The following is a 57,671-nucleotide window of genomic DNA, read 5'->3' as shown; positions in this document are numbered from 1 at the left end:
CACCAAATTTCAGCGCGGATGTGCTCTGTCGATCGCCGAGGTCCGCCGAGAGCATGAACATGGCCAGCAGGCGATAGCTCACCCCCATGGCGGTCAGGGTCAGCCAGCCTCCCAGCCCGGCAATCGCATGGATCGGAATCGCCGCGGCCAGGAGCGCGTCGCCGAAGGCGCCCGCCGATCCGGCGAGAGCAAACGCGAACGCGGCGCCGAGCGCGACAGTTGCGCATAACGCGCCAAGTCCGGCGATGACAAATAGAGCAGATCCCTTCGGCTGGCTGAAGAGAGTCAGGCCCAGATCGAGCGCGACCATCGCCAGACCCGCGCCGAGCACCACGCTGCCGGCCGGCAGAAGCCAAACGGCTGGAGCAATTCGTCCGGCCAGTGAGAGGAAACCCAATATCAAGCAGACCAGACCGACGTTGATGAGGAACAAGGCCGGCAAGGCCCATTTGTCGAAGGGGAGCGGCCTTGCGACGAGAACGGGAGCGAACTGGAACAAGGCGCCGCATACCGAGAGACTGAGCCAACCGATACAGACCGCATGCACAACGACAAGCGTATCGGGAGCGCCGAGCTCTGCGGCGGGGTAACCGAGTCCGCCGACCAGCATTGCCAAGGCAACGAGCAGCCACCCCAGCGCTGCCGCGAAATAGCTCATCGTCCAGCGCGAGATTTTCGCCCCAATCATGAGCGGCTCCAGTTCTTGATCGCGGACGCAGCACTCGCGACGACGATGCGCCATTCGGCAGTTGCCGTCGCCCGGAGGAACGCAGCCAAGGGGACGCGAACGTTGAGCTTCGCGCCATACAATCCCCGGCGATCGGAAAGATGCTAAACTGGCCCGACCGGCCATTCTTTGTCGGAGCGCAACATTCCGCGTCATCAGCGTCGTGATGACCACTCCAGCTCGACCGACGGACTCCCTGTCGCGTCGAGGAACATCCATGTCAGCCGGCAGACATCTTCGGGGGTCTGGCTTGGCAATTCTATGTCCCCCGCCCCCTCGATTGCTCGCAATCGCAATCAGCGCAGCTGGCTGGCTGAGTCTATAGTTCGATCCTGCCGAACACTTTCCAGCCACCGCTCCACGTCTCCGCGGGCTTCGAGCTCAACCCCCATATCTCCGGAGAAACCTCTCCAGGCATCGATATTGCTGCGCGGCACGCCGACAATCGTCGGTATCGCAAGGTCCAACGCGCGGGCAATCAGATCAAGCGTTCCGCCTCCCCCGCACTCTGCCTTACCAAATTTGTTCAACACCAGGATGTTTGGACGCGCATCCAGGCTGGCGAGGACTCGAACTGTCACCTCTGCCAGCGCCGATTCATCCAGCCGGCAACCTCTCGCTCCCGATCCACGATCCTCGAAGATCGGGGTTTGATTTGCCGTGTCGATCTCCTCGAGCAGGACGTCGCACCTGCGATTTTCGTCGAGGAACAGCCTTCGCTGCAGTGCGCCGGCGACCTTCAATCGCGCTCGACGCGAGTGATCCACGAGGTGATCGAACGTCTCGTAGGGATATTTCCCGTCGTCGTATACGAGCGCCACGAGCGGCGCGGCCGCAACGCCGACCTTCTCTACCATCTCATCGTGCATGCGAATCCCAATATCAGCTTGACGCTTCGACATTTTTAGCCCGCCCCTCCAGCACAGATAGCCTGCGGTGGCTCCGTTCTAGGAGTGATCGATTTCATCCCTCTGCAGCGACCAATTGATCATGGACGTCAGACAGACGATCGCGGGGTCGGCTGCGCCGTCGATAGCGCTCATCAACCCGAGCCAATCCTCGTTCTCTGCGAGATTTGCAAAACGCCGGACAGCAGCCGACGCATACTCACCGACATCCTCGCCGAGGCGATCCGCGACAGAGCTGATGCGCACCAGGAGCGTGAGGTCGCCACACCCCTGCAACACCGCACTCGACTTCGCGTCGTCACTGAGATCGTGAATGAGATCCCCGAGCAGCATGATCGCCCCCTCTACTGCGGCAGTACCGATTGCGGCGCCGGCAACGTCACGCCAACGATCTCCGCACCGCCTGCCAGATTGGCTACATATTGCGCGAGCGCCTGATGCCGCACACGCTCCGTGAGATATTGCGAAATGCGCGCCCTTGCCATGTCGAACGGCAGGACTTGTCCAAGGGCCCGTCGGTCGAGGCGCACGACATGGATACCAAAGCGTGTCTCAATCAGACCGACCTCTCCAACCGACATCCGGGCCAGCGCGGCGTCGAACTCTGCGGTCGTCTGCCCACGCGACAGCTGCCCGAGCCTGCCACCATTCTCCGCCGAGACCCTGCAATCGGAGCGATCGCGCGCGATGGTCTCGAACAGTTCCGGGCTTCTCCGCACGGCCTCCACGATCGTCCGCCCCTCGTCTCGCGCAGCCGATCGAGCCATCGAATCGCTGCTCGGCGCGATCAGCAGGATGTGAGACGCTTCGTAGAGTTCACCGACCAGAAACCGCTGCCTGTTCTGATCGTAGAAGCGACGGCACGTCGATTCGTCCGGCTCGTGTATCAGAACCTCGCGTGCGATCAGCGCCCGCATCGCCGCTTCTTCCTCGGTTTCGCTGCGACCTTCGGCATCGCGCAGAGGAGCGGCCGTTATGCCGAGCCGCCTGACCTCCTGTCTCAGCAATTCGCGCACCGCAAGCGCGCGCGCCGCCGCTTGCCAGGCGAGGATCGGCTTGTCCGACGGATGGTTCTGAACTTCCCGGGCAATGACGTCGCGTTCGATCACGACCCCGTTCACACTGACCAGCTTCGGCTTTGGAAGCGCCGCGCCCAATGAACAGTCCATCGGCTACTCCGCGGGCTGAATTGGTTGCACAAGATGACGGCGCCCGTCGCGGCTGCGCACCACCTGATAGCCGCGGCGGCCGAGATACCACACCGGCGCACTCCAGATGTGGACCAGGCGGGTGAAGGGGAAGAGCAGGAAGATGGTCATTCCCAGGACCAGATGCGCCTTGAAGATCGGATGGACGTCGACAATGTTGGCGGCGATTCCGGGCTGCAACGTGAGAATGCCCTGCGCCCAGGCCATGAACTTGACCATCTCATGACCATCGAGATGACCGAGCGACACGGGGATGGTCGCCAAGCCAAGCAGCAGCTGGACGAACAGCACCAGAAGGATACCCGTGTCAGCAAAAGACGACGTCGCACGAATCCTGGGATCGAAAAGCCTGCGATGCGCGAGGAGTGAAATGCCGACCAGACACATCAGTCCGGCGCCGCCACCGGCGACGATCGCGAGCATCTGCTTGAAGCCGTGGGACACGCCGAGCATGTCAAACAGCCAGATCGGCGTCAGCAGCCCGACGAAATGACCCGCAAAAATGAAGAGGATCCCAACATGGAAAAGGTTCGAGCCCCAGATCAATTGGCGCCGCCGAAGCAGCTGACTCGAGCCCGAGCGCCACGTGTATTGCTCGCGGTCGAATCGAATCAGACTGCCGACCAGAAAGACTGTCAGGCAGAGATAGGGATACCAGCCGAAGACGATGGCATTGAGTGTTTGCATGGCCAATCCCTCATTGCAACTGTGACGGCGGCGCGTTGACCGCACGTTTGGCGTGGCGCAGTTTTGCGATCAGATTGTCGTGCCCACAGGCTGCCTGGTCGCCCCCTCCCGGGCCGAACCTGACCTCTTCATCCTCCCAGGCCGCGTCGAGCGCGTGCAGGTCCATCGGATCCACGTCCGCCGCCTTCAGCAGCTCATCGACGATCTCCGCGCGGGGCTGCTCCGCGGCGATCTGGAGCAGCGCATCGAACACCGCCCTATAGCTCGACTGCCGACGCCCCAGTCGTTCCGCGAGCGCGGCGATGATGTGGCTGGTCTGGCCAAGCAACTCGCGCGCGTCCGCAATCTCCCGGGTGGCGAGAAATTCGAGGAACAGCGGCAGATAATCCGGCAGCTCGTTGCCGGCGATGACGAGGTTCGCACGATCATACATGGCCCGCAGGTCGACCATGGCCTGGCCGCGGTCGCGGCCTTCGCCATGGACGTGCTCGAACAGATGCAGCGCCAGGGTCTTGCTGCGGTCGAACAGCAGGCCGTAGCGCTCCTGCAGGTCGTAGACGTCGCCCGTGGCGATCTCCTGCAGCAGCACATCGAGCTCCCGGCGAATGCCAGGCTGGACGAGGCCTTCCTGGTCGAGCACCCGCGCGAGCTCCGGGATGGCCGTGATCAATTCCCCGCTCGGATAGTTCAGCAATGCCGACAGCACCTTGAACGTCTTCATCAGGCGACCTCCATCGGGTTCTTGGCCTTACGCGGCGATCCGAACAGGTTGACTTCGCTTTCGCCCCCGGAGCAGCCGTTGCCGAACGAGAAGCCGCAGGAGCCGCGGATATCAAACGCGTCGGCACCGAGCTCGCGGTGCGCGGTCGGGATCACGAAGCGGTCCTCGTAGTTGGCGATCGCCATGATGTGGTACATGTCGTCGATCTGCGGGCCGCTCAGGCCGACGCGCCTCGCGATCGCCTCGTCGACCACGCCATCGATGGTCTTGGCCCGCATATAGGCACGCATGGCCAGCATTCGCTCGAGCGCCAGCGTCACCGGCTTCTCGTCGCCCGCAGTCAGCAGATTGGCGAGGTACCGCATCGGAATGCGCAAGGATTTGACGTCGGGCATCTCGCCATCGTGCCCGATCTTGCCGAACGAGGCCGCCGACGTGATCGGCGACAGCGGCGGCACATACCAGACCATCGGCAGGGTCCGATATTCCGGGTGCAAGGGGAAGGCGACCTTCCATTCCATCGCCATCTTCCAGATCGGCGACCGTATCGCCGCCTCCAGCCATGCATGAGGGATGCCCTGGCGCTCGGCTTCCGCAAGCACGCTCGGATCGTTCGGATCGAGAAAGATGTCGAGCTGGGCCTGGTAGAGATCGCCCTCGTCGGGCTTGGTCGCGGCCTCTGCGATGCGGTCCGCGTCATACAGCACGACACCGAGATAGCGAATGCGCCCGACACAGGTCTCGGAGCACACGGTCGGCTGCCCCGCCTCGATCCGAGGATAGCAGAAGATGCACTTCTCCGATTTTCCCGAGGACCAGTTATAATAGATCTTCTTGTATGGACAGCCGGAGACGCACATTCTCCAGCCGCGGCACTTGTCCTGATCGATGAGGACGATGCCGTCCTCCTCACGCTTGTAGATCGCACCGGACGGGCAGGATGCGACGCATGCCGGATTGAGGCAATGCTCGCACAGCCGCGGCAGATACATCATGAAGGTGTTCTCGAACTGGCCGTAGATCTCCTTCTGCACGCCGTCGAAATTGATGTCATGAGAGCGCTTGGCGAATTCGCCGCCCAGGATCTCTTCCCAGTTCGGCCCCCACTCGATCTTTTCCATCCGCTCCCCGGACACCAGCGAGCGCGGCCGTGCCGTCGGCATCGCAGATGCCTCGGGCGCACTTTGCAGGTGCTGATAGTCGAACGTGAATGGCTCGTAGTAGTCATCGATCTCGGGGAGGTCGGGATTGGCGAAGATATTCGCCAGAACCCGCCACTTGCCGCCGATCCGCGGCTGGATCGACCCGTCGCGATTGCGCGACCAGCCTCCCTTCCAGCGGGACTGGTTCTCCCAATCCTTGGGATAGCCAACGCCCGGTTTGGTCTCGACGTTGTTGAACCACGCGTATTCCATCCCCTCGCGGCTGGTCCAGACGTTCTTGCAGGTCACGCTGCACGTGTGGCAGCCGATGCACTTGTCGAGATTGAGCACCATTGCGATCTGAGCACGGATCTTCATTCTGCAGCCTCCGAAGGGGTCGTGGCCGACCGGTCAGCAGTCGGCTGGTCCAGCCAATCAATCTTCGACATCTTCCGGACGATGACGAACTCGTCGCGGTTGGCGCCGACCGTGCCGTAGTAGTTGAAGCCATAGGCCTGCTGAGCGTAGCCCCCGATCATGTGCGTCGGCTTCGGAACGACACGCGTCACCGAATTGTGGATGCCGCCGCGCAGCCCCGTCTGCTCGGAGCCCGGCACGTTCACGATCTTTTCCTGAGCATGATACATCATGCACATGCCCTGCTTGACCCGCTGCGAGACCACAGCGCGCGCAACCAGCGCGCCATTGGTGTTGTAGGCCTCGATCCAGTCATTGTCGGCGATACCGGCAGCCTCTGCGTCGATCTCGCTGATCCACACGATGGGACCGCCGCGCGACAGGGTCAGCATCAGGAGATTGTCGGTATAGGTGGAGTGGATGCCCCACTTCTGATGGGGCGTAATGAAGTTCAGGATGACGGACGCATTGCCATTCGGCTTGCGATCGATCACCGGCTTGACGGTCTTGGTATCGATCGGCGGCCGGTAGACGCAGAAGCCCTCGCCGAAGGCCCTCATCCATAGGTGATCCTGATAGAGCTGCTGCCTGCCGGTCAGCGTCCGCCACGGGATCAGCTCGTGGACATTGGTGTAGCCGGCGTTGTAGCAGACCTTCTCCGACTCGAGCCCCGACCAGATCGGCGACGAGATGATCTTGCGCGGCTGCGCGACGACGTCGCGGAATCGGATCTTCTCGTCTTCCTTCGGAATGGCGAGATGAGCATGGTCGCGGCCGGTGAATTGCTCCAGGGACGACCACGCCTTGACTGCGACCTCGCCATTGGTTTCCGGCGCCAGGCTGAGGATCACCTCGCAAGCGTCGACCGCACTGTCGATGCGAGCCAGCCCCTGGGTCGGCCCGTCGTCAGCGACGACGCCGTTGAGGCGCTTCAGGAGTTCGACCTCATGGTCGGTGTTCCAGGCCATCCCCTTGCCGCCATTGCCGAGCTTGTTCATCAACGGTCCAAGCGAGGTGAAGCGCTTGTAGAGATTCGGATAGTCACGTTCGACCACCGTGACCGCCGGCATGGTCTTGCCGGGGATCGGATCGATCTCGCCCTGCTTCCAGTCCTTGACGTCGAACGCCTGCGCGATTTCGCCCGGACTGTCATGCATGATCGGGGTCAGCACGACGTCCTTCTCGACCCCGAGCACTTCGGGCGCGACCCTGGAGAAGGCCTCCGCGATCCCCTTGTAGATGTCCCAATCGCTGCGCGATTCCCACACCGGATCGATCGCCGCCGAGAGCGGATGGATGAAGGGATGCATGTCGGACGTATTGAGGTCGTTCTTCTCGTACCAAGTAGCCGTCGGCAGCACGACGTCCGAATACATGCACGTGGTCGACATCCGGAAGTCGAGCGTGACCAGCAGATCGAGCTTTCCTTCCGGGGCCTCTTCGTGCCAAGTGACCTCGACCGGTCTATTGTGGCCCTGGTCGCCGAGATCCTTGCCGATCACGCCATGCTTGGTGCCGAGCAGATGCTTGAGGAAGTATTCGTGGCCCTTGCCTGAGGCGCCGAGCAGGTTGGAGCGCCAGACGAACAGGTTGCGGGGCCAGTTCTTCGGATGATCGGGATCCTCGCAGGAGAGCTTCAGCTCGCCCGACTTCAAGGCCTTCGCGACGTAGTCCTTCGGCTCCAGGCCGGCGGCGGCGGAGCGCTTCGATACCTCGATCGGATTGGCCTGCAGTTGCGGCGCGGACGGCAGCCATCCCATGCGCTCCGCGCGGACATTGTAGTCGATCAGCGCTCCGTCCCAAGAACCGGCCGGTGCGGTCGGTGAGAGAATCTCGCTGACATTGACCGTCTCGTAGCGCCATTGGTCGGTGTGAGCGTAAAACGCCGAGGTCGAATTCATTTGCCTCGGCGGGCGCCCCCAATCGAGCGCAAAGGCGAGCGGCGTCCAGCCCGACTGCGGCCGCAGCTTCTCCTGACCCACATAATGCGACCAGCCACCGCCGGACTGGCCGACACAGCCGCACATCACCAGCATGTTGATGATGCCGCGATAGTTCATGTCCATGTGGTACCAGTGGTTCAGACCTGCCCCGACGATGACCATCGAGCGCCCCCGGGTCTTGGACGCATTCGAGGCAAACTCGCGGGCAACCGCGATGATCTGGCCGCGCGGCACGCCGCAGATCGCCTCGGCCCATGCCGGAGTGTACGGTTCCAGGTCGTCGTAGCTCCTGCCGAGGTGGTCGCCGCCGAAGCCGCGATCGACGCCATAATTGGCGGCGAACAAATCGAACACAGTGGCCACGACCGCCTCGCCATCGGCAAGACGAAGTCGCTTCACCGGCACGTTGCGGGTCAGCACATCCGGATGATTGGTGCCGCTGAAGTGATCGTGCTGACGGTTGCCGAAATAGGGGAATCCCACCGGCGCGATGTCGTCCTCGATGCCGGCCAGAGACAGCCGCAGCCGGGTGTCGTTGTTCGCCGAGCTCTTCTCTTCCAGGCTCCACTTGCCTTTTTCGCCCCAGCGGAAGCCGACCGATCCCTTGGGCACGACAATGGCCCCGCTGATCTCATCATAGGCGACGGTCTTCCATTCGGGATTGTTGGCCTCATCAAGCGATGTGGCGAAATCCGAGGCGCGCACGAACCGCTCAGGAACGAGCCGTCCCTCGGATTTCACCAGCCGCACCAGAAATGGCATATCCGTATACTGGCGCACATAGTCGTTGAAGTATGGCGTCTGCCGGTCGATGTGAAACTCCTTGAGGATCACGTGACCCATCGCCATCGCGAGCGCCGCGTCGGTGCCCTGCTTCGGCGACAGCCAGAGATCGGCGAATTTCGCAGCCTCGGAATAATCCGGACAGACAACGACGCTTTTGGCCCCCTTGTAACGAACCTCAGTATAGAAATGCGCATCCGGCGTACGCGTCTGTGGCACGTTGGAGCCCCACAGCATCAGGAAGCCTGAATTGTACCAGTCCGCGCTTTCAGGTACGTCGGTCTGCTCGCCCCAGGTCTGTGGCGAGGCCGGCGGCAGGTCGCAATACCAATCGTAGAACGACATGCAGACGCCGCCGAGCAGCGACAGATAGCGCGCGCCGGCCGCGTAGCTCACCATGGACATCGCCGGGATCGGCGAGAATCCGAACACGCGGTCCGGACCATGGGCTCTGACCGTATAGGCATTGGCTGCCGCGATCAGCTCATTGACCTCGGCCCAACTCGCCCGCACGAAGCCGCCCAGTCCGCGCTTCTGCACATAGTCCGAGCGCTTGCCCGGATTCTCGACGATCGACTTCCAGGCTGCGACCGGCGTCATCCGCGCTCGCGCCTCGCGCCACAGCCTGAGCAGCCGCGAGCGCACCAGCGGATATTTCACCCGGTTTCCGGAATAGAGGTACCAGCTATAGCTCGCGCCGCGGGCGCAGCCGCGCGGCTCATGATTGGGAAGATCAGGGCGCGTCCGGGGGTAGTCGGTCTGCTGGGTCTCCCAGGTGACGATGCCGCCCTTGACGTAGACCTTCCACGAGCAGGAGCCGGTGCAGTTCACGCCATGCGTCGAGCGCACGATCTTGTCGTGCTGCCAGCGCTTGCGATAACCCTCCTCCCAGGAACGGTCCTCGGTCGTCGTCACGCCGTGTCCGCCTGCGAACTCCTCCTTGGCCCGGGTGAAGAAGGTCAGCCTATCGAGAAAATGGCTCATCGTTTACGTCCTCATTCAGCGGGTTGGGCAGCGGCCGCGATCGCCCCGCGCCGTTCGACGTCGTGCAGGACGCCGCCCTTGCGGGTGTAGACGGCCCAGGTGATCAGCACGCAGGTGACGTAGAAGCCGAAGAAGCCCCATAGGGCGGCCTGCACGCCGCCGGTGAGGTCGATCGAGGTGCCGTAGGATTTGGGAATGAAGAATGCGCCGAAGGCGGCAATCGCGGAGGTGAAGCCGGTGATGGCGGCGGATTCCTTCTCGGCCTGGCGCAGCCGAGTCTCCGCGTCCGCGGTCGGCATGAGCCGGGTCATTTCCTGGCGCATGATGTTGGGGATCATCTGGAAGGTCGATGCATTGCCGACGCCGGTCGCGAAGAACAGCAGCAGGAACATCGCGAAGAAGCCCCAGAATGCACCCGGCTGATCCTTCATGCCGAGGAAGTAGAGCACCCCGAGCACGCCGGCCATCATCAGCAGGAACACCCCGACGGTCACGCGCCCGCCGCCCCATTTGTCGGCCATCCAGCGCGTCGCGGACCGCGACAAGGCACCCACCAGCGGCCCGAGGAATGCGAACTGCAACGCGTCGACGGCCGGGAACTGGGTCTTCGCCAGCAGCGGGAAGCCCGCGGAATAGCCGATGAACGAGCCGAACGTGCCGGTGTAGAGCCAGCACATGATCCAGTTGTGCCGCCGCTGGAAGATGACGGCCTGATCAGCGAAGGACGCTTTCGCGGAGGCGATGTCGTTCATCCCGAACCAGGCCGCGAAAGCACTGGCGACGATGAACGGCACCCAGACGAAGCCGGCGTTCTGAAGCCAGATCGGCATCGGCTGCGACCCGCTCGTCGCCATCGCCGGATCTCCGCCGAACCAGCCGAACACGCCGACCGTGATGACGATCGGCACCACGAACTGGACCACGCTGACGCCGAGATTGCCGAGGCCGGCATTGAGCGCGAGCGCGTTGCCCTTCTCGGCGCGGGGGAAGAAGAAGGAGATGTTGGCCATCGACGAGGCGAAATTGCCGCCGCCAAAGCCGCACAGCAGAGCCAATATCAGGAACACCGGATAGGGCGTTGCGGGATTCTGCACCGCATAGCCGATTCCGATCGCGGGTATCAGCAGCGACCACGTGGCCAGCGTGGTCCACAGCCGGCCGCCGAAGATCGGCACCATGAAGGAGTAGAAGATGCGCAGAACTGCACCGGAGATCCCAGGCAGCGAAGCCAGCCAGAACAGCTCATCGGTCGTGAACTTGAAGCCGACCGAAGGCAGCTTCGCAACCACGACAGACCAGACCTGCCAGACCGCGAAGGATAACAGCAGCGCCGGAATGGAGATCCAGAGATTGCGTCGCGCGATGGCTCGGCCCTGCTCCCTCCAGAACGTGTCGTCCTCAGGCCGCCAGTCGGTGAGAACCGCGCCGGACAGGGCTCCGATGTGCTCGGGCCGGTGGATCTCCTCCATTTCCGGCAGCTCCGGCAGCCTCTTCAGCGCCTCGCCGGCAACGCCGCGCTCCATCTGCCGGATCGAGAGATGCATCCAGACCAGCGCGACCCCGACGAGCAGGAAGAGCAGCATGAAGCAGCTGGTTCGCAGACCGGTGAGATCGACCAGCGCGCCGAACGCGATCGGGAGCACGAATCCGCCGAGCCCGCCGATCATGCCGACCAGGCCGCCGACGGCTCCGACATTGTTCGGATAGTAGACGGGGATGTGCTTGTAGACGGCGGCCTTGCCGAGCGCCATGAAGAAGCCGAGCACGAAGACGATGACGACGAACGGGACGAGCCCCATCTCCAGATGAAAGCCGACCTTTCCGTTGACGGTCGTCACGACGTAGTCCGTCGGCGGGTAGGACAACAGGAAGGTCGCGGCGACACCGACCAGAAATGTCCAGTACATCACGCGACGGGCACCGAAGCGATCGGACAAGTGTCCGCCGTAGGCGCGAAACACGCTGGCCGGAAACGAGAACATGGCGGCCATCATGCCGGCCGACTGGATTCCGACACCGTAGACCTTGATCAGGTATTGCGGCAGCCACAGCGACAGCGCGACGAAGGCGCCGAAAACGAAGAAGTAATACAGCGCAAAGCGCCAGACCTGGATGTTCTTAAGCGGCGCGAGCTCGAGCCAGGCGCTGCCGGCCTTCTGCTTGCGCTGCCTTCGCGAGCGGACCACCGGGTCCTCCTCGGAGAACAGCCAGAAGACGATCGCCATGACGCCGATCGCGAGCGCCCATATCTGGGCCACGGTCTGCCAGCCATAGGCGACCAGCACGAACGGCGCGACGAACTTGGTGACGGCGGCGCCCACATTGCCGGCGCCGAAGATTCCAAGCGCAGTGCCCTGCTTGGCCGTCGGATAGAACCGCGACACATAGGCGACGCCGACCGCGAACGAACCACCGGCGATTCCGACGAAGAGCGCGGCGACGAGAAATTGCGGATAGGTATGCGCCCAGGTCAGGAGATAGGTCGCGACCGCCGCGGCGAGCATCACGACGGTGTAGACGCGGCGCCCGCCATACTGATCGGTCCAGATGCCCAGTATCAGCCGGATCAGCGAGCCGCTCAGGATCGGGGTGCCGATCAGGAGACCGAACTCGGTTTCGTTCAGATCCAGCTCTTGCTTGATCCGGATGCCGATGATCGAGAAGATCGTCCACACCGCAAAGCAGATCGTGAACGAGATTGTTGAGAGCCAGAGTGCTCGCGTTCGGTGCTCAGGGCTGAAATCTGCGGCGTCCATGGTGGCCTCGACGTATGGCTTCGACGCCACAGCAGTTATTCGGGGCACCAGGGAAAGGTTTTGCGATGCATCAACCGGACGGTCCGGTCGGCCACAATCTGCCAAATGTCTCAGATCGGATTGTCAGACTGCACGTATGCAATTGACTTTTGTCACGGTTCGGCGCGATAGCGGGTAAGTGACTCCTGGAGCTTCGCTTGCGCCCCGACGAACTCGCCCAGTTGAAGACGCTGCCGCTGTTTGCGGACCTCAGCGAGGAGAACCTGAAGCGGTTGCTCGGCGCGGCTCTGCTGCAGCAATTTCCGGCCGGGGTGCGGTTGGCTCGCGAGGGAGATCAGGCCGACTTCCTGCATGTGCTGATTGGCGGGTTGGTGGAAATCTACACCGAGCAGGACGAGGCCGAGTGGGGCATCTCACTGCTTCGTCCCGTGTCGACCTTCATACTTGCTGCGGTCGTGGTCGATCAGGCATATCTCAATTCAGCCCGCACGCTGACGGAGTCGCGGGTGCTGCTGATCCCCGCCCGCGATGTAAGGGCACTCTTCGACGAAGACATCGCATTCGCACGGATTGTTGCTCAGGAGCTGGCGTATGCCTATCGCGCTTCTGTCAAGAAACTGAAGGGCACCCTGGCCCGGTCGAGCATCGAGCGCCTCGCCAACTGGATCCTCGCCGAAGCCCAGCGCGAACCGGGGCATGCGAATATCGTCATCCCATTCGACCGCGGCACGCTGGCCTCCCACATCGGCACGACGCGCGAAAACCTGTCACGCAGTCTTGCCCAACTTACGAGCCATGGGATTCGCGTCCGCGGACGAGAGATCGTCATCGACCACAAGGAGCAGTTGGAGCTGTTTGCCCGGCCAAAGCCCCTGATCGACGATCCCGGCTCGTAGGCTTCTTTTGCGATCGGTCCTGCCCCTCTGTTGGGAACGGCAAATCAGCAGAGTACGGAAACGGAGCGTCGATATAGTTCTTCTCCGCCGCACACCCGCTCCGCGTGACAGACGCTGAGACGCCCCGAAACCGATCGGCCCTGGAAAGTGCGGCCGGCAAAGCCGTGATCGCGGGCGACGCTGAGCCTTGTCCACGAACTCGTCGATCTCGATCGTACGCGTGGACTCCAGGGCGATCTCCTCGAGCTCCTCCTTCGAGACCTCGATGTACTGGCCCTTCTCGAGCTCATAGCCCTTGACGATGTCTTCGTTGGGGACCTCTTCGCCCGTATCGGCGTCGACCTTGACGTACTTGATCCGGTGGCCAGTTGTCCGGTTCAGCTGATTGAAGCTGATCTTCTCGGACTCGGAGGTGGCCGGGTAGAGGGCCACCGGGCACGTAACGAGCGACAGGCGCAGGAAGCCTTTCCAATTGGCGCGGGGGGCCATGTACGCGGAACTCCGGTTGAAACGGTCCGGACTCAAGACGAATGGCGGCGCCGGGTTCCGACGGGCGGCTTTGGTACGCTTCTAAATGGCTAATGTCTCAAATAAAATAATGAAATCAACGCTTTGGCGCTTCTCCGTGGCGCCGATGATGGGTCTGGTCATCGTTCCCTGACGGGCCTCATGCGATACAACCGTCTGCGCCGAACGGCTGCTCCCGCAGCTTCTGTCAAACCACCGTCACGTAACGCGAACACAAGGAAACGATCCCGACCTTGGCGGCCGGGCAGCCGAGCTTGATCCAGTGCTCGGAGCTGCGCCCGCACGGCGCGCTGCATCCGAAGACCGATCGCGGGAATTGCGGGTACCGAATCTTGACCGAAGCAGGCCATGCAGGCCCGTGCGACAATGATCTGATCGCGGAGAAGCAAGGCGTCGGGTCTCTCGGCACCGGTCCCGTCGCCTGCCGGAGCACGGCTCGGCTGAGGGCGCTGAGGCTGCTGATTGCTGCATCCGGCCTCGCCGGGCTGGGCTATGAGATCGTCTGGACGCGTCAGCTCGCCCTCGCCCTGGGCACGGAAATGATGGCCGTGCTCGGCGCCATCGCAGGATTATTCGCCGGACTGGCGGTGGGCGCCTTCGTCCTCGATGGCCGGATCCGCCGCGCCGCCAATCCGCACCGGGTCTATGCCGTCCTCGAAGCGGTCATCGGACTGTGGGGGCTGTGTGCGATCTGGCTGCTTCCCGCGTGCGCGCGCGCCCTCGCGCCGCTGCTCGGCACGGCGCCCTCCCCCGTCTTGTTATGGAGCGCGAGCTTCCTGCTGCCGACGCTGGTGCTGTTGCCGGCGACGGTTGCGATGGGCGGGACGCTGACCGCGCTGGAACGGATGATGTCCGCGGCGCGTGGCACGCGGCCCGTCAGCGCCGGCGTCTACGGCGCGAACACGGCCGGCGCCGTCGCTGGCACGCTGCTGTCCACCTTCGTGCTGATCCCCGCGCTTGGATTGTCGACGACGCTGCTTTGCCTGGCAGCCGTCAATGCGGCCTGCGCGCTGGCGTCGCTTCGCCTCGGCCGAGCCGTGCAGGTCGACCCTCGGGCGGGCGATGATCGCGAGCCTGCTGTCGCCGACCTCCGCCTGACAGGAACGCTGTTCGTCACCGGCCTGCTCGGCATCGCGTTCGAAGTGCTGGTCGTGCGCCTGGCCGCGCAGATGATGCAGGACACGGTCTATAGCTTCGCCTGTCTGCTGGCGGCCTACCTGCTGGGCACCGCGATGGGCGGCATGATCTGGCAGCGCGTCGGGCCCGCGGTTGCGCTCGGCAGAACCGCGTTGATCAGCAGCACCGCGCTCGTCTGCCTCGGCACGGCGCTCGTGACGCCCTTGCTTGGCGACGTCGCTGACAGCGCGGCGAGCCTCGGTGTCGCCGGCGAGCTCGGAATCGCGCTGGCGCTGTTCCTGTTGCCCGCGATGGCGATGGGCGCCTTGTTCGGCCAGCTCATGCAGGATGTCCGCAACGTCAGGGGATCAGTCGGCTGGGCCGTCGGCATCAACAGCCTCGGCGCAGCCATTGCGCCGCTGACCGCGGCACAGCTGCTGATTCCCGCTTTCGGCACTTGGAGAACATTGGTCCTCGTTGCCGTCGGATATCTTCTGCTGCTGCAGCCCCAACGCGCTGCGCTGCGCTGGGCGGCGGCGCCCGCTCTGCTTGCACTCGCGCTGCTGTGGCTTCCCGCCCCCCTGCTCATCAAGGTCCCGCCGGGCGGCAAGCTTCTGGCCGTGCGCGAGGGACCGATGGCGACCGCGAGCGTCGTCGACGACGCCTCAGGAGCACGCTATCTTGAGGTGAACGGCCACTTCCGCATGGGCGGCACCAGTTCGGTGCGATCCGATTTCCGCCAGGCCATGCTGCCGCTGCTCTTGCATCCGGCACCGCGCAGCGCCCTCTTCCTCGGTGTCGGCACCGGCGCGACCGTGCTCGGCGCGGCGCAGATGCCGGGCCTCGACGTGCGCGCAGTCGAGCTGTCCTCCGAGGTCGTCGCGCTGCTGCCCTGGTTCGACAACCCCGCGGCCGAGAAGGAAAGGCCGCCGATCTCCGTTGCCGATGCCCGGCGCTTCATCATCGCCGATGACGGACGCTACGACGTGATCGTGGCCGACCTGTTCCACCCGGCGCTCGATGGCAGCGGCGCGCTGTACACGGTCGAACATTTCGCGGCCGTCAAGCGGCGACTGGCGACCGAGGGCGTGTTCTGCCAGTGGCTGCCGCTCTATCAGCTCGATACGCCGTCGCTGCGCGCGATCGTCAGAAGCTTTCTCGCAGTCTTCCCACAAGGGTCCGCCTGGCTGAACCATTACAGCGTGCGCACGCCGATGCTGGCTCTGATCGGATCAGGCGCCCCGAGCCCGATCGACCCCGAGTTCGTCGCCGCACGGTTCTCCGACCGGAAGCTTCACCCGGTCATTCAACCTCTCGGCTTCGATCAGCCGATCGATCTTCTGGGCCAGTATGTCGCCGGCGCGAAAGCGCTCGCGAGCTTCGCCGGTCCGGGACCGCGCAACACCGACGATTTCCCGTTCGTCACGTTCGACGCGCGCAGCAATGTCCACGCTCTCTCCGCGGCCCCATGGCAATTGCTGCTGACGGTCCTCAGCCAGACAAAGACCGACGCGGTCGATTTGCTGGAAGACTCGAAACGCGGAATGTGGGAGGAACGGCTCGGCGCCTATTGGCGGGCCCGCAACCGATTCATCCAGGCCGGCGCCGCGCTGACCGGCGAACCGCGCGGGCCGGCGCTCATCGCAGCCGCCGCACCCGGTCTCCTCGATTCCGTTCGCGCCAGCGCCGAGTTCGAGCCGGCCTATGCGCCGCTGATGAGCATGGCAAAAGCGCTGCTTGCATCGGATCGCGCGGCTGCTGAACGCCTGCTTCGGGCGATCGACGCCGCCGCGCCGTCGCGACGCGACGCACGCGATCTGCTGTCGCGCGAGTTCGAACGGTAGCGCGTCAGGACGAGAAGCTGACGCGGTAGCCCCAGCAGTCCAGATGATCAGGAATCGCGTTGAAGGCGATCGTGATGCGCTGATCGCCCTGATTGCACGGCACCTCGTGATAGAGATAGCTCGGGAACAGCACGAGATCGCCCGGCTCCGCCTCGGGCAGCACGTATTTGCCGGCATTGAACGGGCCGACTGCGGCGCTGCGCGTGTGATGGCGGAACGAGAAATCGCTGCCACCGGGCGGCCGCACGAATACGGTGCGGCTGCCGGGATGCGACGGCGTCAGATAGAAGATGCCCGAGATGAAGCTGTTGGCGTGGGCGTGCAGGGTCTGGTTGCCGCCGGTCTCCAGCATGTTCGTCCACATCTCCTTGACCGTCCAGCGCAGCTTCTCGCCGAACAGCAGCTCGCCGAAATCGACCAGCTTGGGCACGGCGAGTTCGGCGATGGTCTGAAACAGATTGTTGGCGCGGGGATCGGCGACCTCGGTGTGGAACAGCTGTCCGGACCGCAGATTGTTCTCGATCTTCGAATTGCGGATGGCTGCCACCGCCGCGTCCTTGAGCTCGGCGCTCAAGAGCCCGGGCGAACGCAACAATGGTATCGGGAAAAGAGCTTCGATCTGGTCCATGTCTCAAGGCCTTGCACGCGCCGCAACAGGACCGACAAATTGCCGACTTGCATGACAGCCGGATGACGAGAGTGGAGACGCGGCGCGCGCCCGTCAGCGCGTCGGCATTTCGTCGGCACGAAGAATGTTGAGCCGCTCGCCGGGCTTCAGGCTGTGGGGCCGGTCGCGCACTTCCAGCACGGCCCGCTCGGCCTTCTCGACACAATCATCGAACTCGCCATTGCCGGCCTCGACCAGCGCCTGCTGAATGTCCCGCTCGGCGAAATAGCGCGAGACGTCGTCCGCCGGCAAGGTCGCCGCCTGCGCACGTGCCTCGGCCACCGCGGCGTCGCAGGCCTCCTGCGTCGGCTCCTCGTCATGCGCCGATGCGACGACGGTCGTGAGGGCAAGAACGGCGAGAATCACGGCGGACAAGCGAGGCATCACGTCGGCGAACCCCAGGGCACAGGCTTCAAAGACGAAGCACCGGTTCGCAAACCGGCGCTCGGAGCGAGCAGGATCCGACGGGGCGGTATCGTCCCGCCGGATCGATGCCGATCAATCAGTCGCGGTTGAAGGCCCAGCGACCCCAGTGACCCCAATGGCCCCAATGATCCCAGTCGTGCCAGTGGTGATGGTCGTGGGCCAGCTTTCGCGCCAGCTCCTTGTTCTTCTCCACCAGCAACTTGGGCGCATCGTACGGACGAACGAAGATCGGGTTCGCATAGAACCAGACGTTCGACCAGGCCTGCACGTCGTTGGTCACCTTCTTCACGCCGCCGACCGTGCCGAGGTGCGACGGACATGCCGGATCCGTGCAACTGACGGTGGCGTTGTTGGCGTCGAGCAGCGGATTGCCGGCGCTGTCGGACACGTTCGGCGTGGCCGGCGGAATGTTGGTGCCGCGGGCGCGGATGTAGAAGGGAGTCTTGCCGGCGATGAAGGTGGTCGTGAAGCTGAGCCGGACCGAACCGTTGCGCAGCTTGCGGCTCCGCATCTTGGTCGCCTGGATCTGCTTCGCGATCTTGGCCGAGGGGTTGTAGACGATGGCCGCACCATCGACACCCTTGGCATTGGCCACCGCATAGCCCGGGGCGCCCGGCGCGATCGGACCGGTGATGTCGCCGGTAATCAGATCGACGTGGTCGAGATAGGGCTCGTTCAACGGCTGCTTGATGCCGACCGGCAGCAGCAGCGGATTGTTGAAGCTGTACGGGCTGTTGTTGGAGGCCGGAACGGTCATCTCCATCTCGAGCGTGACCTTCTCGCCGGGACGCACGACCAGCGTCTCGCCCATCGTCTTCCAGTCGTCGTCCCACTCGCCCTTCGCACGGAACTCCATGTCGGAGTCGATGATGTGGGCGTTGACCGAATAAGAATTGCCCGAACGCATGCCGTCGATGATGGACTGCTGGGAGAAACGCCGCTCGTTCGGCACGTAGAGCCTGGTGTACTCGCCGGGGATGAAGTCCGCCGTCGTGCCGGGATCGCGCGCGCCATAGACGCCGCGGCTGTGCCAGTCCGAGCTCTGAAACAGGAAGAAGTTGCGGCCTTCGCCGAGCAGACCATCCCACAGCCCGCCGACCTTGGCGGTGTAGACGCCCTGCATGCCGTAGGTGCCGCCGCCGACGGCGCCTGAGCCATAGGAGCCCGAGCCGCCGTTCACGCCGCCCTCGGCCATGTGACCCGGTGCTTCGATGCCGAACGCAACCGTCGGGCCGGCATTGTTGAAGTCACGGAAGTGCTCGATGTTGTAGCCGGCCGAGCCGTTCGGGTTGAACGGTCCCTGCCGCTCGGTATGGGTCGGCACCACATAGGATTGCAGCGGGTGGTTCGCCTGCAGCCAGGCAATGCCGGCGACTGCCTTCTGGTGGCCGGCCGTGCCGGAATTGTTGACATTGTCCTTCCCGGCCCAGACCGGGTTGTTGCTGGCATCGACCGGACCGATCGCGTCAGTGTCCCCGCGGTCGAAGCGATATTCGAACTCGGCCATCTTGTCCGCATTGCCGTAGCCCCGCGGGTTCTGGCCGGCGATCACCGCGACGTCGCCATGCTCGTGGCCGGGCAGGATCCACTCCAGGCCCTCGACCAGCACCTTGTTGTAGGTCGCGGTGCGATTGACGATGGTCGGGTACTCGATCTCCTTGATCGACTGCCAGCGCCACATCTTGGCGCTGGTGCCGGTGCCGTTGGGCGTGCCCTTCAGACTGGTGATCGTAATGCCGTCGATGGTCTTGCCGAGCGTCTGGCTCCAATACGTCGTCGTGTTGTCGCCGGGGATGTTGGCGCTCGCATCGCTGAAGCGGCAATCACGATTGCCCGAACCGCCGTGGTTGCCGAGCGTGAACCAGTCGAGATCGAAATTGGTGCCGCCAGCAGCCGCGGTGCCCTTGCCGACCGAGCGGTCGATCGCATAGCCGGCTGCAACCGAACCGTCGGTGCAGGTGTTGTGGTTATGCATGTCGCCGGCGACATACGGATTGTTCTTGCTCGTTTCCCCCCAACGCTCCCCAGCGTCGGCGCTCTGTGACAGGGCCAGCGAGACCGAGGCCGCTGTCAGCAGGATTGTCTTGGTAGATGGAACCATTATCGTCGCCCCTAAAGAATTCGATCGATCTCCAAACCGAGATGACAACGCGACCGATGCGCCGTTGTCATTCGCGGCGCGAACAAACCAAAACTCGGAGACAGTTTGTTGAAGGATTTATTTTTGCCGGTGCCTTCCCCACGAACATCGCGGTCCGCAGTCGTTGCGAAATTTTTGTGACACTGACGTTTGCCCGGTGACAACGGCAAGTGTGCCGTTGCATATACGCGCCGCGCAACGAGCGCGGTCCGAGTTGTAAAGAACGTATGTCAGCCCCTGCCATGTCGAATGCGGCGCAGACCTTCGAGAGCGCCTCTGCACGCTCCAATCAGCAAGATGGCAACAGCTCTTCCCCTGCGCGATCATCATCCGTGACCGCCCTGCGCGGGCTCAGCAGGGAGCCACTCCTGCACTTCCTTGTTCTCGGTGGCCTGATCTTTGCGGCCGATGCCATCATTCACCCGCCGGCGAAGGACGAGAAGGTCATCACCGTGACCAAGGCACTGCGCCAGTCCTTCATCGACACGTTCGACGAGGACAAGCAGCGGACCCCGAGCGAGGCCGAGCTGCAGAAGATGGTCGAGGCCTGGGTCGCCAGCGAAATCCTCTATCGCGAAGGCAAGACGCTCGGCGTCGACCGCGGCGACGAGATGATCCGCGACCGTGTCGCGTTCAAGCTGCAATATCTGATCTTCGATCAGGTGCGCGTGCCACAGCCGAGCGAGGAGCAGTTGCGCGCCTGGTTCGCCGACAATCATGCCCGGTTCGACGAGCCCGAGCGTGTCAGCTTCCTCATGACGCCACCCAGCGACGACGCGACGGCGCGGCGCTACCTGGACGACATTCGCGAGCAGCGCGAATCCGAGGAGCTGCGCGATCAGACGCGCGCGGTTCTCGACCGACCGGTGCCGAGCCTGGCCGCCGGCTTCGGCGAGGGCTTCAGCGACGGCCTGCTCAAGGCGCCCCTCCAGGAATGGACCTTGCTGCAGTCGAAGGACGGGTGGCACGTGGTTCGTCTCGACGCCCGGACGCCGGGCGCTCCGGCGAAACTCGAGGATATTCGCGCCGAGGCGGCCAAGATCTGGCACACCGAAGAGACGCGGAAGCGGGCCTGGGAGGCGGTGAGCCGGCTCAAGGCCAACTACACGATCAGGTACGAGCCGTGACCGGCGCGCGCGCCCTGCTCGCCATCGTGCTCGCGCTCGCGGCGCTGCTGCCTGGGCGGCCGGCGGCTGCGCATCAGGCGACGATCGCCGTGCTCGAGTTTCGCGAGATGCGCTCCGGCGTCTATATCGGGCGATGGACGACCTTGCCGAAGGATGGCGTCAACCGCATCGATCTCAAGATGCCCCCGCATTGCTACCTGCGCCTGCCGGAGCTGAATTGCGGCGACAAGGGCCTCGTCGGACAGATGACGATCGCCAATCTCGGCGAGGACATGTCGGCAGCCATCATCCGCGTGACGTCCCTGGCTGGAGAGACGCGCAGCTACACGATCTCGGCGGCCAATCCGGTCGTGACGGTGCTCGGCACCGACGCGCCGACGCTCGAGACCTGGCTCGAGCTTGCGAAGACCTATGTCAATCTCGGCATCGACCATATCCTGCTCGGCGCCGATCACCTGCTGTTCGTGCTCGGGCTGATCTGGATCGTCCAGGGCGGCTGGCGTCTGCTCAAGACGATCACGGCCTTCACGATCGGCCACAGCGCCTCGCTCGCGGCAACGGCGTTCGGATGGATCGGCGTTGCCGAGGGGCCGCTCAATGCGTGCATCGCGCTCAGCATCGTGTTCGTCGGCGTCGAGATCGTCAAACAGCAGCGCGGCGAGACCGGGCTGACCGCCCGCTATCCATGGGCCGTCGCCTTCAGCTTCGGTCTCGTGCACGGCATCGGCTTCGCCAGCGCGCTGGCCGGGCTCGGGCTCGAGCGGCGGATCCTGCCTGCGGCGCTGCTCTTCTTCAATGTCGGCGTCGAGATCGGACAGATCCTGTTCGTGCTGCTGGTGCTGGCGCTGATCTGGGCGCATCGCCGCCTCGGCGCGGCGCTGCCGCGATGGGGCGCCGAGCTGCCGGCCTATGCGATCGGCTCAGTGTCGATGTTCTGGTTCCTGGGCCGTCTGGTGCGGGTTCTGGCGGCCGCATGATGACGAATGGGACGAACATGATCGCGCGCAAACTCCTGCACGCCGTGTTGGGTGCGGCGCTGCTCTCGCTGCTGTCGGCGGATCCGAGCCTTGCCCACGAGCAGACGGGCGTCGGCGGCGGGCTGGCCAGCGGCCTGCTGCATCCCTTGACGGGGCTGGATCACCTGGTCGCGATGGTTGCAGTCGGCATCTGGGGCGCGCAGCTCGGCGGCGCGGCGATCTGGATCCTGCCGGTCGTCTTCCCGCTGGTGATGGCGTTCGGTGCCGTCCTGGGAATCCTCAAGATCGGGTTGCCCGTCCCGGAGCTCATCATCGCGCTCTCGGCGCTGGTCCTCGGGCTTGCGGTCGCGCTGCGCATCCGTGTCCCGTTCGCGATTGCGGCCGTCATCGTTGCGATCTTCGCCATCTTTCATGGCCACGCGCATGGCGTCGAGCTTCCGACGGCGGCGAATCCGCTGGCCTATGGCTGCGGCTTCGTGGTCGCGACCGGTCTGCTCCACGCCTGCGGCATCACCATCGGCGCACTCGCCCGATGGCCGGGCGGAGAGCGGATCATCCAGGGCGTCGGGGCAGCCATCGCCGCGCTCGGCGGCTACTTCCTGGTCTCCAGCCTGGGAGTCGCGGCATGAGCGCGTTCCGCCGGACTGCGCTGCTCGCATCGGTGCTGCTGCTGACGCAAGCGCAGATCGCCGATGCCCACATCGTATCGGCCCGGCTCGGCGACTTCTACGCCGGTGCCCTGCATCCGCTGCTCACCCTGCAGGACGTCGTGGTCTGGGTCGCGCTCGGATTGCTGGCCGGCTCGATCGGCGCGGCGAGCGGACGCTGGCTGGTCGTGGTGTTTCCGGTCGGCCTATGTACCGGGCTCGCGCTTGCTGTCGGTTCGGGCGTCACCCTCGTTTCCCCGTTGATCGATGCCGCGACGATCCTCGTGCTCGGGCTGCTGCTGGCGGCGGCCTTGCGCATTCCCGTGACATTGCTGAGCGCGATCGCATTCGTGCTCGGCGTGATGCGCGGCGCCGCGAACGCCGGCGAGCTCGTGCCGCAGACCGACCGTCTCCTCTATGCAGCCGGCCTCGCCATTGCAGGATACGTCACGATCACCCTCGTGATGGCGCTCGCGCTCAGCTTCAGGCGTCCCGACACCGAGCCGCTGTCGAGCTGGCGCGGGATCGCCGTGCGCGCGGTCGGCGGCTGGGTCGCCGCGATTGGCCTGATGATGGCGGGACTATCGCTCGCATCCTGAGCCGCCTATGCTCAGGCGATCTGACACCGCTAGTCCCCACATCGCGTGACGAACGCCATCAACATCCTCTCCATCCTCGTGCTGCTCCTGACCTGCGCCGGCCTGATCTGGACGGATCTGCGCAGCGGCCTGCTGCCGGACTGGATGAATGCGCTGGTCGCCGCCAGCGGCTTTCTGAGAACCGCGACGCTCGTCGATCTGCCCGAGGCCCTATGGACCGTCGCTGCGGCCCTTGCCGTCGGCTTGGCCCTGTTGCTGCTGCGCCGACTCTACGTGATGGCCCGCGGCCGCCACGGGCTGGGCCTCGGCGACGTCAAGTTTCTGATGGCTGCAACGCTCTGGGCCGGCCTGCCGAGTCTGCCGATCCTGCTGCTCATTGCCACGACGACGGCACTCGCCGCGGCGCTCGCGCTCCCCTTCACGGGCCGCCGGCTGACAGCCCAGACGGCACTGCCGTTCGGCCCGTTCCTCATCCTCGGCCTGCTTGCCGTGCTCGTCCTGCAAGCCAGCAGCAGTGAGTTGATCGTGACCTTCTGAATACCGTGGGACGATGTCCTCATCGCGCGCGCCGCGCCATCCGCTCGCGTCCGCCCGGTGGCATGGGCGGGGTCATCGGCGCCGCCTGCACGTCGCTGTTTGCCGTCGTGCCGAGCTGCGGCATCTGCAAGGTGACTGTCTCCGGTGCCTTCAGCAGCGAGGCCTCGCGCGGTCGCAGCGACTGCAGCACCCATCCCTCATGCGAGGCGCCGACCCGCAAGCGCAGCGATGCCTGCGACGAGGCATCGACGAAGATGCCGAAGCTCTCCTCATCCCCGATGACCGTGCCCACGAGTTGCAGGTTTGGTCGTTCCGGCTCTCTCGGCGGCGGAGGCGGCGGCGCGCGCATCACCATGACGGGTGCGGCAACCGGCGGCGGCCGGCGCGAGGCCGAGAAGATCGGACGGTCGCGCGTCACCGAGAGAGCGCTGATGGGAACGTCCCACAGCGGATTGGCGCTCGTGCCAGCCGGGACTTGCACGCTGGCAGCAGCGGCCGGCCGGTTGGAATCGAACGGCGCGGCCTGGACAGGCGAAGCAGGCTCGGGACCATCCGCCGTCTCGCCGCACGCCCGGCCGAGCGAAGCTGTAAGAATGCACACGGTAGCAACGGTGACGAGACCTGAGCCGACGAACGATCGCATCACATCTTTCCTTGCCATTGGCCCGACACGGTGACCAGCACCGTCAGCCGCCCCACGCCGCCGGCGGCAGCCGCCAGCGGCTGCTGCACGTGCAGTTGATCGACGAAGAGAAACGGCAATCCGGCTTCGAGGTCATAGAGCAGCTGCTGCAGCGCCGGCTGTTCGAGCTCGCAGCTGGCGACGACGCTGATCAGGTTGGCGTTGGTGGTGGCGCGTGCCGCCGGCAGCTCGACCTGGGTCGACAGCACGCTGCCGCCGACCTTGCTGATCGCCTCCGTGAGGCGCTGCACCAGCGCCGCGCCCGCGATGGTGACCGTTCGTCCTTCGACGAACATCGATCCGCCCGGAGCCGTCGCGCTGCCCGCGGCCGAACTGCCGCCCGGCCGTTTGCGTCCGGAAAACTGCGCCAGCTGCGCGTTGGTGTCGTTGAGCTGACCGCGCTTGGCGACGAGATCGACGACCGCTGCAGCACCAAGCCAGAGCAGCGCGACGATGGTCACCGCATAGGGGATCGCAGAAGCGGCCGGCGAGTTCACGAAGATTCGGCGCAGCGATGTCGACCAGTTCATGCCCGGTCTCCGAAAAAGGCGTTGATGCGCGCCTCGATATGGAAGCGCTCGCCCGCTTCCCCGGCGGTGCGCGTCGTCGGCGCGTAGAAGGTGGCGCGGCTGAACTGCGGCGATTGCTCGATCAGCCCAATCAGCGCGGGCGCATCCTGGGTCAGGCCGGAGATCTGCAGCCGATCGTTCTCGATATGCATCTCGACGACATACGTCCCGTCGGGCAGAATTTTCGACAGCGTGTCGAGGACGATGACGCTGGCGGGGCTGGTCTGCTTGCGCTTGGCGAGCAGCCCGTCGGCGGCGGTGGCGCCCATCGCGGGCCGCAAGGCGGCGCGAAGCCGCGCGACCTGCGCCTGGGCGTCATCGAGCTCACCATCCACATATCCGCCGATCAATGTCGTCGTGATCAGCAGCATCGCCGTGGTCGCAGCCACCGACAGCCAGCCGAGCTTGAGCACGCGCCCGAGATCGCAGCCGCCGACGAACGACGAGCGCAGCGACGTCTTGAAGATCTGGATGGGGGCGGCATCGGGTGAGCCTGAGCCGACGTCGGTCGTGATGACGAGCTTGGCGGCGCCAACCTGATCGGCCAAGGCGAGCAAGGGCTGGACCAGAGCCCGCGGCGTCGCCGCGAGCGTTAGTGCGATCCGGTCGTTGGCAGTGCGTGGGGCGCTGTAACCGTAGAGGACCTGTTCGAGATTCCACGGCGTCAGCCTGCCGATCTGGGTCCGGATCATGCCGTCGAGAAACGGCTCGGCCTGCTTCGGATAGTCGAGGGGGCGGATCAGGACGCTCTCGGCGGCAAGATGAATCTCCAGCGCGGCGCCGCGCAGCGTTCGCAGCCACTCCGGCGAGAGCCCGACCTGCGCTGCGCCCGCGGCCGGATTCACCCTTGCCGGCGCCAGCGTCGGTTTCGCCTTCGGCGGCGCCTGCACCGTCATGACGACGGTTTCTGGCTGATCGTAGCGGATCAGGACCCGCGGACGTCTGAGCTGCCGATCGGCTACGGCCTCGATCGCTGCGGCGACGCTCGCCGTCCACACCGTCAGTCCGCGCTCGATCGCTTCGGTCAGCTTCATGGCATCCTCTGCGCCTGGAGCGCTCCCCTCGGTTGCGGCCCGTCGTCCTGCCGCGCCAGCAGCCGATAAGGCTCCTCCCCTTCGCCGGGAACGATCACCGCCGTCGCCGCATGACGAAGCCCGCCCGCCGGACCGACGACGATGCGTAGCCGGTAAGCCTTGCTCTTGCCCTTGGCGGCATCCTTCGCAGCGGGGCCCAGTGCCTTGGCGAGCGTATCGGCATCCTGTGACAGCGACGCCCGCGCGTTGAGGAAATCCTTCAAGATCAGCGGTGTCATTCCCGGCAATGCTGCAACGACTTCCGGCGCCGCGATCGTCGGATCGATGCCGGGAGAGCCGTTGAAAACGGTCACCAACGGAAGCACCCGATCGATCAGCGATGCGGGAATGCCGAGGACGAGCGACAGCTCGCCGACATGCGCGAACGGCGCCAGGCGCGGCACCCGTTTGAGACCGGCCGCCGCGTAGCGCGCCTCCTCCGCCTGGGCCTTGGCTGCATCGGACGGCTTGGAGCGCCACGCAACCACCCGCTCGGCATGATCCTTGGCAGCGTCCCGGTCGACGCCCAACGTGACGAAGAGATTTTCGAGCATGTCCTCCGACGCGGTGTTGAGATCGATCCGCGCCGCTTCGTTGACGAACGAGACCGCAATGTCGTTGCCTGCAAGCGCCAGCCGGAAACCGCCCTGTCTCGGTCGCTCCTCGTCCTTGGACAGCAGCAGACGATAGGCCGAGAGTTCGATGGCCGCCGAGATCAGCGCATCGGCCTCGACCGCCTCGTCCTCGAGCCGCAGCAATCGCGCCGAGCTTCCCAGTTGCTGCGAGACGACCACGACGAGGGCGGCCAGCGCCGCAAGCATCCAAAGCGCCGCAATGAGGATGAAGCCATCCTGCGCGCCGCGCCCGTCGGCAGAACCTCTGGTGACGGAAGGGGCCGGCATCAATCGATCGGCTCGCTCTTGTTTGGTTGCGGCGGCTCGGCCGCGGCCGGCTGGTTCGCGGTGCCGCCCGTTCCCGTATCGGCAAAGCCGCCGCCCGGCGCATCGACCTGAATACGGACAGCGCTGACGAGAACCGCGGCGCCGCCGCGGCTGTCGTCGTACACCGTCATGCGAACGGCGGACGGCAGCCTGGTCGCATCGCGCCACTCCGTCGTCCACGCCATCGTCCTGTCAGCATAGGCGAACGACATGCGGAACGGCGCAGACAACAGCACCACGGGATCGCCGAAACGGAAATGCTCGGTCACTGGCTGACCGACCGACACAGGCTCGAACGCGGCACGCGATCGCCGCAGAGCGCGCTCGCCCCTGCTCCCTTCCTCGCCGATGCGCACGATATCGAGGCCATGTCCCGCATTCGGACCAAACTCGGCGCGCACGAACACCGCCGAGACCTCGTTGCCCACGAACAGCGGTCCCTTCTGCTCGCGATTGGCCGAAACAAACTGCGCGGCGGCGAAATCATCGCCGACCCGCCGCAGCGCAGCGGCCACCATCTCCGCGCGCTGCACGCGATCTAGGCCACGCTTCCACGCCGGCAGCCATTGCGACGTCACTGCGGCCAGCGCCGACAAGACGATGCCGGCAATCGCGAGCGCGCCGAGCGCCTCGATCAGCGCGAAGCCCTGCTGTTGCGGCCGATCGGATCGGAGGATCATCAGCGCGCTCCTCGCGCGAGGCGGACCGTCTGCACATCGGCCATGGCGCCCGAGCCGGTCTTGACGCGCAAGGTCACCGCCTCCGGAATCCACCCGGTCTGTCCGGCCGGTTCATTCCAATCACCGCCGAGCGGCCTGACCTGCAGCACCACCGCGCCGGACCCGGAGCGCTGATCGGTGCTGCCCGGCTGCAGCCGGCCGCGATCGGCCAGCAATGTGGCCAGCGCCAGCCTCATGTCGGTGACGAGGGTGACATGCTGCTCGAGCTTGCGAACACTGGCCGCGTTGCGTGACACCACGGCGCCGATGGCGATGATCGACACGCTGACGATGGCGAGGGCGACGAGCACCTCGATCAGCGTGAAGCCGGCTTCGCTGCGATCAGCGGTCTCAACCATTGGCGAGCGCGCGCGAGACAATGTCGATTCTCCCCGTCAGCCAGTTGACCCTGATCTCCAGGCTCAATTCGGCGCGCGACAATGTGATCGCTCCTCCGCAGGACAGTCCGTCAGGAAAGAAGCTGATCGTCGCCAGCACCGGCCGATGCTGGCAGCTGCGCGGCAACGTTGCCAGAAACGCGACATCGTCGGGCAGCTTCAGCGCAGCCGCGCCGCTGCCGGAGCGGATCAGGCGGCGCGACGTGTCGATCTCGGTGTCGACGCGCGTGCCGGTCCGCATCGACGAGGCACGATCCGACTTCAGGAGTGTCGCGGCCTGCAGCGCATAGGCCTGCAGCCGCGGCCGCGATGTCTGCCGCGGCAGGTAAGGCAGCGCGACGGACGCCAGCAGCGCGACGATCGCGAGCACACAGACCATCTCGAGCAGCGTAAAGCCGCGCTGGCCGTTGTCACTCACTGCGCGCGCTCGTCTGCGTTCCCAGGACGATGTCCGCCGCCGTCCCGCTGCCGCCCTCCTGGCCATCGGCACCGTAGGACAGGATGTCATACGGGCCGTGATCGCCCGGTGCGCGGTAGACGTAAGCCGTGTTCCACGGATCTTTCGGCACGGCCCCGCCCCTGAGATAAGGACCGTTCCAGGTACTCAGTCCGGCCGGCCGTTGCGCCAACGCACCGAGGCCTTCCGAGGTCGAGGGGTAGCGGCCGGCATCGAGATAGAACAGGTCGAGCGCCGCCGAAAAGCTCTGCAACTGGATCCGCGCTGCCTTGGTCTTGGATTCGCTGAGATAGCTCAGAACGCGCGGACCGATCAGCCCCATGATCAGCCCGATGATCGTGATCACGACCAGCATCTCGACCAGCGTGAAGCCGCGCTCGTGTTCGCGCCCGGCCCTCGTGGCCGGCTCGATCTGCGTATCCGATCTCATGTCGTTCTCCTTGATGTCGGTCAGCCGACCAGTTGCGTCACCGAAAGCAGGGCCGTCATGATCGAGACGATCAGGCCACCGACGACCACGCTGATGAGCAGAATGGCGGCGGGACCGACGATGCCGACGACACGGTCGAGTCCCCGTTGCAGCTTGGCTTCGTAGAACTCTGCGATCCGGGTCGACAGCGTCGGCAGTTGGCCGGTCTCCTCGCCGAGCCGCAGCATGCGCAGCGCCATCGGCGGCAGCGTGTTGTCGGCCGACAGCGCCTGGGACAGCTTGCCACCGTGACGGACGCGATCCGCCGCCGCCGACCATGGCGCGCGCGACGACGTCACCGCCATCACGTCAACGAGGATGCGCAGTGCCGCGCTCAGATTGACGCCGCAGCCGAGCAGCAGGCCGAGATTGCGGCAGAACAGGCTGGTTCGATAGAACAGCAGGAGGCTGCCGATGCCGGGCGTCACCGCCAGCACACTGGTCAGGCCGGCGCGAACCGCGGGCTGACGCAACAGCCACCAGCCTGCCGCAAGCAGCGCCGCACAGCCGAGCGTGATCGCAGCTGCATTGGCGCGCAGCAGATCCGACATCGTCATGAAGAAGCCGAGCGCGGTATCGGCACGGCCACCGAAGTCGCGCAGCACGGCGGAGAAGTTCGGCAGCACGGCCACGAGAAAGAACAGCATTACGCCGATCGCCGCGAGGAACACGAAGGCGGGATACTGCATCGCGTCGGTCAATTTGCGGCGCGTCGCCTCCGAACGCTCGCGTTCGCCGGCCAGCGCGGTCAGCACATGATCGAGCGTTCCCGACGCCTCCCCGACGCGCATCAGCGCGACATACATCGGCGAGAACAGCTGCGGCTGGGCAGCCGCCGCGTCGGCGAAGCTTTCACCGGCCATGATCGCCGCGCGCAGCCGCGCCACCACGGGACGCAGGCGACCGATGTCGGAATCGCCGGACAACAGATCGAGCGCGTCGTCGAGTCGCGCGCCGGCCTTGAGCAGCAGGGCCAGATCGCGCGTGAACGTGGTCACCTCGGCCGCGGACGGAGCGCCGAAGGAAAGTCCGGACGCGCCGCCCGTCCGCTCCTTCGTCTCCTCGACGGTTTCGATCGGCAGCAGCTGCAGATAGGAGATGCGCCGCTCGACCTCGCCGCGCGACGGCGCGTCGAGAGATCCGACGACGATTTCACCGGACTGCGTCAGGGCGCGATAGCGGTAGCTCGGCACGATCCACCTCACCGCGCCACGAGGACACGAAGCAGCTCGGAGGCCGAGGTGACGCCGGCGCGGCACTTGGCGACGCCGTCGTCGAGCATCGTCGTCATGCCTTCCCGGATCGCGAGCCGATCGATCGCGAGACCGTCGGCACTGTCAGCGATCAGCTCGCGCAGGCTGCTGGTCAGCTCGAGCAGCTCGAACACGCCGACCCGGCCGCGATAGCCGCTCTGACCGCATCGCTCGCATCCCGTCGGATGCCAGGTGATGTCGCCGGGCACGAGGCCGAGATGACCGAGGCGCGGATCCTGGCGGCACGTCTCCTCATCAAGCGGCTGCGGCGTCTTGCAGTGATCACAGAGCTGGCGCACCAGCCGCTGCGCGATCACCGCGCGCAGGGTCGAGCGCAACAAGAAGCCTTCGACGCCAAGGTCGAGCAGGCGCGGCACCGCCGCCGCGGCGGTTTCCGTGTGCAGCGTCGTCAGCACCAGATGGCCGGTCAGCGCAGCATGGACGGCGACATGTGCCGTCTCGCTGTCTCGGACTTCGCCGACCATGATGACGTCGGGATCCTGACGCACGAAGGAGCGCAGCGCGCTCGCAAATGTCAACCCGATCGTCGGCTTGATCTGCGACTGATTGATGCCGGGGATCTCATATTCCACCGGATCCTCGACGGTGAGGATCTTGCGCTCCGGCGTGTTGAGCATCGACAGGATCGTCGCCAGCGTCGTGGTCTTGCCGCTGCCGGTCGGCCCCGTGATCACGATCATGCCGTGCGGCAGCGTGATCAGGCGCCGGAGCGCGGCGTCGTCGCGCGTGGAGAGGCCGAGACGGCTCGCCACGAGCTGCGAGCGGTCCTTCGGCAGGATGCGCAGCACCGCCGATTCCCCGTGCTGGGTTGGCATGATCGCAACACGGACGTCGATCTCGGCTCGGCCGGCGCGAATGCGCGCGGCCCCGTCCTGCGGCAGACGCCGCTCGGCAATGTTGAGACCGGCGACGATCTTGATGCGCGAGATCACCGCCTGCGGCAGCACGCCCGCAGGCGCCGCGATCGGACGCAACAGGCCGTCGACCCGCAGCCTGACCACGAGACCGGTCGAGAACGGCTCGATGTGGATGTCGCTGGCGCGCATCTCGACGGCCTTCTCGATCAGGTCGTTGACCGCGCGGACGACCGGCGCGCCGCTCGCGAGATCGCGCAGACTTTCGATGTCGTCGTCGCGGAGCTCCTGCGCCGGCGAGATCTCGGCCTCGTCGGAATCGCCAAGTCGTTGGTCGAGGACGACGGCGATATCCTCATGCGAGGCGACCTTGAAAAGAGTCTGCGGGCCAAGCACCAGCTCGGCGGCCCGGCGCACCGCCTGATCGGTCGGATCGGCCATCGCGAACACGGCGGCGCCGTCAGAGTCTTTGTATGGATAGCCGAGCACTTCGCGCAGGAAGCGATCGGAGAACTCACTCACCGCGGGCAGTGCCGCCATCAGCTCGCGCAGCGCGACGCGCTCCAGTCCGGTGAAGCCGGCGACCTCCTCCGCGAAGACGTCGGCGGTCAGGCCGAACCTGTCCCAGAGCGCGATCTGCGTTTCGCCCGCGGCTCCGCCTTCGCCCGCCGCCAGGGGATGGCGCTCGCGAAGATAGGCATGGAATTGGGTCGACAGTGTACCGCTCATGGCGTGATCCGGGTGGCGCCCGTGCCGGCTCTACGTCTCGGCACGGCGCAACTGGCGACCGACGTTATCGATCGCGAACATGACGGCTGTACGAATGTGGACGGCGCGGACATTTCCGACACACATGTCGCGCAAAGGCGGGCGGCATCAGGCAAAGATACATAAGTGTCACATTGGACCGCTATGCAGGCTGCGCGGTCGAACGAGGCGCGATCCTGGTTCGGCCGGTCAACACGAGTAGATCGGTAAGTCCATGTTTCGTATCGGCAATCGAAGCCAGTCCGCTGCGGTTGTCAGACATGCCTGGTTGCTGACCATCGCGGTGCTGCTCGCGTCCTGCAACATGGCAACGCTCAATTCCCAGGCCAGCGCGCCGGCCGATGTCGACGTCATCGACAAGGTGCGCTCGCTCGATATCCTGCCGCGCGACAATGCACCGGTCGCATCGATCCAGGGACGCCCCGAGGTCGAGCGGGCGAGCGCGCGGACCTATCAGGGGACCACGGTTCAGGAGGTCGCCGAGGTCAGGCCGCTTCCGGCGGCCGATGGCAAGGGCTATGACCTCAATTTCGAGAACACGCCGATCGCAGTGGTCGCGAAGGTCGTGATCGGCGACATCCTCGGCGCGGGCTACTCGATCGATCCCCGCGTGCAGGGCAGCGTCAGCCTGGTGTCGGCGCGGCCGGTGCCGAAATCCGACATCCTGTTCGTGCTGGAGAGCGCGCTGCGCCTGTCGGGCGTCGTGCTGGTCCGCGAAGGCGGCGGCTACAAGCTGACTCCGCTCGGCGACGCCATCGGCGCCGGACGCGTCGACGGCGAGGCCGGCCGCGCCGAGCCCGGCTACGGCGTCTCCGTCGTGCCGCTGCAATATGTCGGCGCGCAGACGATCCTCAAGCTGATGGACAGCTTCGCGACCCGGGCCGGCAGCGTGCGCGCCGACACCACCCGAAACCTGCTGCTGATCCAGGGCACAGGAGCCGAGCGACGCTCCGCGATCGAAACAGTGATGAGCTTCGACGTCGACTGGATGCGCGGCCAGTCGGTCGGCATCTTCCCGGTCAGCAATTCGGCGCCGGAGCCGTTGATGGCGGAGCTGGAGAAGATCATGGATTCCGGCGAGAACGGGCTGAGCCAGAGCCTGGTCAAGCTACAGGTCGTCAATCGCCTGAACGCGATCATGGTCGTAACGCGCAAGCCGGCGCTGCTGCAGAGCGCGGCGACCTGGATCCGCCGGCTCGACCAGGCCGACTCCGGGCGCACCAGCGTCCACGTCTACCGCGTCCGCTACGGCGACGCGCGCCAGCTCGCCAAGGTGCTCACCGACATGTTCGGCGGCGCCGGCTCGTCCTCCACCGACGGCGCCGACGGCCAGACCGCGCCGGGGTCCGACGGCACGACGACGTCGGTCGCCGATCGGCTCTCCTTCAACACCAATGCAGCGGGATCATCGAGTTCGAGCGCCAATCCGGCGAGCCGGTCCCAAGGCGGTGGTCTCTCGAGCATGTCATCTTCGAGCACGTCGTCCTCCAGCAGTACGCCGTCCTCGACCGGGCTGGAGCCACGCAGCAGTGGTGCCGGCGGAGGCCAGGCCATCATGCCGAATGTCCGGATCACCCCGGACACGGTGAACAACTCGCTGCTCATCTATGCCGACCGCGAGAACTACCGCATCATCTCCAGCACGCTGCAGCAGCTCGACCAGCCGGTGCTGCAGGTCGGGATCGACGCCACGATTGCCGAAGTGACGCTCACCAACGAGCTGTCCTACGGCGTGCAGGCCTATCTTTCGAGCAAGGTGCTCGGCCTCGGGACCGACAAAGGATCGATCACCAATACGCAAACCACGTCGGTGGCCACGGCCACGACATCCGCGGCGACGACGGCCTTGATCAACCGCGCTCTGCCCGGCTTCAACTTCCTGATCGGACACGAAGCCTCGCCCAACATGATCCTCGACGCACTCCATACTGTCACCAGCGTCAAGGTGCTCTCCAATCCCTCGCTGGTCGTGATCAACAACCAGACCGCCACCCTGCAGGTCGGCGACGTCGTGCCGGTATCGACCGGCAGCGCGACCGTACTGTCGTCGAGCAACACGGTGGTCAACACCATCGACTATCGCAACACCGGCATCATCCTGCGCGTCGTGCCGCGGATCGCCGCCAACGGCAATGTGCGGCTCGAGGTCGAGCAGGAGATCAGCAACGTCGCGGCCCAGACCGCCGCGAGTCTCACGCCGACGGTGTCGCAACGCAAGGTCAAGAGCGCCATCTCCGTCGCCAACGGCCAGACCGTGCTGCTGGCGGGCCTGATCAGCGAGCAGCAGACCGGCAATCGCAACGGCATTCCGGGCTTCGACGAGATTCCAGTTCTTGGCGACGCGTTCTCGCATCAGGGCAAGAAGGGCACGCGCACCGAGCTCATCATCTTCATCCGGCCGCAGATCATTCGCGACGGCAGCGATGCGCATCAGGTCGCAGAAGAACTCCGTTCCAAGCTCCGCGGATCAGTCGGAGCGAGCATCACGGATGATTTGCGTGTCCGCACCACCCGTTGACCCCAGCCAAGTGATCCGGCCGACGATGGGGCGCCTCGCCATCGCCTGCTCCGCAGCCATCCTGCTGCTGGGAGCACTGGCCTCGCCCGTTCGCGCCGATTCGGTCAGCACCGCACGCATCGCCTATGCGCGCGGCGACTTCGTCCGCGCCGTGCGCGTGCTGACCCCGCCTGCCCTGCGCGGCGATCCACGCGCTCAGGCGATGCTCGGCTTCATGTATGAAAACGGCTTTGGAACCCCGCAGGCCTACGAGGTCGCCAGCGATCTCTATTGCCAGGCCGCCGCAGCCGGCAATCCGTTCGGCCAAGCGATGCTCGGCCTGATGTACGACAAGGGTCATGGCGTTCCACAGGACGTCGTGCTCGCCTACAAATGGCTGAACCTTGCTGCCGGACATGCCAAGTCGACCCAGCGCAGCTACTTCCTGCGGCTTCGCAACGCCGTGGCCTCGAAGATGTCGGCCAGCCAGATCGCCCAAGGCCAGGCCCTCGCGCTGGACTGGATCCCGGGCCAGCTCTGACCGGCATCGCCGATCGGCGATCTTCTTCAGAGTTCAGAGCGAGCCGGCTTCCTGCGGCGATGAGCGAAGGCCCGCCGGCATGTGATGCCGGGCCTGCACGATGCTGCGCCGTGCGTCTCCTGCATCTGCGCAAATGCGCGTCTCGCGCGCATTTCACAAAACCGAAGCAAGACCGACACCACGTTGCAATTTGTTGCCGCGATAAATTGCCGCAGGCGAGCAGCCATTCGTAAGCGCGCGCCACCACCCCACTCCGTCCGGAGATGTCATGACCAGAACAGTCACGCGGTCCAAGGCGCTCGCCCTTGCGACCACCGCCGTCTTCACCGCGACCAGCGTCGCACCAGCCTTCGCCGGCGCGGCGACCAGCACCCCGATCGAGCACGTCATCATCATCGTCGGTGAGAACCACACCTTCGACAATCTGTTCGGCACCTACAAGCCGAAGGCTGGTCAGGCCATCGACAATCTGCTCAGCAAGGGCATCGTCAACGAGGACGGCACGCCGGGGCGGCATTTCAAGAAGGCGGAACAGCGGATCGGTCGCGACGAGGCTCGCTACAGTGCCGAGACCGCGTCCACTGGCGCCTACGCAACGCTGCCGCAGCCCTACACCACATATGGAATCGGCCTGCCGCAGAACGTCCTCGACACCCGCTTCCCGGCCAATCTTCCCAATGGCCCGTATCAGATTTCGAAATACGTCTCCTACGCCGCCTATACCGGCGATCCGGTGCACCGCTTCTTCCAGATGTGGCAGGACATCGACGGCGGCAAGCACGACAAGTTCGTGTGGGTCGAGCAGACCATCGGCACCGGCTCGAACGGACAGCCCTATCCGGCCGGCGGGTTCAACCCGATGGAAGGCGCCATCTCGATGGGCTTCTACAACATGAACCCGTTCACCGATGCCGCCGGCAAGGCCCAGCCCGGTGACGCGCCGTTCTTCAAGCAGCTCGCCGACGAATATGCGATCAGCGACAATTATCATCAGGCCATCATGGGCGGCACCGGCGCCAACTTCCAGGCCCTCGTGACCGGCCACGCCGCGTTTTTCACCAACCCCGAGACGCTGAACGGCGCCCCGGCCGTGCCCTATGCCAACCAGATCGAAAATCCGGATCCGGTTGCCAGCACTAACAACTACTACAAGCAGGACGGCTACAGCGGCGGCTCCTACGTCAACTGCTCCGATCCGTCAGCGCCCGGCGTCGCCGCCATCAACGAGCAGCTGTTCAAGAACGGCGTCACCAGCAACAATTGCGCGTCGAACCATTATTATCTCGTCAACAATTACAGCATGTTCTGGAACCAGACCAGCGCGAAGCCGAATGCGCTCGGCTCCGACAAGTTCGTGCTGCCGCCGCAGAGTGCGCCGACCATCGCTGACGTGATGACGGCAAAGGGCGTGTCCTGGAAGTACTACAGCGCCGATCGCGGCGACGACGCCACCACCTTCGCCAAGAGCGTCGACGGCGTGCCGCTGCTGTTCCACTCCTATTGCGGCATCTGCGACCCGCTCACCGGCTTCAACAAGATCATGAAGACTCCGACGGAGGAAGCCAAGCTGCAGAACTACGGCGCCTTCGTGAAGGACGTGCAGAACAACACGCTGCCCGCCGTGTCGTTCGTGCGTCCGTTCGAGGCGCTCGCAGGGCATCCCGCCGATTCGACCACCGACCTCTACGAAAAATTCCTCGAGGCCCTGATCAATCGCGTCAAGGCCAACCCGCAGCTCTGGGCCAAGACCGCGATCTTCATCACGACGGACGAGGGCGGCGGCTACTATGACTCCGGCTATGTCCAGCCGGTGGACTTCCTCGGCGACGGCACCCGCATTCCCTTCATCCTGGTCTCGCCGCTGGCCAAGAAGGGTCATGTCGACCACACCTATTACGATCACGTCTCGCTGCTGAAATTCATCGAGCGCAACTGGCGGCTGCCCACGATCTCCGCCGTCAGCCGCGACCGGCTGCCCAACCCGATTCATGATCGGGACGACAACCGCTACGTGCCGAAGAACCGTCCGGCGATCGGCGACCTGATGAACCTGTTCGCCTTCGGCGATAACGATGGCGATCACGATCACGACGGCGGCTGGCATCATCACGACCACGGTGAGCACGGACACGGCGACGACCGCTGATCGACGGGAGTCTGCCGCTGTCAAGAACAGCCCGCCGCACACGTTGCGGCGGGCCTTCTGTGCATTGTCCGCGGCGGACGACATTGATGGTGCACCGAATTGCAACATCGTGACGCCGTCAGCGGATTGTCAGCCGATCGTCACGCCCCCGTTATCGACCCTCCGCATCGTCCCGCCGCCGCTTGAATGAAGCGGCGCGATGCAACCGAGGTCTTGGGGGATCTTGTAGAATGTCACTTCGATCATCATTCAAATCTGCCTTTCACGAACTGCTCACATTGTCTGTCACGATGTTGTTGCTCGCGTTCGCCGCTGCCGCGCCAAGCCTCGCGCACGATCACGGCTTCGACGACGATGACGACAGCTACGCCATCGGTCTGTGGGGCGACCTGCCCTATTCCACGCTGCAGGCCACCGTCGGCGTCCCGAACCTGATCGCGGACATGAACGCCCACCGGTTGAAATTCACCGCGCATGACGGCGACCTGAAGCAGGGCTCCAATTCCGCCTGCGACGCCGGCCTCTATGCCCAGGCGCTCGCCTTCTTCAACAGCCTCGAGGCGCCGGCCATGTTCACGCCCGGGGACAACGACTGGGTCGATTGCGATCGCCCCTCGAATGGCGGCTTCAACTCGCGCGACCGGCTCGACTACGAGCGCAAGGTGTTCTTCTCGACGCCGTTCTCGCTCGGCCAACGCAAGCTGCGCCAGGAGGTGCAGACCGATCCGCTGTGTCTCAGCGCCAACGGCACCAAGGTCGGCTGCGTCGAGAATCGCCGCTGGACCGTTGGCCGCGTGACCTATGCGACGCTGAACATCCAGGGCTCCTGCAACAATCTCTGCGACACCAATCCAGATCCGGACGAATACAACGCGCGCAATGCAGCCGTGATTCTCTGGATGCAGCAGACCTTCGCAGAGGCCAGGAAGCGCCATTCCGCTGCGGTGATGTTCATCACCCAGGGCAACCCGGGCTGGGACCAGGCCGATCCCACGCGCGCGCCGCTGCGCGATCCCAAGACGCTCGCCGAGACGGACGGGCAGCCGGACGGCTTCATCAGCTTTCTGACCGCGTTGCGCACCGAAGTCGAGGCGTTCCGCAAGCCGGTCGCCTACGTCCACGGCGATTCCCATTACTTCCGGATCGACCAGCCGTTCCTCAACAGTGCCGGCCAGCGGCTGGAGAACTTCGTTCGTGTCGAAACGTTCGGCGACAATCAGGGCAACGGCAACAACGACGTGCGCTGGGTCAAGGTGACCGTCGATCCGCGCAGCCGCGACGTGTTCTCCTTCCAGCCCGTCACGGTGCCGGCGAACCGCACCGCCGTGCCGGCGCCGACCCGCAACTGAGCCTCATCATGATCGGGTCGCCCAGCCTGGCTGGGCGACCCTCGTCCTTCGCCAAGCAGCTCTGAAGTTGGACTCAACCGAGCGACCGCAGCCAGGCCAGCCGCGCGATCGCCTGCGACGCCAGCCGCTGCATCAGATCGAGCCGGTCCGGTTCGGTCGCTCGCTCCGCATGCTCCAGATACGCGTCCGCGAGCGCCTCCGCCAGCACGGCTGCATCGGCTTGCGCGAGCGCCGCCGGCAGGCGCAGCAGGTCCGCAACCTCCGATGCCATTGCCGCGGCTTCATACGCAAGCTCGCGCACGCGATCCGCCGGGCGGCCAGCGGCGCGCGCAGCCATCGCGCCGAGCAGTTCCGCGAGGCGGCGTTCCAGCCGGCCGGCGTCGATCGTGCCCGTGTCCGACGCCACCGTCGCCGCGCGCCTGGCGTCGGCCTCAAGATGATAGGCACGGCGCCGCTCCTTGCGCAGCGTCGCGACGTGACCGAGTTCCTCTCGCGCCATGGCCTCGGACGCCTTCTTGACCTCGGGATCATCGGCAAATGCCGCGACATAGGACCAGAACGCGAAGGCCCGCTCCTCGTTGCGCACCGCCATCGACAGCGCGCGGTACGGCGTCATCAGCCGCGAGTCCTGGATTTCGCGCGCCGCGCCGGGCTCAAAGGTCTCTGGCGGTTGCCAGCGCACCAGCGACGCATCGGGGGCACGCCCCGTTCGCGCTTGCGACCATTGCGCGACACTGTCGACATGCTCGCGCTCGGCCGCGGCCAACCTCGCGAAGACGTCGGCCAGATCGAGCCGACCTTGACGCTGCATCTCTCCGGACAGCTCGTCGTAGCGATCGGCCGCCTCCTGCTCCATCGCATTGGCGAGCGCGAACAGCTCGTCAATCGAATGCAGGTTCCCGGCCGGTTCCGACTTGAGCGAAAGCGTGCGTGACAACAACATATGATAGTCTGCCTGATTGTCCTGGCCTGTTTGATCCAGCGCAACGTCCGTCGGATTGCGACCCACTAGACAACCGGCACGATAAGGAGTCAATTTAGCCGACTCTATTTGCTCCGGGATTGTCAATGGCGACGATCCTTTCCTTCCCCGAAACAGTCCTGACTGGAATACGGCCTTCGTGGGCCGGCCGTTCCGCTTGAGGTGATCATGGTTGCGAGTGATGTCGCCACCAAACGGTGGCGCATGCCTGCTATCTTGGTAGCAATCCTCATCGGGCTCTGCACGATCGCGGCCCCGCGCGCAGCACATGCTGCCGGCGATCTCGCAACCTACCTCTCGAAAATCACGCCGGGCGAGCTCTTCCCCGATGCGGATCGTTTCGGCGTGACGCAAGGCGAGCCGCCGATCATGCCGGTGTATCGCGGCGATCAGCTCAAGGGTTACGTCTATCTCAACTCCGATTTCGCCAATTCCGTCGGCTATTCGGGCAAGCCGATCCACATCCTCGTCGGCATCGATCCCAAGGGCGTCATCTCCGGGCTGAAGCTGGTCGATCACAAGGAGCCGATCGTGCTGATCGGCATTCCCGAGCCACGCATCGTTGCCGCACTCAACGGCCTGCTCGGCAAGGACATGACGCCGATCGCGCACGGCGCAGAACATGCGCCGCAGGCCGACATCGTCTCGGGTGCCACGGTCACCGTGCTGGTGATGCACGACAGCATCGTGCGCGCCGCCACGCGCCTGATCCGCAGCGGCCGCATTGGTGCCGGCGCTGCGGCGAGCGCCGCCGCAGCACAGCCGGGCGTGACCAGGACGGTCGATCCCGACAAGAGCGAGATCCGTGACTGGGGCAGCCTGCTCGGCGACGGCTCGGTGCGGCGCCTGCATCTCAGCATCGGTGACGTCAACGACGCATTCGCCAAGTCGGGCAATGCGGCGGCCGCGCAAAATCCCGAGCCCGGCGATGCCGGCGACACCTTCATCGATCTCTATGTGGCCATGGCCAGCGTGCCCACCATCGGCCGCAGCCTGCTCGGCGACGAGGGCTATCAGCGACTCAAGCAGCGGCTTCAGCCCGGACAGCAGGCGATCGTCGTCGCCGGGGATGGCGTCTACTCGTTCAAGGGCTCCGCCTATGTCAGGGGCGGCATCTTCGACCGCATCGAGGTGCTGCAGGAGGGCGGGAGCACACGGTTCCGCGACAAGAACCACATGCGACTCGGTGCGCTGGCCGCCGCCGGCGCCCCTGCCCTGCGCGAGATCGGACTGTTCGTCACGCCGCCCGAATTCACGCTCGACCCAACCGAGCCATGGCAGCTCCAGCTCCTGGTGCAACGAAGCACCGGCAGTCACGACAAGGCGTTCCTGACCTTCGATGTCGACTACACGGTGCCCGACGCCTACTTGAAGCAGCAGGCGCGCCCCGCTGTGCCGGCAGCGAAGGCGACGACCGCACGTCCCGCCCCGGCCACGGCGCAACCGGTCGCCGACGACACCGAGGAGCCGTTATGGATGCGCATCTGGCGCTCGCAGACGGTCTCCATCGGCATCACCGCGCTCGCGCTGGCCGTGCTCACCGGGATCTTCTTCTTCCAGAACGTTCTGGTGCGCCGTCCCCGGCTCTACACCTGGGTCCGCCGCGCCTATCTGCTGTTCGTGCTGGTCTGGCTCGGCTGGTACGCCAACGCCCAGCTCTCTGTCGTCAACGTCGTTACCTTCATCAACGCGCTGCTGACCGGCTTCCATTGGGAGTTCTTCCTCGCAGCGCCCCTGATCTTCATCCTGTGGGCGGCAACGGCGGCTGGACTATTGTTCTGGGGCCGCGGGCCGTTCTGCGGCTGGCTCTGTCCGTTCGGCGCGCTGCAGGAGCTGACCAACACAGTGGCAAAATGGCTCAAGGTGCCGCAGATCACGGTGCCCTGGGGGCTGCACGAGCGGCTGTGGCCGATCAAATACATCATCTTCCTCGGCCTGTTCGGGCTGTCGCTGTATTCGGTCGCGCTCGCCGAGCAGGTCGCGGAGGTCGAGCCGTTCAAGACCGCGATCATCCTGAAATTCTCGCGCAGCTGGCCGTTCGTGCTGTATGCCGCGGCGCTGCTCGGCATCGGCCTGTTCATCGAACGCTTCTTCTGCCGCTATCTCTGCCCGCTGGGCGCTGCGCTCGCGATTCCCGGTCGCATCCGCACCTTCGAATGGCTGCGCCGCTGGAAGGAGTGCGGCTCGCCCTGCCAGCGCTGCGCCAAGGAATGCCCCGTGCAGTCGATCCATCCCGAGGGACACATCAACGTCAATGAGTGCATCTACTGCATGCATTGCCAGGAGCTCTACTACGACGATCAGCGCTGTCCGCACATGATCCAGGTCCGGCTCAAGCGCGAGAAGTTCGAGGCGATGTCATCGCCGTCGATGCGAGCCGCCAAATCCGGTCCGAAGACCGTGATCACCCACGCCGGCCGGCCGACGACGGCACCGGCCCAATCCAACGATCTCACCCATCCATCATAAGGAGACGACGATGGCGCACGACGACGACCAGACGAAACTCAGCCGCCGGCAGATCGTCGGCACCGCCGCACTGGGCGCGGCCGGCGTGGCCGGCAGCATCGGCCTCGGCAAGAGCATCGAGACGACACCGGCCGCGGCGCAGGCGCGAGCTGGACAGAGCGGGAGCAAGGCCGAGGTCGCGCCGGGTCAGCTCGACGAATACTACGTCTTCTTCTCCAGCGGCCAGACCGGCGAGCTCCGCATCGTGGGCATGCCGTCGATGCGCGAGCTGATGCGCATCCCCGTCTTCAACCGGTGCAGCGCCACCGGCTGGGGCCAGACCAACGAGAGCCGCAAGATCATGACCGAGGGGCTGCTGCCCGAGACGCGCGAGCGGCTCAAGGATCGGCTCGGCATCTGGATGAACGGCGACTGCCACCACCCACACATGTCGTTCACCAACGGCACCTATGACGGACGCTACGTCTTCATCAACGACAAGGCCAATACCCGCCTGGCCCGCATTCGCACCGACGTCATGAAGTGCGACAAGATCATCGAGCTGCCGAACCAGTACACGATCCACGGCATGCGTCCGCAGAAATTCCCGCGCACCGGCTACCTGTTCTGCAACGGCGAATATGAGGTGCCGCTGCCGAACGACGGCAAGGTGCTCGACGACAAGTCGAAATACTGGTCGATGTTCTCGGCCGTCGACGGCGACACCATGACTGTTGCTTGGCAGGTGATCGTCGACGGCAATCTCGACAACACCGATTGCGACTACCAGGGCAAATATGCCTTCGCGACCTGCTACAATTCCGAGAAGGGCGTGACGCTCGCCGAGATGACCGCGAGCGAGCAGGACTGGGTGACGATCTTCAACATCAAGCGCATCGAGGAGGCCGTCAAGAAGGGCGACTTCAAGGAGATGAACGGCGTTCCCGTCATCGACGGTCGCAAGGGCTCGCCCTACACCCGCTACGTTCCGGTCTCGAACAGCCCGCACGGCCTCAACGCTGCCCCCGACGGCATCCATGTCGTCGCCAATGGCAAGCTGGCGCCGACGGTCACCGTTATCGACGTCCGCCTGATCGACAACCTGTTCGACGACAAGATCAAGCCGCGCGATGTCGTCGTGGCCGAGCCGGAGCTCGGCCTCGGGCCGCTGCACACCGCCTTCGACGGCCGCGGCAACGCCTACACCACGCTGTTCCTTGACAGCCAGGTCTGCAAATGGAGCCTCGATCTCGCGAAGCGCGCCTTCAAGGGCGAGAAGGTCAACCCGATCATCCAGAAGCTCGACGTCCACTATCAGCCGGGTCACAACCACGCCTCGATGGGCGAGACCCGCGAAGCCGACGGCAAATGGCTGCTGTCGCTGAACAAGTTCTCCAAGGACCGTTTCCTGAATGTCGGCCCGCTCAAGCCGGAGAACGACCAGCTGATCGACATCTCCGGCGACAAGATGGAGCTGGTGCATGACGGCCCGAGCTTCGCTGAGCCGCATGACGCCGTGATCGTGCACCGCTCCAAGCTCGAGGGCCGCGTGACCTCGATCTGGAAGCGCGACGACCCGTTCTTCGCCGACGCCCGCAAGCAGGCCGCGGCCGACGGCGTCACCCTGGAAAGCGACGCCAAGGTGATCCGCGACGGCAACAAGGTGCGCGTCTATATGTGGTCCAGCGCGCCCGCCTACGCGCTCGAGAAGTTCGAGGTCAAGCAGGGCGACGAGGTGACCGTCTATGTCACCAACATCGACGACGTCGAGGACCTGGTGCACGGCTTCTGCATCGTCAACTACGGCGTCAACATGGAGATCGATCCGCAGCAGACCTCGTCAGTGACGTTCATCGCCGACAAGCCCGGCGTGTACTGGTATTTCTGCACATGGTTCTGCCACGCCATGCACATGGAAATGCGCGGACGCATGCTGGTCTCGCCGCGGAACGCGTGAGCGATGCGGCGCATGCGCCATATCAAGACTCTGAGGCTGGCGGCGCTCGTCATCGCCGGCCTGCCCTTCCGCGCCCAGGCGGCGACTCTGCAGGTCGGAGCTGAAACCACCGACCTGCAGGCCCTGCTCGACCGCGCCGCCGACGGCGACGAGATCGCGCTCGCCACCGGCACCTATCGCGGACCGCTACGGATCAGCCACCGCTTGACGCTGGCTGGGGCTCCGGGCGCCGTGATCAGCGGTGGTGGCGAGGGCAGCGTCATCACCGTGGCGGCGCCGGGCACCGTCATTCGCGGCCTCGCCATCGACGGATCCGGCCGCGCGCTGGAGAAGATGGATTCCGGCATTTTCGTCGAGCAGGCCGCGCACGACGCACTGATCGAGAACAACCGCATCGAAGGCAATCTGTTCGGCGTCTATCTGCACGGATCAGCCAACGCCATGGTCCGTCACAACAGCATCATCGGCCTGCGCACGACGCGCGGCGGCGTCACCGGCAACGGCGTCTCCGTCTGGAACGCGCCGGGCGCCAAGGTGATCGACAACCAATTCCGGTACGGCCGCGATGGCGTGTTCGCCATCACCAGCCGCAACAACGTCTTCAGCGGCAATCGCTTCAGCGACCTGCGCTTCGCGGTCCACTTCATGTACACCAACGACAGCGAGATCTCCGGCAACGTCTCGACCCGCAACATCATCGGCTATGCGATGATGTTCTCCAAGGCGCTCGTCGTGAGGGATAACGTCTCGGATCACGACCGCGACCGCGGCTTGCTGTTCAACGCGGCCAATGGCTCGCAGATCTCCGGCAACAGCGTGATCGGCGGGCTGCAGCCGGCAGAGCGCTGGGCCACCGCGGAGAACCGGGGCACCGACGAAGGCGTGCCGCAGGCCGATGCGAGCACGGCCACGCCGACCGCCGGCGCCCGTCCCGGTCCCGAGAAATGCGTGTTCATCTACAACACCAACAACAACCATATCACCGACAACTGGTTCGAAGGATGCGAGATCGGCGTTCACTTCACCGCCGGCTCCGAGGGCAACGACATCAGGGGCAATGCCTTCGTCAACAATGCCAGCCAGATCAAGTATGTCGGCACCCGCCATCTCGACTGGTCGAAAAGCGGCCGCGGCAATTATTGGAGCGACAACCCGGGCTTCGACCTCAACGGCGACGGCATCGCCGACACCGCCTATCGGCCGAATGATCTGATCGACCGCGTATTGTGGACCGCGCCGGCCGCCAAGGTCCTGATCAACAGCCCGGCCGTGCAGGTGATCCGCTGGGCGCAGGCGCAGTTTCCCGCGATCCTGCCCGGCGGAGTCGTCGACAGCCATCCCCTGATATCGCCGCCGGCGCGCCGCGCCGCTGCAGAAAGCAGGCCCCGATGACCGCGACAATCCATGTCGCCGACGTGATCAAGCACTACGGCAAGGTCGAAGCCGTGAGGGGCGTGTCGTTCGATCTCGCCGCCGGCGAGATGGTGGCGCTGATCGGCCACAACGGCGCCGGCAAGACGACGCTGATGAAGATGATGCTCGGGCTGATCCGCCCCACCCGCGGCACCATTGCCGTACTCGGTGAAAATCCAGCCGCCGGCGAGTTCTCCTCGCGGCGCCGCCTCGGCTACCTGCCGGAGAACGTCGCCTTCGATGCCGCCCTTACCGGCCGCGAGACCCAGACCTTCTACGCACGGCTCAAGCGCGAGCCGGTCGGACAGGCCCTCGAGCAGCTCGACGTCGTCGGACTAGGCGATGCCGCAAAGCGCCGCGTCAACACCTACTCCAAGGGCATGCGCCAGCGCCTTGGGCTGGCACAGGCGCTGATCGGCCGCCCGCGCGTGCTGCTGCTCGACGAACCGACCAGCGGTCTCGATCCGGAGCTCCGCCAGACCTTCTACGAGGTGATCGAGCGGCTCGCCGCCGAGGGCACGACGGTGCTGCTGTCGTCGCATGCGCTGACCGAGTTGGAGGAACGCGCCGGCCGCGTCATCATCATGAACCGCGGCCTGAAGGTCGCCGACGGCACACTCGACGAGTTGCGCCGCCTCGCACGATTGCCGACCCGGATTAGAGTCAAGGTCGCCTCCCTGCCACCGTCGGGCCCGCCGGCCTGGCTCCCGCCGGCCGCGTCCTATCGCCGGGTGAACGGCCACATCGTCGAGATCGACGCAGCGCCGGACGAGAAGATCGAGCTGCTGCGTCTGGCGACGGCCGACGCCACCGCCGTCCAGGATCTCGAGCTCATTCCACCCAGTCTCGACGAGCTCTACGCGCATTTCCTGCGCCACGCGGAGCACCCGCAATGACCAGCGTCATCACCATCGCCGCCAAGGAGATCCAGCAGGCGATCCGCAATCGCTGGGTGCTGGCCTCGACCCTGCTGCTGGCCGGACTCGCGCTGTCGCTGACCTTCCTCGGCAGCGCACCGACCGGTACCGTCGGCGCGCGAGCGCTCGATGTGGTCATCGTCAGCCTGTCGAGCCTGACCATCTTCCTGATCCCGCTGATCGCGCTTCTGATCTCGCACGATGCCATCGTCGGCGACATGGAGCGCGGCACCATGCTGCTGCTGCTCAGCTATCCCGTAGCGCGCTGGCAGGTGCTGCTCGGCAAGTTCCTCGGTCATCTCGCGGTGCTCGCCTTCGCGACCTGCCTCGGCTATGGCGCCGCCGCGGTGGCGCTGCTGATCGCCGGCAGCCACTTCGACAGCGACGGGCTCGCGGCCTTCGCGGCGATGATCGGCTCCTCCGTTCTGCTTGGCGCGGTGTTCGTCGCAATCGGCTATCTCGTCAGCGCCGTCGTGCGCGACCGCGGCACCGCAGCGGGTGTCAGCATCGGCCTGTGGCTCGTGCTCGTCCTGATCTACGACATGGCGTTGCTCGGCCTTCTGGTGATCGACCAGGGCCGCAACGTCTCCGGCGGCGTGCTCAGCGCGCTGCTGCTGCTCAATCCGACCGATGCCTACCGGCTTTTCAACCTGACCGGCTTCGCCAATGTCAGCCTGTTCTCCGGCATGGCCGGGCTCGCCGGCAGCAGCACGCTGTCGGTGCAGGCGCTGCTCGCGGCGCTGGTGCTGTGGACGTTGGTACCGCTCGCCGGCGCCGCGCTGGCCTTCTCACGGAGGGAGCTATGAAACGCCTCGCTTTCGCCTGCGCGCTCATCACCGCCTTTGCTCTCGGCGCCTGCAACGACAAGCAGGCCGCCGCGCCGCCGCCGCCGATCAAGCTGACGGCGGAGGCGATCGGGCATTATTGCGGCATGAACCTGCTCGAGCATTCCGGTCCCAAGGGACAGATCTTCGCCGCCAGCCTGATCGAGCCGGTGTGGTTCTCCTCGGCCCGCGACGCCATCGCCTTCACGATGCTGCCCGACGAGCCCAAGGACATCCAGGCGATCTACGTCTCCGACATGGGCAAGGCCGCGAGCTGGGACAATCCAGGTGCCGACAATTGGGTCGAAGCCCGCAAGGCGGTGTTCGTGATCGGCAGCCGACTCAGAAGCGGCATGGGCAGCGACGAGGCTGTACCGTTCTCGGATCGGAGCGCCGCCGAGCGCTTCGCGGCCGAGCACGGCGGTCGCATCGTCGGCTTCACCGAGGTGCCGCACGACTATGTGCTGAGCTCCCCCGACGACAACGCCGGCACGAACGAGCCGGGCCACAAGGACACGACTGAGGTGCGACGATGACAAATCAGCTCTCGCGTCGGCGCTTCATCCGCATCAGCGCCGCACTGGCGGGCCTTGCGATCGCACCCTGCGGCAGGCAGGCGGCCGGCAGCACGGCTGGCCTCGTCGAATGGCGCGGCACGTTGCTCGGCGCCGTTGCCACGATCAAGCTTCATCACCATGACCGGCGCGAGGCCGAGCGGGTGATCCAGGTCTCGATCAGCGAAGCACGGCGACTCGAGCGCCTGTTCAGCCTTTATCTTGAGGACTCGGCGCTGGTCACATTGAACCGCACCGGCGTGTTGGTCGCACCGGCGCCGGAGCTGGTCGACATCCTCACGCTCTCGCAGCGCTACGCCGCGTTGACCGACGGCCGCTTCGACCCGACCGTGCAGCCGCTGTGGACGCTCTATGCCGATCATTTTTCGCGCCCCGATGCGAATCCCGACGGCCCACCGCAGGCGGCCGTACAAGAGGCGCTGGCGCGGGTCGGCCATCAGCGGCTCAGCGTCAGCCGCGATCGCATCGTCATGCCGCGCGGCACGGCGCTCACCCTGAATGGCATCGCGCAGGGCTATGTCACGGATCGGATCGTCGACCTGCTGCGCAGCGAAGGCGTGCAGCAGAGCCTGGTCGACATGGGCGAAGCCCGCGCCATCGGCGCGCGGCCGGACGCCCGGCCCTGGGAGATCGCGATCGCCGACCCCGACAGTCCCGATCGGATCGCCGCGATGCTACCGATCATCGATCGGGCCGTATCGACGTCAGGCGCCTATGGCCTCCGCTTCGATCCGCACGGCCGCTTCAATCATCTGTTCGATCCGCACAGCGGCGGCTGCGCGCAGCGCTATCGCAGCGTGACCACGGTCGCCGGCAATGCCACGGCGGCCGACGCGCTTTCGACCGCGTTTAGTCTGATGTCGGAGCCTGAGATCCGTGCGCTGCTGCCGCGCACCGAGGTCGACCGTGTCCACCTGATCGACGCGGCGGGAGCCGCAGTCGACCTTATCGGTTGAATTCTTTCTGCGGCTGGATCAGTCGAGAGCACGATCACAGGACGCCAGTCGAGGGACGAAACCACCGGCAGCTCGGACGCGATGCGCGCAGCGGGCCCGCCTCTTCATGTCATATCAAAACCGTGCAGCCATCTCCACGAGCCGCCTGTGCGCCCGCTCACGCGCCACGCCGGTGTGCGCGGCCGGCCCGCTGGTCGGCCCGATCGCCACGAAGTGCAGATCGCGAAGCCCCATGAAGCGCAGCGCCTCGCGCAAATAGGGCGTCGCGAGATCGGTGCGCCCCCGGCTGATGCCGCTGGTGAAGTCGCCTCCGCTGGCGAGGATCACCAGCGTCGGACGATCCTTCAGAAGTGGCAGGTAGCCGCGCGACGGATCGAAGCGAAAGGTGAGGCCCGGCTGATTGATGATATCCAGCCAGTGCTTGAGCTTGTAGGGAATGCCGAAATTCCACATCGGCGTCGAGATCACGACGCGCTCGGCCAGATCGAGCCGCACCGCCATGCGCTCGGCCACCGCGAACGCCTCCCGCTGGCCATCGGTGAAGGCGCGTCCACCCGTGCGGGCATACTTCGCCTGCAAAATCTCGCCCTCGAACTCCGGCAGCTTCTCGCGCCACAGATTCATCTCGTCGACGTCCCAGCCCGGCCGCGCCTGCCTGAAGCGGTCGAGGAAGGCGTGCGCGCCGGCGCTGGATTCGGAGTCTGCCCGCGGCGAGGCGACGAGATGCAGCAGCTTGGGCATGTCTCACCCCAGCGCCCTGATCACTGCGTCGGCCCTAGTCACGACAGCAACGTTCTGCATGGCGAAGTTGATCGACGCATTGTGCCAGTCCGCGTTCATCGTCGAGCAGCAATCCTCCGGCACCACCATGAAGTAGCCTTTGTCGGCCCCTGTGCGCGCGGTGTGCTCGACCGACATGTTGGTCCAGGCCCCCGTATTGATGATCACGTCACGCCCGGTGGCCTTGAGAATGGTCTCGAGCCGCGTGCCCTCCCAGGCGCTCATCCGCATCTTCTCGACGACGAAGTCCCCGCTCCGCGGCTCCAGCCCAGCGACCGGCGCAGCCCCCCAGCTGCCGCGCACCATCGCCTTGCTGTCGACCAGCCCCTCGAACAGCGGCGCGTTCAACGTCACGCCGGGGGCACCGGGCTCGACGACGAACCAGACGTGGACGATGACGACGCCGCGTGCGCGCGCGACCTCGGCAAGCCGGCGGACGTTGTCGACGACGCGCTGCTGCCTAGCATGACCGGGAGCCCCGGAATCGGCAAACGCGCCGCCGTCCATGATGACGTCGTTCTGCAGATCCTGGATGATCATCGCGCAGCGGCGCGGATCGAGCTGCATGTCGCCCGACGCCAGCAGCGGCGCCGATGGCGCGCCTGCGGACGTCGCGCTGGATGGGGACGAGCCCGCCGCAGCCCCCCGCGCCTGGGCCCTCATATAGGGCTCGTGGCGCGGGCCGACCTTGGTCGCGATCGCATAGACCGAATGCGTCGCGGTGAGATAGAGCGTGCGAAAATCGGCGCCGCCCCAGGCGAGATTGGCGACCAGTTCCGGGACGCGCACCTTGCCGAGCAACTCGCCGGTGCGCGCATAGACCCAGACGCCGCCCGGCGCGGTCACCCAGACATTGCCGCGCTGATCGCATTTCATGCCGTCGGGCACGCCGGGCTCCAGCTCGGAGCGGATGCCGCTAGCAAACACGCGCCCGTTCGAGAGCGCCCCGTCGCTACCGACGTCGAACACGCGGATCAACGCCTGCACGGTGTCGTTGACATAGAGCAGCGCCTCGTCCGGCGAGAAGCACAGCCCGTTCGGCTGATCGAACAGATAACGATCGACCAGCAGCCGCGGCGGACCGCCGCCCGGTGGCACACGGTACACGCCCTGGAAGCCGAGCTGGCGCGGCCGCTCGACGCCGTAGACCGGCATGCGGCCATACCAGGGATCGGAGAAGTAGATTGCGCCGCTGGAATGGACGCACACGTCGTTCGGACTGTTGAGCTCCTGGTTGTCGACATGCGAGGCCAGGATCTCGCGGCGGCCATCGGGCCGCTCGCGCACCAGCGACGACGTCGCGTGCTCGCAGACGATCAAATTGAGGTCGGCATCATAGGTCATGCCGTTGCACTTGTTCGACGGCCGACGCATCTCGACCACGCCGCGCCTCGCGTCCCAGCGGCGGCGGACGTCGGCCGGCATATCGGAGAACAGCAGGAAATGCTCGATCGGGTGCCAGATCGGCCCTTCCGTGAAGTCGAAGCCGGTCGCGACCTGGGACACCGGTGCGTAGGGGTCGATCAGGCTCTCGAATTCAGGGCGCAAGGTCACATGGGTCATGGCCGATCCTCGCGCCGACTACGCCGGAAACCAGTGCCGCTGCGGCAGCGACTGCACGATGGGACCCGGCACCTGGTCGTGCAACCGCCCTGTCACCACGCCGCCCTCGATCTTGGCCGGGCGATCATGCACCGGCAACAGATAGCGGGAGCTCGACAGCAGCTTCTTGATCGCCGCCTTCTCGGCGCGCTTCGAGGTGCCGTGATTGCCGGTCGTGCGCGGCTCCGCGTCCTGGATCTCGTTGAACGGGGTCACGATCTGGTCGTTGAAGTCGTAGATCACGTCGCCGCAGATGGTGGCGATGCCGTCGGCGGTGTGGACGTGGATGTTCATCGAGCCTTCGGTGTGGGCATTGGCGGCATCGCAATAGACCCCCGGCATCAGCTCGACAGGTCCGGTCAGCTCGAGATCGAGGAAGCGCAGCGCGCTCTTGGTGTGCAGCCGGTCGATCAGGTGCTTGATGTCCGGCGCCGGATATTGCGGGTGCATCAGCCCGGACACCGAATATTCAAGCTCGCGGCGGTTGAGCACGACCGTCGTGTTCATCGGGAACAGATCGTCCTTTCCCGCATGATCGATGTGCAGATGGGTGTGGCAGACATAACGGACGTCGCCCATGCGCACGCCATGCCGCGCCAGCTGGTTCTCGATCATGTTCTCATGGTACTGCAGCCCGCGCATGCCCAGCGTCTCCATGATCTGGTTGGAGCGGTAGCCGGTGTCGACCACGACCGGATACGGTCCGCCCAGGATCAGGAAGCCGAGCGTCAGCACCCGGCGGGTGCGGCCGCAGTCGCGGCCCAGCACGAGGAAGCTCGATTCGAGCTCGATATCACCATAGTCGAGAATCTTGATTTCCAGCGCCATGAGCGTTCCCTGTTGCTTTTGTTGTCGTTGCAGGCGGTATCATCCCAGCCGATAGACGCGGCGCGCCGTCTCTCCCATGACCTGCGCGCGTGCACGCTTGTCGAGGCCGTGGATGGCAGCCTCATAGGCTGCCACCAGTGTGCGATAGTCGGTCCAGAGCTTCTCGATCGGAAAGTTCGAGCCGAACAGGCAGCGCTCGGGGCCGAAGATAGCGAGGGTCTCGCGTACGACATCGGCGACATCAGCGGGATCGTTGCGGCGGATGAAGGTGCCGAGGCCCGAGAGCTTGCTGACGACATTGCGGCAGGCCGCAAGCTTATGCATACCGGCGCGCCATTGCTCGCGTCCCGCCGGCGACCGGTCCTCCAGCATGCCGGCGTGCTGGAGGACGAAGGTGACGGCCGGACAGCTCTCGGCCAGCGCCGCGGCGCCGGCCATTTGCCCGGCAAACACCTGCAGGTCGAACGACCAGCCGTAGTCGGCCAGCCGCGCCATGTTGGCGCGGACATTCCGTTGACTGCAGAGATCGGGCGACTCCGCGAACCGGTACAACGGATTCTTATGCCAGTGCAGCTGCATGCGAACGCCGCGCACCAGCGGATAGCGCGCGAGCCGATCGAATTGCGGTCGCGCGTCATCAACGGCGAGATCGGCATAGGCGACGATGGCATGCGGATAGCCGTGCTGATCGGCGGTGCGCTGCACCCACGCGGCCTCCTCCTCGAAGCCGTCCTTGGTCCAGTTCGTCTGGACGTAGACCGATTGCGTCACGCCGCTGCCGGCGATGTCCCCGAGATATTCCTCGATCGGGTAGTCGCGCCGGATCGACTCATAGGGCCCGAAGATCCGCGGCTGCATCGGGCCGACCAGCCAGGGCAGGTCGGCCTGGCGCCAGATGTGATGATGCGCATCGACATAGCCGGTCATGCCGCCCTCCTCTGCGCCAGCGACAACACATGCGCGACGATGGCTTCGTCCGAGTCGCCCGGCACCATGTCATCGACAAGTGGCGCAATGGCCTGCAGCGCTTCCGTCTGCGGCCTGAAGCCCGGCCCAGTCGCCAGCGGCGTCAGCCAGCTCAGGCGCCAGGCGCGCAGCGACAGTTTCCACACGGCTTCGCGGAGCACTTGATGGTCACCCCGCTCCAGCCCGTCCGAGATCACCAGAACCGCCGCGCCCCGCGCATAGATCGAGAATCGCGGCACGCCGAGGAAGGCCTGCAGCGCCTCGCCGATGCGCGTGCCGCCGTCCCAGTCGCTGACGAGATGCGAAGCCGCCAGCAGCGCCTGCTCGCGCCGCTTCAGCCGCAACGGCCGCGTGACCCGCGTCAGCCGCGTGCCAAGCGTGAACACCTCGGCCTGGGGTACGGCCTGCACCAGCACATGGGCGAGCCGCATGTTGTCCTCGGTCCGCGCCTTCATCGAGCCGGAGACGTCGATCAACAGCAGCAGCCGGCGCAGCCGCGGCCGGCGCCTCAAGCGCCGCAGCGACAGCACCTCGCCATCGCGCCGCACGCTTTCACGCAAGGTTCGGCGCAGGTCGACGAAGCTGCCGCGCCGCGTGCGCATGCGCCGATGGCCTCGCCGCTTCGGTAGCTTCGCACGCGCCTGCCGCGCCAGAAGCTGCAAGGCATTGCCGTCGGTTGTCGCCGCCAGACGACGGGCCACCACGGCCTCGGCGCGCGTGGCGGCGAGCCCGGATTCGTTCTGCTCCTGGGCGCTGTCGGGATCGACGCCGCCGTCGCCCTCCTCCTGCAACCGGACGACATCGTCCGGCTGATCGGTCTCGCTGAGAGCCGTCCGTTCGGTCACACCGAAATGGATGTCGAACAGCAAATTGTAGGTCGCGAGCCGCTCGGGCGGTGGCGCCAGGGTCGCCGCGCCGGCACGGCGGATGTCGTCGAGGCTCCTCGGCCCCAGCAGTTCGATTGCAGCGAGGAATGCCGTGGTCTGCTCCGGCGCGACCGCAAAGCCGTTCCGCCGCAACAGCGCAGCGAAAGTGACGAAGATCTCGGCAGCCTGCGGCAGGCGCGCCTCGCTCATGTCATCGCCTCCGCGAGCAGGGCATCGAGCCGAGGCGCGATGAAGGACAGATCCTCCTCGTCCTTCAGCGCTACGCCGATCGAGCGCCGGAAGGCGTCGGGCCAGCGCGCGCCGGTCTGGTTCAGAAGCGTCGCGGCCTCGGCCCAGTCGACCGCCTCGGCAATGCCGGGCGCCTTGCTCAAGGGCTCACGCCTGAGCTTCGCCACCGCCGCCACGACGGCGCGCGCGGTCGCCTCGGCCACGCTGGACGCGCGCATCATCACGATCCGTGCCTCGCGCTCCGCATCGGGATAGTCGATCCAATGATAGACGCAGCGGCGGCGCAGCGCTTCATGCAGCTCACGGGTGCGGTTCGAGGTCAGCACCACGATCGGCCGCTCGGCGGCACGGATCGTGCCACGCTCTGGAATCGAGATCTGGAAGTCGGAGAGGAATTCGAGCAGGAAGGCCTCGAACTCCTGGTCGGCGCGATCGATCTCGTCGATCAGCAGCACCGTCGAGTCGGGCGCGCGCAGGCAGGCCAGCATCGGCCGCTCGATCAGAAAACTCTCGCCATAGATGTCGATGCTGTCCTCGCCGGCCTGGCGGATCGCGAGCATCTGGCGCGGATAGTTCCACTCGTAGAGCGCCGCCGCAGCGTCGACGCCTTCATAGCATTGCAGGCGGATCAGCTTGCGGCCGAGCACCGCGGCGACTGCCTTCGCCGCCTCGGTTTTTCCGACGCCGGGCGCACCCTCCAGCAGCAGCGGCTTGCCTAGCGCAAGCGCGAGATAGGCAGCGGTGGAGAGTCCATCATCGGCGAGATAATAAGCCGCGCGCAGCGCCTTCTCCAGCGCCTGCGGCGAGCCGATGCCGACGATGTTGCTGCGGACGACCATATCGTCTCACCGCCGCGTCTGCGGCCGCGCGCCGCCCTGGGCCTTGATCGCGCGCAGCACCTTCTCCGGCGTGATCGGCAGCTCGTCGATTCGCACGCCCACCGCATTGAAGATCGCATTCGCGATCGCGGGCAGCACCGGATTGGCGCACATCTCACCCGGCCCCTTGCCACCGAACGGGCCGTCCGGCGCGGGGCGTTCCAGCACGGCAATGTCGTGCGGACAGATGTCGCCAGGTCCCGGCATCAGATATTCGACGAAGTCCCGCGGACCTTGTTTGGGATCGGGATAATACGGCTCGGTCGTCTCATAGAGTGCATGGCTCATGCCCATCCAGGCGCCGCCGACCAGTTGCTGCTCAACGAGGCGCGGATTGAGCGCACGTCCCAGCTCGTAGGCGCTGTCCATCCTGACCACGCCGACCTCACCGGTCTCGTCATCGACCTCGACCTCCGCGACGAGGCACGCATGCGCGTAGCAGGTGGCCGGCGACATCTCGCCGGTCTCGGGATCGACGTCCGACAACGGCACCAGGAAGATGCCGCGACCGGAGATGGTCTTGCCCTGTCGGAACTGGGCGGCGATGGCGACGTCCTTGACCGAGATCGAGCGATGCGGCGCGCCCTTGACGTGGATGTTGCCGCGGCCGTCGGTTTCGAGATCGCTGGCGTTGACCTCGAGCTCCTCGGCCGCTGCCTCCATCATGACGCCGCGCGCCTCCCTGGCAGCCGCCATGACGGCATTGCCGACGCGATGGGTGCCGCGCGAGGCGAACGAGCCCATGCAGTGCGGCCCGGTGTCGGAATCGGCGGTGTCGACATAAACGTCCTCGACCGGCACGCCGAGCGTCTCGGCGCAGATCTGCCGCGTGACCGACTTCATGCCCTGCCCGAGATCGATCGACGACAGCGCCACCGTGAACTTGCCGCTGGGATTGGAATGCACCAGCGCCTGGCTCGGATCGCCGCCGAGATTCATGCCGATGGGATAGTTGATCGCCGCCATGCCGCGGCCGCGGTGCCTCGTCATTTCAGCGCCTCCTCGTGCCGAATACCGACGAGAACCGCGTCGCGCCGTGTGCGGGAGCCGGTGCCGGGCTCTGTGGGGGTGGTGATGGCGGCTCAGGAGGTGGAGAAACTGGAAGCCCTCGGTCGTAGCTCGTGCGCTGCTGCGCCGGCGCAGGCCGCGCGCTCACCGGCTCACGTGGCGTGGAGGGAACAGCCGCCCGCGTTCCGCCGCCATCCTTGCGCGATGACATGCGGCGGAACTCCTCGCGGATCGGCCATTTGGCCTTCTCGGCCGCGACCTGCACGCATTCGATCAGCGCCGTGTTCTTGGCCTCGCGGCGATGCGCCTTCATGTCGCCGTCGCGATAGGCGTTGAGGATGCGGAATTCCATCGGGTCCATGCCGATCAGATGCGCGAGCTTGTCCATCTGGCATTCGAGCGCGAAGTCCATGCCCGTGATGCCAAAGCCGCGCATCGCGGTGGCCGGCGTGCGGTTGGTGTAGACGCAGTAGATGTCGCCATGGACGTTCGGGATCGTGTAGGGACCGGGCAGGTGTGCGGCGCATTTGACCACCGCGTAGCTCGACAGCCGCGTGTAGGCGCCCGAGTCGAAATAGGCGCGGATCTGGCGCGCGACGATGCGGCCGTCGCGCATCACGCCGTCCTTGACGTAGATGCGTTCGGCGCCGCGGGGCGGCCCGAACTGCATCTCCTCCTCTCGCCCGAGCACGTAGCGCACCGGGCGCCCCGTCAGCATCGCAGCGAGAATGGCGAGCGGCTCGGTCAGCGTGTCGACCTTGCCGCCGAAGCCGCCGCCGACGGTGCCGCCGATGAAGTGGAAGGTGTTGGACGGCAGGTCGAGAATCTTGGCGCAGGTGTCGAGCGAGAAGAACAGCGCCTGGGTCGAGGTGTAGACGACATAGCGGCCGTTGGTGTCGGGTGCTGCGATCGCGCCGTTGGTCTCGACCGGCGCATGCTCGATCGGCGACATCTGGTAGCGCTGTTCCAAGACATGATCGGCGCCGGCAAAGCCACGCTCGACGTCGCCAAAGCGCAGCTTCTGGTGGTCGTAGCGCTCGTGATAGGTGAACGTGTTCTTCGGATAGGTCTCGTTGACAACAGGCGCGCCTGGCTTCAGCGCCTCCTCGACGTCGAACACCGCTGGCAACGTCTCGTAGTCCACGCGCACCTTGGCGGCCGCCTCGTACGCCGCGCGCGGCGTATCCGCGACCACGGCAACGATCGGCTCCCCCTTGTAGCGTACCTTGTCGACGGCGAGCGTCGGCTCATCGTCCTTGCCGAAATTGATCAGGCTGAGCAGCGTGTTGAGGTTGCGCGGCACGTCGCCGCCCCTGATGATCCGCCGCACGCCGTCGCTTCGCTCGGCCTCGCCGGTGTCGATGCGACGCAGCCGCGCATGCGGCTGCGCCGACCTCACGACCCTCAGATGCAGCATGCCCTGCAGCTTGTGATCGTTGAAATAGGTCGAGGTCCCCGTGACATGGCCCAGCATGTCCTGGCGCTGCGTGCCCTTGCCGACCTCGTTGAGATTGTCGTCGCGCTCGTCGGCGAAGATGTCCTTGCGCAGTTCCAGCATGGCAATCTCTCCTTACGCGCTGGCGCGCAATGACGCGGCCGCCGCCAGCACCGCATTGATGATCGGCTCGTAGCCGGTGCAGCGGCAGATGTTGCCGGAGATCGCCTCCACCACCTGCTCGCGGCTCGGCTGCGGGATCTTGTCCAGCAGCGCCTTGGCCGCCATCAGCATGCCCGGCGTGCAATAGCCGCATTGCGCGGCAAACCCCTCGGCGAAAGCGCGCTGCAGCGGATGCAGGGTCGGACCGCTCTTGATACCGTCGAGCGTCTCGACCGCGCGGCCCTCGACGGCTTCGGCGAGCGTCAGACACGACAGATGCGCGTCGCCGTCGATCAGCACGGTGCAGG

The 57,671-nt window shown here is 65.5% G+C and carries 50 protein-coding genes and 1 pseudogene (2 of these 51 cut by a window edge); 18 read left to right on the top strand and 33 right to left on the bottom strand.

What is annotated here, in order from left to right; genetic code table 11:
• The 9 genes from QW868_RS24090 to QW868_RS24050 all read right to left on the bottom strand — a co-directional run.
• On the bottom strand, nucleotides 1–688 hold the 5' portion of the coding sequence (locus QW868_RS24090; RefSeq protein WP_316231692.1) for a hypothetical protein. Its footprint begins 650 nt before the window's first position; 688 of the gene's 1,338 nt are visible here — the first part of the coding sequence; the start codon lies at nucleotides 686–688; its stop codon lies beyond the left edge, outside the window.
• A gap of 335 nt (nucleotides 689–1,023) precedes the next feature.
• Nucleotides 1,024–1,629, bottom strand: a complete 606-nt coding sequence (locus tag QW868_RS24085; RefSeq protein ID WP_316231691.1) for a DUF2478 domain-containing protein — start codon at nucleotides 1,627–1,629, stop codon at nucleotides 1,024–1,026.
• Between the two features lie 45 nt (nucleotides 1,630–1,674).
• Complete coding sequence (locus tag QW868_RS24080; protein WP_316231690.1) at nucleotides 1,675–1,968, bottom strand: hypothetical protein; 294 nt, start codon at nucleotides 1,966–1,968, stop codon at nucleotides 1,675–1,677.
• An 11-nt stretch (nucleotides 1,969–1,979) separates the two neighbouring features.
• Nucleotides 1,980–2,804 carry a peptidylprolyl isomerase gene (locus QW868_RS24075; RefSeq protein WP_316231689.1) on the bottom strand — a complete coding sequence of 275 codons (825 nt, stop codon included), beginning with the start codon at nucleotides 2,802–2,804 and terminating at the stop codon, nucleotides 1,980–1,982.
• A gap of 3 nt (nucleotides 2,805–2,807) precedes the next feature.
• Nucleotides 2,808–3,530, bottom strand: a complete 723-nt coding sequence (gene narI, locus QW868_RS24070; RefSeq protein WP_316231706.1) for a respiratory nitrate reductase subunit gamma — start codon at nucleotides 3,528–3,530, stop codon at nucleotides 2,808–2,810.
• A gap of 10 nt (nucleotides 3,531–3,540) precedes the next feature.
• Nucleotides 3,541–4,251, bottom strand: coding sequence for a nitrate reductase molybdenum cofactor assembly chaperone (narJ, locus tag QW868_RS24065; RefSeq protein ID WP_315797612.1), 711 nt, complete (start codon nucleotides 4,249–4,251; stop codon nucleotides 3,541–3,543).
• Complete coding sequence (narH, locus tag QW868_RS24060; RefSeq protein ID WP_316231688.1) at nucleotides 4,251–5,771, bottom strand: nitrate reductase subunit beta; 1,521 nt, start codon at nucleotides 5,769–5,771, stop codon at nucleotides 4,251–4,253. Before narH ends, narJ begins: the two co-directional genes overlap by 1 nt.
• Nucleotides 5,768–9,520: a nitrate reductase subunit alpha gene (locus tag QW868_RS24055; protein WP_316231687.1), complete on the bottom strand. Its 3,753-nt coding sequence runs from the start codon at nucleotides 9,518–9,520 to the stop codon at nucleotides 5,768–5,770. Before QW868_RS24055 ends, narH begins: the two co-directional genes overlap by 4 nt.
• Nucleotides 9,521–9,531: 11 nt before the next feature.
• A complete protein-coding gene (locus tag QW868_RS24050) occupies nucleotides 9,532–12,276 on the bottom strand; it encodes an MFS transporter (protein WP_316231686.1) in 2,745 nt (914 codons plus the stop codon).
• Between the two features lie 197 nt (nucleotides 12,277–12,473).
• Here QW868_RS24050 and QW868_RS24045 point away from each other — a divergent pair, with 197 nt between their 5' ends.
• Entirely contained in the window at nucleotides 12,474–13,172 is a 699-nt protein-coding gene (locus QW868_RS24045; protein WP_315812258.1) for a helix-turn-helix domain-containing protein, read from the top strand.
• 129 nt (nucleotides 13,173–13,301) lie between these two features.
• On the opposite strand, the pseudogene QW868_RS24040 reads toward QW868_RS24045, so the two are convergent.
• A pseudogene (locus QW868_RS24040) lies at nucleotides 13,302–13,661 on the bottom strand (Ku protein); the annotation flags it as partial.
• A 371-nt stretch (nucleotides 13,662–14,032) separates the two neighbouring features.
• Here QW868_RS24040 and QW868_RS24035 point away from each other — a divergent pair.
• A complete protein-coding gene (locus QW868_RS24035) occupies nucleotides 14,033–16,660 on the top strand; it encodes a spermidine synthase (protein WP_316231685.1) in 2,628 nt (875 codons plus the stop codon).
• A 4-nt stretch (nucleotides 16,661–16,664) separates the two neighbouring features.
• On the opposite strand, the gene QW868_RS24030 is transcribed toward QW868_RS24035, so the two are convergent.
• From QW868_RS24030 to QW868_RS24020, 3 genes are all read right to left on the bottom strand, one after another.
• The gene (locus QW868_RS24030) at nucleotides 16,665–17,252 is read right to left on the bottom strand and encodes a 2OG-Fe(II) oxygenase family protein (protein WP_316231684.1); all 588 of its coding nucleotides are present in this window, start codon (nucleotides 17,250–17,252) and stop codon (nucleotides 16,665–16,667) included.
• A gap of 129 nt (nucleotides 17,253–17,381) precedes the next feature.
• Nucleotides 17,382–17,711 carry a hypothetical protein gene (locus tag QW868_RS24025; RefSeq protein ID WP_315739579.1) on the bottom strand — a complete coding sequence of 110 codons (330 nt, stop codon included), beginning with the start codon at nucleotides 17,709–17,711 and terminating at the stop codon, nucleotides 17,382–17,384.
• Between the two features lie 118 nt (nucleotides 17,712–17,829).
• Entirely contained in the window at nucleotides 17,830–19,854 is a 2,025-nt protein-coding gene (locus tag QW868_RS24020; protein WP_316231683.1) for a hypothetical protein, read from the bottom strand.
• A 281-nt stretch (nucleotides 19,855–20,135) separates the two neighbouring features.
• On the opposite strand from QW868_RS24020, the gene QW868_RS24015 reads away from it, so the two are divergent.
• The 5 genes from QW868_RS24015 to QW868_RS23995 are packed head-to-tail and all read left to right on the top strand — an operon-like array spanning nucleotide 20,136 to nucleotide 23,780.
• Entirely contained in the window at nucleotides 20,136–21,020 is an 885-nt protein-coding gene (locus tag QW868_RS24015; protein WP_316231705.1) for a peptidylprolyl isomerase, read from the top strand.
• On the top strand, nucleotides 21,017–21,997 hold the full coding sequence (locus QW868_RS24010; RefSeq protein ID WP_315739576.1) for a HupE/UreJ family protein: 981 nt from the start codon (nucleotides 21,017–21,019) through the stop codon (nucleotides 21,995–21,997). Before QW868_RS24015 ends, QW868_RS24010 begins: the two co-directional genes overlap by 4 nt.
• Before the next feature lie 17 nt (nucleotides 21,998–22,014).
• Complete coding sequence (locus QW868_RS24005; protein ID WP_316231682.1) at nucleotides 22,015–22,626, top strand: HupE/UreJ family protein; 612 nt, start codon at nucleotides 22,015–22,017, stop codon at nucleotides 22,624–22,626.
• A complete protein-coding gene (locus QW868_RS24000; RefSeq protein ID WP_316231681.1) occupies nucleotides 22,623–23,243 on the top strand; it encodes a HupE/UreJ family protein in 621 nt (206 codons plus the stop codon). The genes QW868_RS24005 and QW868_RS24000 overlap by 4 nt, the downstream gene beginning before the upstream one ends.
• Before the next feature lie 45 nt (nucleotides 23,244–23,288).
• Nucleotides 23,289–23,780 (top strand): prepilin peptidase, encoded by a 492-nt coding sequence (locus QW868_RS23995; protein WP_316231680.1) that lies wholly within the window; start codon nucleotides 23,289–23,291, stop codon nucleotides 23,778–23,780.
• Between the two features lie 19 nt (nucleotides 23,781–23,799).
• Here the strand turns inward: QW868_RS23995 and QW868_RS23990 are convergent, their stop codons facing one another.
• Genes QW868_RS23990 through QW868_RS23945 form a run of 10 tightly spaced genes read right to left on the bottom strand, consistent with a single transcriptional unit; the run spans nucleotide 23,800 to nucleotide 31,945 of the window.
• Nucleotides 23,800–24,423, bottom strand: coding sequence for a hypothetical protein (locus QW868_RS23990; protein WP_316231679.1), 624 nt, complete (start codon nucleotides 24,421–24,423; stop codon nucleotides 23,800–23,802).
• Nucleotides 24,423–24,992 (bottom strand): type II secretion system protein GspM, encoded by a 570-nt coding sequence (gene gspM / locus QW868_RS23985; protein WP_316231678.1) that lies wholly within the window; start codon nucleotides 24,990–24,992, stop codon nucleotides 24,423–24,425. The genes QW868_RS23990 and gspM overlap by 1 nt, the downstream gene beginning before the upstream one ends.
• Nucleotides 24,989–26,065: a PilN domain-containing protein gene (locus tag QW868_RS23980; RefSeq protein ID WP_316231677.1), complete on the bottom strand. Its 1,077-nt coding sequence runs from the start codon at nucleotides 26,063–26,065 to the stop codon at nucleotides 24,989–24,991. Before QW868_RS23980 ends, gspM begins: the two co-directional genes overlap by 4 nt.
• Nucleotides 26,062–27,006: a type II secretion system protein GspK gene (locus QW868_RS23975; protein ID WP_316231676.1), complete on the bottom strand. Its 945-nt coding sequence runs from the start codon at nucleotides 27,004–27,006 to the stop codon at nucleotides 26,062–26,064. The genes QW868_RS23980 and QW868_RS23975 overlap by 4 nt, the downstream gene beginning before the upstream one ends.
• Nucleotides 27,006–27,725 carry a type II secretion system protein gene (locus tag QW868_RS23970; RefSeq protein ID WP_315772847.1) on the bottom strand — a complete coding sequence of 240 codons (720 nt, stop codon included), beginning with the start codon at nucleotides 27,723–27,725 and terminating at the stop codon, nucleotides 27,006–27,008. Before QW868_RS23970 ends, QW868_RS23975 begins: the two co-directional genes overlap by 1 nt.
• Nucleotides 27,725–28,123 (bottom strand): type II secretion system protein, encoded by a 399-nt coding sequence (locus QW868_RS23965; RefSeq protein WP_315739564.1) that lies wholly within the window; start codon nucleotides 28,121–28,123, stop codon nucleotides 27,725–27,727. The genes QW868_RS23970 and QW868_RS23965 overlap by 1 nt, the downstream gene beginning before the upstream one ends.
• On the bottom strand, nucleotides 28,116–28,580 hold the full coding sequence (locus QW868_RS23960; protein ID WP_315739563.1) for a prepilin-type N-terminal cleavage/methylation domain-containing protein: 465 nt from the start codon (nucleotides 28,578–28,580) through the stop codon (nucleotides 28,116–28,118). Before QW868_RS23960 ends, QW868_RS23965 begins: the two co-directional genes overlap by 8 nt.
• Nucleotides 28,573–29,049, bottom strand: coding sequence for a type II secretion system major pseudopilin GspG (gene gspG, locus QW868_RS23955; protein ID WP_316231675.1), 477 nt, complete (start codon nucleotides 29,047–29,049; stop codon nucleotides 28,573–28,575). Before gspG ends, QW868_RS23960 begins: the two co-directional genes overlap by 8 nt.
• Nucleotides 29,050–29,069: 20 nt before the next feature.
• Nucleotides 29,070–30,281: a type II secretion system F family protein gene (locus QW868_RS23950; RefSeq protein ID WP_315739561.1), complete on the bottom strand. Its 1,212-nt coding sequence runs from the start codon at nucleotides 30,279–30,281 to the stop codon at nucleotides 29,070–29,072.
• A gap of 8 nt (nucleotides 30,282–30,289) precedes the next feature.
• The gene (locus tag QW868_RS23945) at nucleotides 30,290–31,945 is read right to left on the bottom strand and encodes a GspE/PulE family protein (protein ID WP_316231674.1); all 1,656 of its coding nucleotides are present in this window, start codon (nucleotides 31,943–31,945) and stop codon (nucleotides 30,290–30,292) included.
• A gap of 253 nt (nucleotides 31,946–32,198) precedes the next feature.
• On the opposite strand from QW868_RS23945, the gene gspD reads away from it, so the two are divergent.
• From gspD to QW868_RS23925, 4 genes are all read left to right on the top strand, one after another.
• Nucleotides 32,199–34,502: a type II secretion system secretin GspD gene (gene gspD, locus QW868_RS23940; protein ID WP_315739559.1), complete on the top strand. Its 2,304-nt coding sequence runs from the start codon at nucleotides 32,199–32,201 to the stop codon at nucleotides 34,500–34,502.
• Nucleotides 34,474–35,022 carry a tetratricopeptide repeat protein gene (locus tag QW868_RS23935; protein WP_315812245.1) on the top strand — a complete coding sequence of 183 codons (549 nt, stop codon included), beginning with the start codon at nucleotides 34,474–34,476 and terminating at the stop codon, nucleotides 35,020–35,022. Before gspD ends, QW868_RS23935 begins: the two co-directional genes overlap by 29 nt.
• A 268-nt stretch (nucleotides 35,023–35,290) precedes the next feature.
• A complete protein-coding gene (locus QW868_RS23930) occupies nucleotides 35,291–37,168 on the top strand; it encodes an alkaline phosphatase family protein (protein WP_315781164.1) in 1,878 nt (625 codons plus the stop codon).
• Between the two features lie 230 nt (nucleotides 37,169–37,398).
• A complete protein-coding gene (locus QW868_RS23925) occupies nucleotides 37,399–38,517 on the top strand; it encodes a hypothetical protein (RefSeq protein WP_316196796.1) in 1,119 nt (372 codons plus the stop codon).
• Nucleotides 38,518–38,590: 73 nt separating this feature from the next.
• On the opposite strand, the gene QW868_RS23920 is transcribed toward QW868_RS23925, so the two are convergent.
• Complete coding sequence (locus QW868_RS23920; RefSeq protein ID WP_316231704.1) at nucleotides 38,591–39,460, bottom strand: ferritin family protein; 870 nt, start codon at nucleotides 39,458–39,460, stop codon at nucleotides 38,591–38,593.
• Between the two features lie 207 nt (nucleotides 39,461–39,667).
• Here QW868_RS23920 and QW868_RS23915 point away from each other — a divergent pair, with 207 nt between their 5' ends.
• The 7 genes from QW868_RS23915 to QW868_RS23885 are packed head-to-tail and all read left to right on the top strand — an operon-like array spanning nucleotide 39,668 to nucleotide 48,589.
• A complete protein-coding gene (locus QW868_RS23915) occupies nucleotides 39,668–41,968 on the top strand; it encodes a 4Fe-4S binding protein (protein ID WP_410051319.1) in 2,301 nt (766 codons plus the stop codon).
• Nucleotides 41,969–41,978: 10 nt separating this feature from the next.
• Nucleotides 41,979–43,904 carry a TAT-dependent nitrous-oxide reductase gene (gene nosZ / locus QW868_RS23910; RefSeq protein WP_316231672.1) on the top strand — a complete coding sequence of 642 codons (1,926 nt, stop codon included), beginning with the start codon at nucleotides 41,979–41,981 and terminating at the stop codon, nucleotides 43,902–43,904.
• 3 nt (nucleotides 43,905–43,907) lie between these two features.
• On the top strand, nucleotides 43,908–45,296 hold the full coding sequence (locus QW868_RS23905) for a nitrous oxide reductase family maturation protein NosD (RefSeq protein WP_316231671.1): 1,389 nt from the start codon (nucleotides 43,908–43,910) through the stop codon (nucleotides 45,294–45,296).
• Nucleotides 45,293–46,213, top strand: a complete 921-nt coding sequence (locus QW868_RS23900) for an ABC transporter ATP-binding protein (RefSeq protein ID WP_316231670.1) — start codon at nucleotides 45,293–45,295, stop codon at nucleotides 46,211–46,213. Before QW868_RS23905 ends, QW868_RS23900 begins: the two co-directional genes overlap by 4 nt.
• Nucleotides 46,210–47,040, top strand: a complete 831-nt coding sequence (locus QW868_RS23895) for an ABC transporter permease (protein ID WP_315739548.1) — start codon at nucleotides 46,210–46,212, stop codon at nucleotides 47,038–47,040. The genes QW868_RS23900 and QW868_RS23895 overlap by 4 nt, the downstream gene beginning before the upstream one ends.
• Nucleotides 47,037–47,594, top strand: coding sequence for a nitrous oxide reductase accessory protein NosL (locus tag QW868_RS23890; protein WP_316231669.1), 558 nt, complete (start codon nucleotides 47,037–47,039; stop codon nucleotides 47,592–47,594). The genes QW868_RS23895 and QW868_RS23890 overlap by 4 nt, the downstream gene beginning before the upstream one ends.
• Nucleotides 47,591–48,589: an FAD:protein FMN transferase gene (locus tag QW868_RS23885; protein ID WP_316231668.1), complete on the top strand. Its 999-nt coding sequence runs from the start codon at nucleotides 47,591–47,593 to the stop codon at nucleotides 48,587–48,589. The genes QW868_RS23890 and QW868_RS23885 overlap by 4 nt, the downstream gene beginning before the upstream one ends.
• 114 nt (nucleotides 48,590–48,703) lie before the next feature.
• On the opposite strand, the gene QW868_RS23880 is transcribed toward QW868_RS23885, so the two are convergent.
• The 9 genes in view from QW868_RS23880 to QW868_RS23840 are tightly spaced (at most 39 nt apart) and all read right to left on the bottom strand, a layout consistent with a single transcriptional unit that may run on beyond the window.
• Nucleotides 48,704–49,330, bottom strand: a complete 627-nt coding sequence (locus tag QW868_RS23880; protein WP_315812238.1) for an NAD(P)H-dependent oxidoreductase — start codon at nucleotides 49,328–49,330, stop codon at nucleotides 48,704–48,706.
• A 3-nt stretch (nucleotides 49,331–49,333) separates the two neighbouring features.
• The gene (locus tag QW868_RS23875; RefSeq protein WP_315812237.1) at nucleotides 49,334–50,932 is read right to left on the bottom strand and encodes an isochorismatase family protein; all 1,599 of its coding nucleotides are present in this window, start codon (nucleotides 50,930–50,932) and stop codon (nucleotides 49,334–49,336) included.
• An 18-nt stretch (nucleotides 50,933–50,950) separates the two neighbouring features.
• The gene (locus tag QW868_RS23870; protein ID WP_315781179.1) at nucleotides 50,951–51,799 is read right to left on the bottom strand and encodes an MBL fold metallo-hydrolase; all 849 of its coding nucleotides are present in this window, start codon (nucleotides 51,797–51,799) and stop codon (nucleotides 50,951–50,953) included.
• Nucleotides 51,800–51,838: 39 nt separating this feature from the next.
• Nucleotides 51,839–52,726, bottom strand: a complete 888-nt coding sequence (locus QW868_RS23865) for an amidohydrolase family protein (protein ID WP_316231667.1) — start codon at nucleotides 52,724–52,726, stop codon at nucleotides 51,839–51,841.
• Complete coding sequence (locus QW868_RS23860; protein WP_316231666.1) at nucleotides 52,723–53,841, bottom strand: VWA domain-containing protein; 1,119 nt, start codon at nucleotides 53,839–53,841, stop codon at nucleotides 52,723–52,725. The genes QW868_RS23865 and QW868_RS23860 overlap by 4 nt, the downstream gene beginning before the upstream one ends.
• Nucleotides 53,838–54,719, bottom strand: a complete 882-nt coding sequence (locus QW868_RS23855) for a MoxR family ATPase (RefSeq protein WP_316231665.1) — start codon at nucleotides 54,717–54,719, stop codon at nucleotides 53,838–53,840. Before QW868_RS23855 ends, QW868_RS23860 begins: the two co-directional genes overlap by 4 nt.
• A gap of 6 nt (nucleotides 54,720–54,725) precedes the next feature.
• Nucleotides 54,726–55,748, bottom strand: a complete 1,023-nt coding sequence (locus QW868_RS23850) for a xanthine dehydrogenase family protein molybdopterin-binding subunit (protein ID WP_315739537.1) — start codon at nucleotides 55,746–55,748, stop codon at nucleotides 54,726–54,728.
• Nucleotide 55,749: 1 nt separating this feature from the next.
• Nucleotides 55,750–57,324: a xanthine dehydrogenase family protein molybdopterin-binding subunit gene (locus QW868_RS23845; RefSeq protein WP_316231664.1), complete on the bottom strand. Its 1,575-nt coding sequence runs from the start codon at nucleotides 57,322–57,324 to the stop codon at nucleotides 55,750–55,752.
• A 12-nt stretch (nucleotides 57,325–57,336) separates the two neighbouring features.
• Nucleotides 57,337–57,671, bottom strand: partial view of a (2Fe-2S)-binding protein gene (locus QW868_RS23840; RefSeq protein WP_315776971.1) — the 3' portion only. The gene runs 145 nt beyond the window's last position; only the last 335 of its 480 coding nucleotides appear in the window; its start codon lies off the right edge, out of view; its stop codon occupies nucleotides 57,337–57,339.

It is taken from the genome of Bradyrhizobium sp. SZCCHNR1051, from assembly GCF_032489615.1.
GTDB lineage: Bacteria > Pseudomonadota > Alphaproteobacteria > Rhizobiales > Xanthobacteraceae > Bradyrhizobium.
Note: the sequence above shows the minus strand (reverse complement) of the source record. Positions and strands in the feature narration are given on the sequence as shown.

Coding starts and splice junctions, on each gene's coding strand:
- QW868_RS24075 (WP_316231689.1), bottom strand. CDS start 2,804: ATGGACTGTTCATTGGGCGCGGCGCTTCCAAAGCCGAAGCTGGTCAGT.
- QW868_RS24000 (WP_316231681.1), top strand. CDS start 22,623: ATGAGCGCGTTCCGCCGGACTGCGCTGCTCGCATCGGTGCTGCTGCTG.
- QW868_RS23980 (WP_316231677.1), bottom strand. CDS start 26,065: ATGAAGCTGACCGAAGCGATCGAGCGCGGACTGACGGTGTGGACGGCG.
- narI (WP_316231706.1), bottom strand. CDS start 3,530: ATGCAAACACTCAATGCCATCGTCTTCGGCTGGTATCCCTATCTCTGC.
- QW868_RS23920 (WP_316231704.1), bottom strand. CDS start 39,460: ATGTTGTTGTCACGCACGCTTTCGCTCAAGTCGGAACCGGCCGGGAAC.
- narJ (WP_315797612.1), bottom strand. CDS start 4,251: ATGAAGACGTTCAAGGTGCTGTCGGCATTGCTGAACTATCCGAGCGGG.
- QW868_RS23850 (WP_315739537.1), bottom strand. CDS start 55,748: ATGACGAGGCACCGCGGCCGCGGCATGGCGGCGATCAACTATCCCATC.
- gspG (WP_316231675.1), bottom strand. CDS start 29,049: ATGAGATCGGATACGCAGATCGAGCCGGCCACGAGGGCCGGGCGCGAA.
- QW868_RS23965 (WP_315739564.1), bottom strand. CDS start 28,123: ATGGTTGAGACCGCTGATCGCAGCGAAGCCGGCTTCACGCTGATCGAG.
- QW868_RS24005 (WP_316231682.1), top strand. CDS start 22,015: ATGATCGCGCGCAAACTCCTGCACGCCGTGTTGGGTGCGGCGCTGCTC.
- QW868_RS24020 (WP_316231683.1), bottom strand. CDS start 19,854: ATGGTTCCATCTACCAAGACAATCCTGCTGACAGCGGCCTCGGTCTCG.
- QW868_RS24055 (WP_316231687.1), bottom strand. CDS start 9,520: ATGAGCCATTTTCTCGATAGGCTGACCTTCTTCACCCGGGCCAAGGAG.
- QW868_RS23865 (WP_316231667.1), bottom strand. CDS start 52,726: ATGACCGGCTATGTCGATGCGCATCATCACATCTGGCGCCAGGCCGAC.
- QW868_RS24050 (WP_316231686.1), bottom strand. CDS start 12,276: ATGGACGCCGCAGATTTCAGCCCTGAGCACCGAACGCGAGCACTCTGG.
- gspM (WP_316231678.1), bottom strand. CDS start 24,992: ATGAACTGGTCGACATCGCTGCGCCGAATCTTCGTGAACTCGCCGGCC.
- QW868_RS23875 (WP_315812237.1), bottom strand. CDS start 50,932: ATGACCCATGTGACCTTGCGCCCTGAATTCGAGAGCCTGATCGACCCC.
- QW868_RS23870 (WP_315781179.1), bottom strand. CDS start 51,799: ATGGCGCTGGAAATCAAGATTCTCGACTATGGTGATATCGAGCTCGAA.
- QW868_RS23915 (WP_410051319.1), top strand. CDS start 39,668: ATGGTTGCGAGTGATGTCGCCACCAAACGGTGGCGCATGCCTGCTATC.
- QW868_RS23905 (WP_316231671.1), top strand. CDS start 43,908: ATGCGGCGCATGCGCCATATCAAGACTCTGAGGCTGGCGGCGCTCGTC.
- QW868_RS23880 (WP_315812238.1), bottom strand. CDS start 49,330: ATGCCCAAGCTGCTGCATCTCGTCGCCTCGCCGCGGGCAGACTCCGAA.
- QW868_RS23860 (WP_316231666.1), bottom strand. CDS start 53,841: ATGAGCGAGGCGCGCCTGCCGCAGGCTGCCGAGATCTTCGTCACTTTC.
- QW868_RS23975 (WP_316231676.1), bottom strand. CDS start 27,006: ATGCCGGCCCCTTCCGTCACCAGAGGTTCTGCCGACGGGCGCGGCGCG.
- QW868_RS23925 (WP_316196796.1), top strand. CDS start 37,399: ATGTCACTTCGATCATCATTCAAATCTGCCTTTCACGAACTGCTCACA.
- QW868_RS23895 (WP_315739548.1), top strand. CDS start 46,210: ATGACCAGCGTCATCACCATCGCCGCCAAGGAGATCCAGCAGGCGATC.
- QW868_RS24015 (WP_316231705.1), top strand. CDS start 20,136: ATGTCGAATGCGGCGCAGACCTTCGAGAGCGCCTCTGCACGCTCCAAT.
- QW868_RS23930 (WP_315781164.1), top strand. CDS start 35,291: ATGACCAGAACAGTCACGCGGTCCAAGGCGCTCGCCCTTGCGACCACC.
- QW868_RS23890 (WP_316231669.1), top strand. CDS start 47,037: ATGAAACGCCTCGCTTTCGCCTGCGCGCTCATCACCGCCTTTGCTCTC.
- QW868_RS24085 (WP_316231691.1), bottom strand. CDS start 1,629: ATGTCGAAGCGTCAAGCTGATATTGGGATTCGCATGCACGATGAGATG.
- QW868_RS23900 (WP_316231670.1), top strand. CDS start 45,293: ATGACCGCGACAATCCATGTCGCCGACGTGATCAAGCACTACGGCAAG.
- QW868_RS23990 (WP_316231679.1), bottom strand. CDS start 24,423: ATGCGATCGTTCGTCGGCTCAGGTCTCGTCACCGTTGCTACCGTGTGC.
- gspD (WP_315739559.1), top strand. CDS start 32,199: ATGTTTCGTATCGGCAATCGAAGCCAGTCCGCTGCGGTTGTCAGACAT.
- QW868_RS24080 (WP_316231690.1), bottom strand. CDS start 1,968: ATGCTGCTCGGGGATCTCATTCACGATCTCAGTGACGACGCGAAGTCG.
- QW868_RS23885 (WP_316231668.1), top strand. CDS start 47,591: ATGACAAATCAGCTCTCGCGTCGGCGCTTCATCCGCATCAGCGCCGCA.
- QW868_RS23945 (WP_316231674.1), bottom strand. CDS start 31,945: ATGAGCGGTACACTGTCGACCCAATTCCATGCCTATCTTCGCGAGCGC.
- QW868_RS24025 (WP_315739579.1), bottom strand. CDS start 17,711: ATGCCTCGCTTGTCCGCCGTGATTCTCGCCGTTCTTGCCCTCACGACC.
- nosZ (WP_316231672.1), top strand. CDS start 41,979: ATGGCGCACGACGACGACCAGACGAAACTCAGCCGCCGGCAGATCGTC.
- QW868_RS23845 (WP_316231664.1), bottom strand. CDS start 57,324: ATGCTGGAACTGCGCAAGGACATCTTCGCCGACGAGCGCGACGACAAT.
- QW868_RS23855 (WP_316231665.1), bottom strand. CDS start 54,719: ATGGTCGTCCGCAGCAACATCGTCGGCATCGGCTCGCCGCAGGCGCTG.
- QW868_RS23935 (WP_315812245.1), top strand. CDS start 34,474: ATGATTTGCGTGTCCGCACCACCCGTTGACCCCAGCCAAGTGATCCGG.
- narH (WP_316231688.1), bottom strand. CDS start 5,771: ATGAAGATCCGTGCTCAGATCGCAATGGTGCTCAATCTCGACAAGTGC.
- QW868_RS23970 (WP_315772847.1), bottom strand. CDS start 27,725: ATGATCCTCCGATCCGATCGGCCGCAACAGCAGGGCTTCGCGCTGATC.